Annotated in this window: 57 protein-coding genes (1 of these 57 only partly in view); 38 read left to right on the top strand and 19 right to left on the bottom strand. The window is 60.8% G+C overall.

Annotation, left to right across the window (positions count from 1 at the left end; translation table 11 throughout):
- On the top strand, positions 1-333 hold the 3' portion of the coding sequence (locus BM403_RS03225; protein WP_012724924.1) for a Yip1 family protein. 270 nt of this gene lie to the left of the window's left edge; only the last 333 of its 603 coding nucleotides appear in the window; its start codon lies off the left edge, out of view; it ends in the stop codon at positions 331-333.
- Between the two features lie 128 nt (positions 334-461).
- Complete coding sequence (locus BM403_RS03220) at positions 462-956, top strand: SprT family zinc-dependent metalloprotease (protein WP_010209629.1); 495 nt, start codon at positions 462-464, stop codon at positions 954-956.
- A 90-nt stretch (positions 957-1,046) separates the two neighbouring features.
- On the opposite strand, the gene BM403_RS03215 is transcribed toward BM403_RS03220, so the two are convergent.
- Positions 1,047-2,222 (bottom strand): CaiB/BaiF CoA transferase family protein, encoded by a 1,176-nt coding sequence (locus tag BM403_RS03215; protein ID WP_093541550.1) that lies wholly within the window; start codon positions 2,220-2,222, stop codon positions 1,047-1,049.
- Between the two features lie 158 nt (positions 2,223-2,380).
- Here BM403_RS03215 and tusD point away from each other — a divergent pair, with 158 nt between their 5' ends.
- From tusD to BM403_RS03185, 6 genes are all read left to right on the top strand, one after another.
- Positions 2,381-2,773 (top strand): sulfurtransferase complex subunit TusD, encoded by a 393-nt coding sequence (tusD, locus tag BM403_RS03210; protein ID WP_012724926.1) that lies wholly within the window; start codon positions 2,381-2,383, stop codon positions 2,771-2,773.
- Position 2,774: 1 nt separating this feature from the next.
- A complete protein-coding gene (tusC, locus tag BM403_RS03205; RefSeq protein ID WP_012724927.1) occupies positions 2,775-3,125 on the top strand; it encodes a sulfurtransferase complex subunit TusC in 351 nt (116 codons plus the stop codon).
- Positions 3,125-3,403 carry a sulfurtransferase complex subunit TusB gene (gene tusB, locus BM403_RS03200; RefSeq protein WP_046035519.1) on the top strand — a complete coding sequence of 93 codons (279 nt, stop codon included), beginning with the start codon at positions 3,125-3,127 and terminating at the stop codon, positions 3,401-3,403. Before tusC ends, tusB begins: the two co-directional genes overlap by 1 nt.
- Entirely contained in the window at positions 3,400-3,735 is a 336-nt protein-coding gene (locus tag BM403_RS03195; protein WP_012724929.1) for a TusE/DsrC/DsvC family sulfur relay protein, read from the top strand. Before tusB ends, BM403_RS03195 begins: the two co-directional genes overlap by 4 nt.
- Complete coding sequence (locus BM403_RS03190; protein ID WP_046035521.1) at positions 3,732-4,733, top strand: glycosyl transferase family protein; 1,002 nt, start codon at positions 3,732-3,734, stop codon at positions 4,731-4,733. Before BM403_RS03195 ends, BM403_RS03190 begins: the two co-directional genes overlap by 4 nt.
- 88 nt (positions 4,734-4,821) lie before the next feature.
- Positions 4,822-5,817: a glutathione S-transferase family protein gene (locus BM403_RS03185; protein WP_093541548.1), complete on the top strand. Its 996-nt coding sequence runs from the start codon at positions 4,822-4,824 to the stop codon at positions 5,815-5,817.
- Positions 5,818-5,986: 169 nt separating this feature from the next.
- Here the strand turns inward: BM403_RS03185 and cysG are convergent, their stop codons facing one another.
- The 6 genes from cysG to BM403_RS03155 are packed head-to-tail and all read right to left on the bottom strand — an operon-like array spanning position 5,987 to position 13,485.
- Positions 5,987-7,381 (bottom strand): siroheme synthase CysG, encoded by a 1,395-nt coding sequence (cysG, locus tag BM403_RS03180; RefSeq protein WP_012724932.1) that lies wholly within the window; start codon positions 7,379-7,381, stop codon positions 5,987-5,989.
- Positions 7,382-8,662, bottom strand: coding sequence for a serine--tRNA ligase (gene serS, locus BM403_RS03175; RefSeq protein WP_093541546.1), 1,281 nt, complete (start codon positions 8,660-8,662; stop codon positions 7,382-7,384).
- A gap of 16 nt (positions 8,663-8,678) precedes the next feature.
- On the bottom strand, positions 8,679-9,053 hold the full coding sequence (gene crcB, locus BM403_RS03170; RefSeq protein WP_012724934.1) for a fluoride efflux transporter CrcB: 375 nt from the start codon (positions 9,051-9,053) through the stop codon (positions 8,679-8,681).
- Positions 9,053-10,375, bottom strand: a complete 1,323-nt coding sequence (locus BM403_RS03165; RefSeq protein WP_049712683.1) for a replication-associated recombination protein A — start codon at positions 10,373-10,375, stop codon at positions 9,053-9,055. Before BM403_RS03165 ends, crcB begins: the two co-directional genes overlap by 1 nt.
- A gap of 23 nt (positions 10,376-10,398) precedes the next feature.
- Positions 10,399-11,022: an outer membrane lipoprotein periplasmic chaperone LolA gene (lolA, locus tag BM403_RS03160; RefSeq protein WP_064055398.1), complete on the bottom strand. Its 624-nt coding sequence runs from the start codon at positions 11,020-11,022 to the stop codon at positions 10,399-10,401.
- 54 nt (positions 11,023-11,076) lie between these two features.
- The gene (locus BM403_RS03155; RefSeq protein WP_012724937.1) at positions 11,077-13,485 is read right to left on the bottom strand and encodes a DNA translocase FtsK; all 2,409 of its coding nucleotides are present in this window, start codon (positions 13,483-13,485) and stop codon (positions 11,077-11,079) included.
- A gap of 496 nt (positions 13,486-13,981) precedes the next feature.
- On the opposite strand from BM403_RS03155, the gene aat reads away from it, so the two are divergent.
- From aat to infA, 3 genes are all read left to right on the top strand, one after another.
- Positions 13,982-14,662: a leucyl/phenylalanyl-tRNA--protein transferase gene (gene aat, locus BM403_RS03150; protein WP_012724938.1), complete on the top strand. Its 681-nt coding sequence runs from the start codon at positions 13,982-13,984 to the stop codon at positions 14,660-14,662.
- Between the two features lie 55 nt (positions 14,663-14,717).
- A complete protein-coding gene (locus BM403_RS03145; protein WP_012724939.1) occupies positions 14,718-15,425 on the top strand; it encodes an arginyltransferase in 708 nt (235 codons plus the stop codon).
- Positions 15,426-15,525: 100 nt separating this feature from the next.
- Positions 15,526-15,744 (top strand): translation initiation factor IF-1, encoded by a 219-nt coding sequence (infA, locus tag BM403_RS03140; RefSeq protein ID WP_002553999.1) that lies wholly within the window; start codon positions 15,526-15,528, stop codon positions 15,742-15,744.
- A 183-nt stretch (positions 15,745-15,927) separates the two neighbouring features.
- On the opposite strand, the gene clpA is transcribed toward infA, so the two are convergent.
- Both clpA and clpS read right to left on the bottom strand, forming a co-directional pair.
- Positions 15,928-18,198, bottom strand: coding sequence for an ATP-dependent Clp protease ATP-binding subunit ClpA (gene clpA / locus BM403_RS03135; RefSeq protein ID WP_012724940.1), 2,271 nt, complete (start codon positions 18,196-18,198; stop codon positions 15,928-15,930).
- Between the two features lie 29 nt (positions 18,199-18,227).
- Entirely contained in the window at positions 18,228-18,596 is a 369-nt protein-coding gene (clpS, locus tag BM403_RS03130; protein WP_010567912.1) for an ATP-dependent Clp protease adapter ClpS, read from the bottom strand.
- A 225-nt stretch (positions 18,597-18,821) separates the two neighbouring features.
- Here clpS and cspD point away from each other — a divergent pair, with 225 nt between their 5' ends.
- Positions 18,822-19,097 (top strand): cold shock domain-containing protein CspD, encoded by a 276-nt coding sequence (gene cspD / locus BM403_RS03125; protein WP_012724941.1) that lies wholly within the window; start codon positions 18,822-18,824, stop codon positions 19,095-19,097.
- A gap of 81 nt (positions 19,098-19,178) precedes the next feature.
- On the opposite strand, the gene icd is transcribed toward cspD, so the two are convergent.
- Positions 19,179-20,435 carry an NADP-dependent isocitrate dehydrogenase gene (icd, locus tag BM403_RS03120; protein ID WP_046035525.1) on the bottom strand — a complete coding sequence of 419 codons (1,257 nt, stop codon included), beginning with the start codon at positions 20,433-20,435 and terminating at the stop codon, positions 19,179-19,181.
- A 493-nt stretch (positions 20,436-20,928) separates the two neighbouring features.
- On the opposite strand from icd, the gene BM403_RS03115 reads away from it, so the two are divergent.
- From BM403_RS03115 to BM403_RS03000, 24 genes are all read left to right on the top strand, one after another.
- On the top strand, positions 20,929-23,154 hold the full coding sequence (locus BM403_RS03115) for an NADP-dependent isocitrate dehydrogenase (RefSeq protein WP_012724943.1): 2,226 nt from the start codon (positions 20,929-20,931) through the stop codon (positions 23,152-23,154).
- A gap of 224 nt (positions 23,155-23,378) precedes the next feature.
- On the top strand, positions 23,379-23,825 hold the full coding sequence (locus BM403_RS03110) for an NUDIX hydrolase (protein WP_093541544.1): 447 nt from the start codon (positions 23,379-23,381) through the stop codon (positions 23,823-23,825).
- A gap of 59 nt (positions 23,826-23,884) precedes the next feature.
- Complete coding sequence (mnmA, locus tag BM403_RS03105) at positions 23,885-25,009, top strand: tRNA 2-thiouridine(34) synthase MnmA (RefSeq protein WP_012724945.1); 1,125 nt, start codon at positions 23,885-23,887, stop codon at positions 25,007-25,009.
- Positions 25,006-25,629 (top strand): high frequency lysogenization protein HflD, encoded by a 624-nt coding sequence (gene hflD / locus BM403_RS03100; RefSeq protein ID WP_012724946.1) that lies wholly within the window; start codon positions 25,006-25,008, stop codon positions 25,627-25,629. The genes mnmA and hflD overlap by 4 nt, the downstream gene beginning before the upstream one ends.
- Positions 25,630-25,754: 125 nt before the next feature.
- Entirely contained in the window at positions 25,755-27,125 is a 1,371-nt protein-coding gene (purB, locus tag BM403_RS03095; protein ID WP_093541542.1) for an adenylosuccinate lyase, read from the top strand.
- Between the two features lie 84 nt (positions 27,126-27,209).
- On the top strand, positions 27,210-28,376 hold the full coding sequence (locus BM403_RS03090; RefSeq protein ID WP_012724948.1) for a ribosomal protein uL16 3-hydroxylase: 1,167 nt from the start codon (positions 27,210-27,212) through the stop codon (positions 28,374-28,376).
- The gene (locus BM403_RS03085) at positions 28,369-28,791 is read left to right on the top strand and encodes a GNAT family N-acetyltransferase (protein WP_064055391.1); all 423 of its coding nucleotides are present in this window, start codon (positions 28,369-28,371) and stop codon (positions 28,789-28,791) included. Before BM403_RS03090 ends, BM403_RS03085 begins: the two co-directional genes overlap by 8 nt.
- Before the next feature lie 231 nt (positions 28,792-29,022).
- Positions 29,023-29,760, top strand: a complete 738-nt coding sequence (locus BM403_RS03080) for a secretin N-terminal domain-containing protein (protein WP_093541540.1) — start codon at positions 29,023-29,025, stop codon at positions 29,758-29,760.
- A gap of 489 nt (positions 29,761-30,249) precedes the next feature.
- Entirely contained in the window at positions 30,250-31,575 is a 1,326-nt protein-coding gene (aceA, locus tag BM403_RS03075; protein ID WP_003219577.1) for an isocitrate lyase, read from the top strand.
- A gap of 569 nt (positions 31,576-32,144) precedes the next feature.
- A complete protein-coding gene (locus tag BM403_RS03070) occupies positions 32,145-32,558 on the top strand; it encodes an NADH-quinone oxidoreductase subunit A (RefSeq protein WP_003219575.1) in 414 nt (137 codons plus the stop codon).
- A 10-nt stretch (positions 32,559-32,568) separates the two neighbouring features.
- Complete coding sequence (locus BM403_RS03065) at positions 32,569-33,243, top strand: NuoB/complex I 20 kDa subunit family protein (RefSeq protein WP_012724951.1); 675 nt, start codon at positions 32,569-32,571, stop codon at positions 33,241-33,243.
- 72 nt (positions 33,244-33,315) lie between these two features.
- Positions 33,316-35,100 (top strand): NADH-quinone oxidoreductase subunit C/D, encoded by a 1,785-nt coding sequence (gene nuoC / locus BM403_RS03060; protein ID WP_012724952.1) that lies wholly within the window; start codon positions 33,316-33,318, stop codon positions 35,098-35,100.
- 2 nt (positions 35,101-35,102) lie between these two features.
- Positions 35,103-35,600: an NADH-quinone oxidoreductase subunit NuoE gene (gene nuoE / locus BM403_RS03055; RefSeq protein WP_003174721.1), complete on the top strand. Its 498-nt coding sequence runs from the start codon at positions 35,103-35,105 to the stop codon at positions 35,598-35,600.
- Entirely contained in the window at positions 35,597-36,952 is a 1,356-nt protein-coding gene (nuoF, locus tag BM403_RS03050; RefSeq protein ID WP_003174722.1) for an NADH-quinone oxidoreductase subunit NuoF, read from the top strand. The genes nuoE and nuoF overlap by 4 nt, the downstream gene beginning before the upstream one ends.
- A gap of 136 nt (positions 36,953-37,088) precedes the next feature.
- A complete protein-coding gene (gene nuoG, locus BM403_RS03045) occupies positions 37,089-39,803 on the top strand; it encodes an NADH-quinone oxidoreductase subunit NuoG (RefSeq protein ID WP_093541537.1) in 2,715 nt (904 codons plus the stop codon).
- A complete protein-coding gene (gene nuoH, locus BM403_RS03040; protein ID WP_012724954.1) occupies positions 39,800-40,807 on the top strand; it encodes an NADH-quinone oxidoreductase subunit NuoH in 1,008 nt (335 codons plus the stop codon). Before nuoG ends, nuoH begins: the two co-directional genes overlap by 4 nt.
- 11 nt (positions 40,808-40,818) lie before the next feature.
- Positions 40,819-41,367 carry an NADH-quinone oxidoreductase subunit NuoI gene (gene nuoI / locus BM403_RS03035; RefSeq protein ID WP_003174725.1) on the top strand — a complete coding sequence of 183 codons (549 nt, stop codon included), beginning with the start codon at positions 40,819-40,821 and terminating at the stop codon, positions 41,365-41,367.
- Positions 41,368-41,376: 9 nt separating this feature from the next.
- A complete protein-coding gene (gene nuoJ / locus BM403_RS03030) occupies positions 41,377-41,880 on the top strand; it encodes an NADH-quinone oxidoreductase subunit J (protein WP_003174726.1) in 504 nt (167 codons plus the stop codon).
- A 2-nt stretch (positions 41,881-41,882) separates the two neighbouring features.
- Complete coding sequence (nuoK, locus tag BM403_RS03025; protein ID WP_093541535.1) at positions 41,883-42,191, top strand: NADH-quinone oxidoreductase subunit NuoK; 309 nt, start codon at positions 41,883-41,885, stop codon at positions 42,189-42,191.
- A complete protein-coding gene (gene nuoL, locus BM403_RS03020) occupies positions 42,188-44,041 on the top strand; it encodes an NADH-quinone oxidoreductase subunit L (protein ID WP_012724955.1) in 1,854 nt (617 codons plus the stop codon). Before nuoK ends, nuoL begins: the two co-directional genes overlap by 4 nt.
- Positions 44,042-44,081: 40 nt before the next feature.
- Positions 44,082-45,614, top strand: coding sequence for an NADH-quinone oxidoreductase subunit M (gene nuoM, locus BM403_RS03015; protein ID WP_003232072.1), 1,533 nt, complete (start codon positions 44,082-44,084; stop codon positions 45,612-45,614).
- Positions 45,615-45,621: 7 nt separating this feature from the next.
- Complete coding sequence (nuoN, locus tag BM403_RS03010) at positions 45,622-47,085, top strand: NADH-quinone oxidoreductase subunit NuoN (RefSeq protein ID WP_093541533.1); 1,464 nt, start codon at positions 45,622-45,624, stop codon at positions 47,083-47,085.
- Between the two features lie 238 nt (positions 47,086-47,323).
- Positions 47,324-47,674, top strand: a complete 351-nt coding sequence (locus tag BM403_RS03005) for a type II toxin-antitoxin system RelE/ParE family toxin (RefSeq protein WP_065872221.1) — start codon at positions 47,324-47,326, stop codon at positions 47,672-47,674.
- Positions 47,664-47,978 carry a helix-turn-helix domain-containing protein gene (locus tag BM403_RS03000; protein WP_010209571.1) on the top strand — a complete coding sequence of 105 codons (315 nt, stop codon included), beginning with the start codon at positions 47,664-47,666 and terminating at the stop codon, positions 47,976-47,978. The genes BM403_RS03005 and BM403_RS03000 overlap by 11 nt, the downstream gene beginning before the upstream one ends.
- Positions 47,979-48,038: 60 nt before the next feature.
- Here the strand turns inward: BM403_RS03000 and BM403_RS02995 are convergent, their stop codons facing one another.
- Entirely contained in the window at positions 48,039-48,791 is a 753-nt protein-coding gene (locus BM403_RS02995) for an outer membrane beta-barrel protein (RefSeq protein WP_093541531.1), read from the bottom strand.
- Between the two features lie 133 nt (positions 48,792-48,924).
- Entirely contained in the window at positions 48,925-49,752 is an 828-nt protein-coding gene (locus tag BM403_RS02990) for an arylamine N-acetyltransferase family protein (RefSeq protein ID WP_093541529.1), read from the bottom strand.
- Between the two features lie 120 nt (positions 49,753-49,872).
- Here BM403_RS02990 and BM403_RS02985 point away from each other — a divergent pair, with 120 nt between their 5' ends.
- Entirely contained in the window at positions 49,873-50,109 is a 237-nt protein-coding gene (locus BM403_RS02985) for a DUF6555 family protein (protein ID WP_012724960.1), read from the top strand.
- Positions 50,110-50,190: 81 nt separating this feature from the next.
- On the opposite strand, the gene BM403_RS02980 is transcribed toward BM403_RS02985, so the two are convergent.
- Both BM403_RS02980 and BM403_RS31825 read right to left on the bottom strand, forming a co-directional pair.
- The gene (locus BM403_RS02980; protein WP_046035532.1) at positions 50,191-50,391 is read right to left on the bottom strand and encodes a DUF6021 family protein; all 201 of its coding nucleotides are present in this window, start codon (positions 50,389-50,391) and stop codon (positions 50,191-50,193) included.
- A gap of 34 nt (positions 50,392-50,425) precedes the next feature.
- A complete protein-coding gene (locus BM403_RS31825) occupies positions 50,426-50,602 on the bottom strand; it encodes a hypothetical protein (protein WP_163825853.1) in 177 nt (58 codons plus the stop codon).
- Positions 50,603-50,715: 113 nt separating this feature from the next.
- Between BM403_RS31825 and BM403_RS02975 the strand changes: the two genes are divergently transcribed.
- Complete coding sequence (locus BM403_RS02975; protein WP_093541527.1) at positions 50,716-51,237, top strand: DUF3087 family protein; 522 nt, start codon at positions 50,716-50,718, stop codon at positions 51,235-51,237.
- A 60-nt stretch (positions 51,238-51,297) separates the two neighbouring features.
- Here BM403_RS02975 and BM403_RS02970 read toward each other — a convergent pair whose 3' ends face one another.
- From BM403_RS02970 to BM403_RS02945, 5 genes are all read right to left on the bottom strand, one after another.
- Positions 51,298-52,428 carry an MFS transporter gene (locus BM403_RS02970; protein WP_093541525.1) on the bottom strand — a complete coding sequence of 377 codons (1,131 nt, stop codon included), beginning with the start codon at positions 52,426-52,428 and terminating at the stop codon, positions 51,298-51,300.
- A gap of 70 nt (positions 52,429-52,498) precedes the next feature.
- Positions 52,499-53,863 (bottom strand): MFS transporter, encoded by a 1,365-nt coding sequence (locus BM403_RS02965; protein WP_093541523.1) that lies wholly within the window; start codon positions 53,861-53,863, stop codon positions 52,499-52,501.
- Positions 53,864-53,949: 86 nt separating this feature from the next.
- Entirely contained in the window at positions 53,950-54,336 is a 387-nt protein-coding gene (locus BM403_RS32435; protein WP_371913989.1) for a BufA1 family periplasmic bufferin-type metallophore, read from the bottom strand.
- 233 nt (positions 54,337-54,569) lie between these two features.
- Positions 54,570-54,968: a hypothetical protein gene (locus BM403_RS02950; protein WP_043205546.1), complete on the bottom strand. Its 399-nt coding sequence runs from the start codon at positions 54,966-54,968 to the stop codon at positions 54,570-54,572.
- Between the two features lie 180 nt (positions 54,969-55,148).
- The gene (locus tag BM403_RS02945) at positions 55,149-56,024 is read right to left on the bottom strand and encodes a Dyp-type peroxidase (RefSeq protein WP_093541521.1); all 876 of its coding nucleotides are present in this window, start codon (positions 56,022-56,024) and stop codon (positions 55,149-55,151) included.
- Positions 56,025-56,063: the final 39 nt, after the last annotated feature.

Genomic DNA, 56,063 nt, shown 5'->3' with positions numbered 1-56,063 from the left:
TTCATTCACTGGATGGCACGTACCTACGATGCCAACCCCAGCATGGCGCGCTGCGTGGCGTTTGCCACCTACACCGCCACGCCGCTGTTCATCGGCGGGCTGGCCGCGCTCTATCCGCATATGTGGCTGGGCATGGTGGTGGGCACGGCGGCCATTTGTTACACGGTGTACCTGCTGTACGTGGGGCTGCCGACGTTCATGAGCATCGACCCGGACGAGGGTTTCCTGTTTTCCAGCTCGGTGCTGGCCGTGGGCCTGGTGGTACTGGTAGCGATCATGGCGTTTACCGTGATCGTCTGGGGCTTGGGCGTGGGTCCGATCTACACCAACTGAGCGGATAAATCCGTAGGCAAGGCCACCGAAAGGTGGCTTTGTGCGTTATGCATGACCATTCGGCGCCTGACAGATTCGGAAACACCCAGCTTTGCGGCATACTGGACGTCTCTGGAGATATGTACAGCATGCCCGAGCAACTCAATACCCGCGTCGAAGATTGTTTCCTGCAAGCCGAATCCTTTTTCAAACGAAGCTTCAAACGCCCCCAGGTCAGCCTCAAGCTGCGGGGCCAGAAGGCCGGTGTCGCGCATTTGCACGAGAACCTGCTGCGTTTCAACCCACAGTTGTACCGTGAAAACAGCCAACACTTCCTCAAACAGACCGTGGCCCATGAAGTGGCGCACCTGATTGCCCACCAATTGTTCGGCGAGCGCATACAGCCCCATGGCGAGGAATGGCAATTGATCATGCGCGGGGTCTATGAACTGCCGCCGGACCGTTGCCACACCTATGAAGTGAAGCGCCGCCAGGTGACTCGCTATATCTACCGATGCCCGTGTGCGGACAGTGACTTTCCGTTTTCGTCACAGCGCCATGGCATGGTGGCTCAGGGGCGGCGGTATTTGTGTCGGCGGTGTCGCCAGACCTTGGTGTTTACCGGGGAAACCCGCGTGGAGTAAGGGCCTCATCGGCGCAGGCCCCTCCCACATGCAAAGGATGAACAGGGTAAAAATGTGGGAGGGGGCTTGCTCCCGATGGGGTCGGTTCAGTCACCCTACAACCCTGGCCCGCCGCAAGTCCTCTATGCGCTGGGCACTGAACCCCAACTCCGCCAATACCTCATCACTTTGCGCCCCAACCGCAGTGCCTATATGCCTGGGCTCAGGCAACCCCTCGGAAAACTTCAGCGGGCAGGCCAGTTGCGCCTGGGTCGAGCCATCGCCCCGTGGCACCTGGCTCACCAACGCCCGCGCCTTCAACTGCGGATGCTCCACCGCCTCACGCAAGCTCAGCACCGGTTCCACACACGCATCCACCGCGGCGAACAACGCGCACAACTCATCAAAGCTGCGCTTCTCAAACTCGACCTGCAGCGCCTGCTTCAGCGCTGGCTGCTGCTCAGGCCTCAGGCCCATCGACACCAAATCCGGACGCCCCAACGCGTCACACAATGGCTGCATGAACGCGGGCTCGAGGCTGCCCACCGACATCCAGCGCCCATCCCGCGAGCGGTAATAGTCGTAGAAGCTGCCGCCATTGAGCACGTGGCCTTCCCGCTCCGGTTCCACCCCACACGCCAGGTAACCCGCGCCGGCCATGGCGTTCAGGCTGAACGAGCAGTCGGTCATGCTCACGTCCAAGTATTGGCCGACCCCGCTCTGCTGCCGGGCAATAACCGCCGCCAGCAGCCCCACCACCGCATGCAGCGAACCGCCGCCCACATCCGCCAACTGCACGCCCAGCGGCAACGGCCCGGTGTCCTGGCGTCCGGTGTAGCTGGCCACCCCGGCCAGCGCCAGGTAATTGATGTCGTGCCCGGCGCGGTCCTTGTAGGGCCCGGTCTGGCCGTACCCGGTGATCGACACATAGATCAACCGGGGGTTGATCGCCTTCAATGCCTCATATCCCAGCCCCAACCGCTCCATCACCCCTGGTCGGAACTGTTCGAGCACAATGTCGTACTCTTTCACCAGCGCCCGTACGATCTCCAGCGCCTCGGCCTGCTTGAGGTCCAGCGCCAGGCTACGCTTGTTGCGGTTGAGGTAGGCATGGCTGGCTGACGTGCCCTGGTCGTGAGGCGGCAGGACGCGCAACAGGTCCATGCGCGTGGGCGATTCGATGCGCAGCACCTCCGCGCCCATGTCCGCCAGCATCAACGAGGCGAATGGGCCAGGCAGCAAGGTGGAAAAATCCAACACTTTGAGTGACGCCAAGGGACCTGACATGGAAACTCCATTTCGGCATTTGAATGCCCACAGACTAGGCAGCCTTGCGCCTACCGGCAATCGCCTGAACAGTCATCGACAGTGACCGTTTTGATCACGGCGGGCTTTTTCAAGGCGACGGCTTTATCATTGGCCGACGTTTGCTTGCAGAGTGTTCCATGAAGTTTGCGATTGCACTGTTTTCCGCCGCCCACGCGCCCTCCTCGCGCCGCGCCCTGCTGTTCGCCCAGGCGGCGCTTGCCGGCGGGCATGAGATTGTGCGGCTGTTTTTCTATCAGGACGGCGTCTACAGCGCGTCCAATAACCTCGTTGTGCCCCAGGACGAACAAGACATTGCGCACCAATGGCGCGAGTTTGTCAGCGCGCACCAGCTTGATAGCGTGGTGTGCATCGCCGCCGCCTTGCGCCGTGGCGTGCTCAACCAGGAGGAGGCCACGCGCTATCAACGCAGCGCGGTCAACCTCGAGGCGCCTTGGGAGCTGTCGGGTTTGGGGCAATTGCACGACGCCACCCAGGCCGCCGACCGCCTGATCTGTTTTGGAGGGCCGTGACATGTCCAAATCCCTATTGGTGATCAGCCGCCAGGCGCCGTGGTCCGGGCCAAGCGCCCGCGAAGCGCTGGACATCGTTTTGGCCGGTGGCGCCTTCGATCTGCCGATTGGCCTGCTGTTCCTCGATGACGGTGTGTTCCAACTGGCGCCGCACCAGGACGCCAAGGCCGTGCAGCAAAAAGACCTCAGCGCCAACCTCCAGGCGCTGGGCCTGTTCGGCATCGATGAGGTGTTCGCCTGCCGCCACAGCTTGGCCGCGCGCGGCCTCACGATGCCCGTCAGCGCCGAGCCGCTGGACAGTGCCGCGATCGCCGCGCTGATTGACCGTTACGACCAAGTGATTACCCTCTGATGTCGACTCTCCATGTGGTTTCCCACTCCCCGTTTACCGATAGCCGCCTCGACAGCTGCCTGCGTATCTGCGGCGCCGAAGACGCCATCCTGCTCTGCGGCGATGGCGCCTACGGGCTCCACAGCCCCGCCCTGCACACCAAAGGCGTGAAAGTCTTTGTGCTGGCCGAGGACATGCAGGCACGCAACCTGCCGCTCCCGGATTGGGCCGATAGCGTGGATTACCCAGGCTTCGTGCAGTTGTCGCTCGACTACGACAAGGTCAACAGCTGGCTATGAACACCCTGACCGTTGGCGCACGCACCCTGGAACTGGATAAGGACGGCTACCTCGTTGACCTCAACGCATGGTCCGATGAGGTGGCCAACGCCCTGGCCGCCGCCGAAACCCTGGAATTGACCGCGGACCATTGGGAAATCCTCACGCTGCTGCGTCAGTTCTATGCCGAATTCCAGCTGTCCCCGGCCACGCGCCCGTTGATCAAGTACACCGCCTTGAAACTGGGCCCGGAAAAGGGCAACAGCCTGCACCTCAACAAACTGTTCAACGGCACTCCCGCCAAACTCGCCGCCAAGCTGGCGGGCCTGCCCAGGCCGACGAATTGCTTATGACCGACTTTGCCCCACTGACCCTTGAAACGCCTGCCGAGCACCCGTTTGCGCCATTCGTGCGCATCCTCGGCAAAGGCAAGCGCGGTGCGCGCAACCTCACCCGCGAAGAGGCCCGCGAGGCCATGGGCATGCTGCTCGACGAAAAAGTCGAGGACACCCAGCTCGGCGCCTTCCTGATGCTGTTGCGCCACAAGGAAGAAAGCCCAGAGGAACTTGCAGGCTTCACCGAAGCCGTGCGCGAGCGTCTGCACGCCCCGGCACTGAACGTGGATGTCGACTGGCCCACCTACGCCGGCAAGAAACGCCATTTGCCGTGGTACCTGCTGGCGGCCAAGTGCCTGGCGCAGAACGGCGTGCGCATCCTCATGCACGGGGGTGGCGCACACACGGCGGGCCGGCTGTACACCGAGCAATTGCTCGAAGGTTTGCAGATCCCGCTGTGCCGTAACTGGCAGCAGGTCGAGGCCGCCTATGCGCAAGGCAACCTGGCGTTTATTCCACTGGGTGATTGGGCGCCGCAATTGCAGCGCATGATCGACCTGCGCAACACCCTGGGCCTGCGCTCGCCAATCCACTCATTGGCGCGCCTGCTCAACCCGCTGCAGGCACGCCTGGGGCTGCAAAGCATTTTCCATCCGGGTTATCAGGGCGTGCACCGCGATGCCAGCGGCTTGCTGGGTGACAATGTGATTGTGGTGAAAGGGGATGGCGGCGAGGTCGAGATCAACCCTGACACCCTCAGCCATCTGTACGGCACCACCGCTGGCGAAAGCTGGGACGAAGAATGGCCCGCCCTCTCCGCCCAGCGCCACGTCAAGCCGGCCACGCTCGAACCCGAACACCTGAAGGCCGTGTGGCGCGGTGACGTTGAGGACAGCTACCCGCAATTGGCGCTGATCGCCACCATGGCCCTGGCCTTGCGCGGCCTGGGCCACCCAAGGGAGCAAGCCTTTGAATTGGCCCAGCAGTATTGGGCCGCACGGGACAAATCGATTTAATCGATTATTCACGCCCGGTATTTGCGCTTTTAGTTCGAACTCATCCCTTTAGACTGGGCTCCAATGCTTATTAGCCAAGGAGCCAGTCATGGGTTTGCTGATCGAAGGACACTGGAAAGACCAGTGGTACGAAAGTAGCGCAGATGGCGCTTTCCAACGCGAACAAGCGCAACGCCGCCACTGGGTGACCGCCGATGGCGCGCCCGGTCCGAGCGGCGAAGGCGGCTTCAAGGCCGAGGCCGGTCGCTACCACCTTTACGTGTCCCTGGCCTGCCCGTGGGCGCATCGCACCCTGATCCTGCGCAAGCTCAAGGGCCTGGAAAGCCTGATCGATGTGTCCGTGGTCAGTTGGTTGATGCTCGAAAACGGCTGGACCTTCGACAAGGCCCATGGCTCGACCGGCGACAAACTCGACGACTTTGCGTTTATGCACCAGCGCTACACCGCCGACACTGCGGACTACACCGGACGCGTCACCGTGCCGGTGCTGTGGGACAAAAAGCTGCAGCGCATCGTCAGCAATGAATCGGCGGAGATCATCCGCATGTTCAACAGTGCCTTTAATGAATTGACCGGCAACACTCTGGATTTCTACCCCGAGCCGCTGCGCACGACCATCGACACGTTGAACGAACGTATTTACCCAGCGGTGAACAACGGCGTGTATCGCGCAGGCTTTGCCACCTCACAGCAGGCGTATGAACGTGCGTTTGATGATGTGTTTGCGGAGCTGGATCACTTGGAACAGCACTTAGGCGACCAGCGTTACCTGGCAGGCGAATACCTGACTGAAGCGGATGTGCGGCTGTTCACCACGCTGATTCGCTTTGATGCGGTGTATTACAGCCACTTCAAATGCAACCTGCGCAGGATTGCGGATTATCCGAACCTGTCGAATTGGCTGAGGGAGATGTATCAGTGGCCGGGGGTGGCCGAGACGGTGGATTTCGAGCATATCAAAGGGCATTACTATGCCAGTCACCGCACGATCAACCCGACGGGAATTGTGCCGAAGGGGCCGTTGCAAGCGTTTGATACTGCGCATGATCGGTCACAACTGAACGGCAAAGGCATCTGCAGCTGATAAGTTACTGTGGTGAGCGGGCTTGCCCCGCGCTGGGCTGCGGAGCAGCCCCAGTAAAAACGCCGAGTTTTTTCAGAAAGAACTCGGCGTCTGGTTTTGGGGCCGCTCCGCAGCCCAGCGCGGGGCAAGCCCGCTCACCACAGAAAGCCTGCCAGCTACAATAGCGCTGTCAGACCTGGGATTGTGCGCCTTCGAACCACTTCAGCTTCTCGCGCAACACCACCACTTCACCGACGATCACCAGCGTCGGTGCATGCACTTCATGCTCCGCCACCATGCGCGGCAAATCCGCCAGGGTGCCGGTGAACACGCGCTGGTTGGACGTGGTGCCCTGCTGGATCAACGCCGCCGGTGTATCCGCCGCACGCCCGTGCTTGATCAACTGTTCGCAGATGATCGGCAAGCCGATCAAACCCATATAGAACACCAGGGTCTGCGAGGGTCCCACCAGGTCCTGCCAAGGCAGGTCCGACGTCCCATTCTTCAAATGCCCGGTGATAAAGCGTACGGACTGCGCATAATCACGATGGGTCAGCGGAATCCCGGCATATGCCGCGCAACCGCTGGCCGCCGTGATCCCCGGCACCACCTGGAACGGGATGCCATGGGCCGCCAGTTCTTCGATCTCTTCGCCACCACGACCAAAGATGAACGGATCGCCACCCTTGAGGCGCAGCACGCGCTTGCCTTGCTTGGCCAGGTCCACCAGTTGCTGGTTGATCTGGTCTTGCGGCACCGCGTGGTCGGCGCGACGCTTGCCGACATAGATGCGCTCGGCATCACGGCGACACAGTTCGAGGATCGCCGGCGCGACCAGGCGGTCATACAGCACCACGTCAGCTTGCTGCATCAGACGCAGGGCGCGGAAGGTCAGCAGGTCGGGATCACCCGGGCCGGCACCGACCAGATAGACCTCGCCCGGCGCATAAGGTGGCGCGCCATTGACCTTTTCGATCAGCAGGCGCTCAGCTTCATCGCCCTGCCCGGCCAACTGGCGGTCGGCAATCGGGCCTTGGAACACCTCTTCCCAGAACGCACGACGCTGCTGCACATCCGGGTACAACCCTTTGACTTGGGCACGAAAACGCGCCGCCAACCCGGCCAATTGGCCGTAAGTGGACGGAATCCAGGTTTCCAGCTTGGCGCGGATCAAGCGCGCCAGCACCGGCGCATCGCCGCCGCTGGACACGGCAATCACCAACGGTGAGCGGTCGACGATCGCCGGGAAGATCACACTGCACAAGGCTGGCGCATCCACCACATTGACCGGCACGCAACGACGCTTGGCATCGCTGGACACTTGCGCGTTCAGCGGCTCGTCGTCCGTTGCCGCGATGATCAGGGTGCAACCGTCGAGGTCGGCCTCCTGATAACCGCGCAACATCAGTTCCCCGCCACTGCCCTGCACCAGCTCACGCAACTGGTCTTCGATCTGGGGAGCAACCACTCGCAGCACCGCACCGGCATCCGCCAGCAGCCGGGATTTGCGCAAGGCAATCTCCCCGCCACCGACGACCAACACGCGACTGCCGCGAAGGTTATGAAACAGCGGCAGAAATTCCATTTAGCGGATGACCTCAACGCCCGCCATGTACGGCTTAAGCACTTCAGGTACGCGGATAGAACCGTCAGCCTGCTGGTAGTTTTCCAGCACGGCCACCAGGGTGCGGCCTACGGCCAGGCCCGAACCGTTGAGGGTGTGGACCAGCTCCGGCTTGCCGGTTTCCGGGTTGCGGAAACGCGCCTGCATACGACGGGCCTGGAAATCACCGCAGTTGGAGCACGACGAAATCTCGCGGTATTTGTCCTGGCTCGGCACCCACACTTCCAAGTCGTAGGTCTTCACGGCGCTGAAACCCATGTCGCCCGTGCACAGCGCCAGCACGCGGTACGGCAGCTCCAGCAGTTGCAGGACGCGTTCGGCGTTGGCGGTCAGGCCTTCGAGAGCCTCCATGGAGGTCGACGGCTCGACCACCTGCACCATCTCGACCTTGTCGAACTGGTGCTGGCGGATCATGCCGCGGGTGTCACGGCCCGACGCACCGGCTTCGCTGCGGAAGCACGGGCTGTGGGCCACGAACTTCAGCGGCAGTTGCTTGGCGTCGAGGATCTCGCCGGAGACGATATTGGTCAGCGACACTTCGGCGGTAGGGATCAGGTACAGGTCGGCTTCGCCGTCGCGGCTGATCTTGAACAGGTCTTCTTCGAATTTCGGCAGCTGGCTGGTGCCCATCAGCGCCGGTGCCTGCACCAGGTACGGGGTGTAGGCCTCTTCGTAACCGTGTTCGGCGGTGTGCAGGTTGATCATGAACTGCGCCAGGGCGCGGTGCATGCGCGCGATCGGGCCGCGCAGCAAGGCAAAGCGTGCGCCGGACATCTTGGCGGCGGTTTCGAAATTCAGGCCACCGGTCAGTTCGCCCAGGGCAACGTGGTCCTTGATCTCGAAATCAAAGGCTGTTGGCGTGCCCCAACGGCGCACTTCGACGTTGCCGTCTTCGTCTTCGCCAATCGGCACGGATTCGTGCGGGAGGTTAGGGATGCCGAGCAGGATCGAATCCAGCTCGGACTGAATTTTTTCCAGCTCGACCTTGCCGTCGGACAGCTCGGTGCCCATGCGCTCGACATCCGCCATCAACGGCGCAATGTCTTCGCCGCGCTGCTTGGCCTGACCGATGGACTTGGAACGCGCATTCCGCTCAGCCTGCAGTGCTTCGGTGCGGGTCTGGACGGTCTTGCGCTGTTCTTCCAGCGCTTCGATGCGCGCAACATCCAAGGCAAAGCCACGGGATGCCAGGCGGTCCGCTACGTCCTGAAGGTTGCTACGTAACAGTTTGGAATCGAGCATGTCGGTCTCTCGTTTATCAAAGTTTGGTCAAGGACAGGCCGGCCCAGGTGGCGAGCAGCCCGCCGAACACGCTGATGCCCAGGTACCCGAAGGCTATCAGGGCCTGCCCGCTTTCCAGCAGGCGCAGCGTATCCAGTGAAAAGGATGAAAAGGTCGTCAGACCGCCTACAAAGCCGACAATCAAGCCGGCACGAATTTCAATCGGCACTTCCGGGCGCAACAGGAACCAGCCGTACAAGAGCCCGATGATCAGGCAGCCCACCAGGTTGACCGCCAGGGTCGCCGCATAAAAATGCTTCGGCCAGTTGGCGCTGACCCAGGTGCCAGCGGCGAAACGCAATAATGTACCAGCGATGCCGGCTGCGGACACGGCAAGAATCGTCTTAAACACTACTTTCTCCGTTGTTTGGGGCTGAGCCGGTCGAGTTGCGCGAGGTGATTGAGCTTTTCACCGATTTTCAGCTCCAGGCCACGGGGCACCGGCTGGTAGAACGGCTGTGGCTCAAGGTCGTCGGGGAAGTAATCTTCACCGGCAGCATAGGCGTCCGGTTCATCATGGGCATAACGGTATTCATCACCGTAGCCCAGTTGTTTCATCAGCTTGGTTGGCGCGTTGCGCAGGTGCAGCGGCACTTCCAGGGAGCCGTGTTCGGCCGCGGCGCGCAGCGCGGACTTGAAGCCCATGTACACCGCGTTGCTTTTAGGTGCGCAGGCCAAATAGGTAATGGCCTGGGCCACTGCCAATTCGCCTTCCGGGCTGCCCAGGCGCTCCTGAACTTCCCACGCCGCCAGGCACAGGCTCAGCGCACGAGGGTCGGCGTTGCCGATGTCTTCGCTGGCCATGCGCACTACGCGGCGGGCAAGGTACAGCGGGTCGCAGCCACCGTCGATCATGCGCGCGAACCAGTACAGCGCGCCGTCCGGGTTGGAACCGCGTACGGATTTGTGCAGCGCCGATATCTGGTCGTAGAAGGCTTCGCCGCCCTTGTCGAAGCGCCGACGCGTATCGCCGAGCAGGCTTTGCAGGAGGTCGACGCCAATTTCATTGCCGTCTTCGGCGAGGTCCGAGGCGTTTTCCAGCAGGTTGAGAAAGCGGCGTCCGTCACCGTCTGCGGCGCTCATCAGAATCTTGAAGCCTTCATCGCTGAGACTCAGCTGGCGCTTGCCCAGCCCCTTGTCTTCGCTTAAGGCACGCTGCAACAGCTTTCGCATCGCCGCTTCGTCCAGGCTTTTCAGCACATAGACCCGCGCCCGCGAGAGCAAGGCGTTGTTCAACTCAAACGAAGGGTTTTCGGTGGTGGCGCCGATAAAAATCAGCGTGCCGTCTTCCACATAGGGCAGGAACGCATCCTGCTGCGACTTGTTGAAGCGATGCACTTCATCGACAAACAGGATGGTGCGCTTACCGTACTGGCCAGCCTGTTGCTTGGCCACTTCCACTGCCTGGCGGATCTCCTTGACCCCGGCGAGCACCGCCGAGACTGTTTCGAAGTGTGCATCCGAGACCTTCGCCAGCAGCCGTGCCAGGGTGGTCTTACCCACTCCCGGCGGCCCCCAGAAAATCATCGAATGCAGCGCGCCCTGCTCCAGGGCTTCGCGCAAAGGCTTGCCGCGAGCGAGCAGGTGTTCCTGACCGACGTACTCATCCAGGTTGGTCGAACGCAAGCGCGCCGCCAAAGGCTGGGCAATCGGGTCACTTCGAAACAGATCCATGGGCAGCGTTTGAAACCTCTAGATTATTCCTGGATCACGTCGGCACCCTTGGGGATGTCGAACTTGAACTTGGACGCGGGCACCGGCTGGTTGGCCTTGACCCCGGAGAACAGGATATCGGTGCGCTGGCCGACGCTGTCGACCAGGCGCATGTTATTGATCACGCCGTTGCCGAACGACAGGGACAGTGTGTCAAACAGCGTGTCCTTGGATTTCGGCTTGAGGGTGAACTCGATCACGTTGCTGGTTTGCTTGGAGGTGATGTCGAAACTGTCGTTGATCTTCGACACATCACCCGACAGCAACAGCGCCGGGGTCTGGTTCAAGCGCGGGTCGAGCTTCTTGATGGTCGCTTGCTCCAGGTCCGGGTCCCACAGGGTGACCTTCTGGCCGTCGGAAACGATGGTTTGCTCGGCCTTGCCTTCGGTGTGCCAGTAGAACAGGCCAGGGCGCTGCACGGCCATTTCGCCGGCAGTTTCCTGCAACTGGGTGCCACCGGCATCCAGGGTCATCTGGGAGAAGCGCGCGGTCAGGGTCTGGGATTTGTCCAGCAGGTTCTTCAGGCTGGCGACGGAGGCCGGGTCGGCGTGCGCCGAAACAGCAGTCAGGGCCAGTGCCGGCAACAACAGCATGCGGATAAGACGCATGGGAGTCCTCATTGAGTAGTCAGGGCGCGCCGCGTGTTGCCACGCGGCACGGGATCAGTCGCGCATCTGCCCGGGGGCAATGACTTCGCGCGAACCGTTGGTGTTCATTGCGGTGACGACGCCGGCGTTTTCCATGGCTTCGATCATGCGGGCGGCGCGGTTGTAGCCGATTTTCAGCTTGCGCTGTACCGCCGAGATCGAGGCGCGACGGCTTTCCAGCACAAAGGCCACGGCTTCGTCGTACAACGCGTCGGTCTCGGCATCATCGTCGCCACCACTGCTGCCGCCGTCGAAACCACTGCCGGCCTCTTCAACGCCCGCGAGGATGTCGTCGTTGTACTCCGGCGCACCGCGCAGTTTCCAGGCTTCCACCACACGGTGGACCTCATCGTCAGAAACGAAGGCGCCGTGAACCCGGATCGGCAGGCTGGTGCCCGGTGGCATGTAGAGCATGTCACCGTGGCCGAGCAGTTGTTCGGCGCCGCCCTGGTCGATGATGGTCCGTGAGTCGATCTTGCTCGACACCTGGAACGCCATGCGCGTCGGAATGTTGGCCTTGATCAGGCCGGTGATCACGTCCACCGACGGACGCTGGGTCGCAAGAATCAAGTGAATACCGGCGGCACGGGCCTTCTGGGCAATACGCGCGATCAGTTCCTCAACCTTCTTGCCGACGATCATCATCATGTCGGCGAATTCGTCGACCACCACCACGATGGTCGGCAGCTTGGTCAACAACGGCGCTTCGTCGTGAATGCTTTCGCGCTTGTACAGCGGATCGGTCAGCGGTGTGCCGGCATCCTGGGCTTCCTTGACCTTGGCGTTGAAGCCCGACAGGTTCCGTACGCCCATCTTCGCCATCAGCTTGTAGCGACGCTCCATCTCGGCCACGCTCCAGCGCAGGGCGTTGGCGGCGTCCTTCATGTCGGTCACCACCGGGCACAGCAGGTGCGGGATGCCTTCGTAGATCGACAATTCCAACATCTTCGGGTCGATCATGATCAGCTTGGCGTCGTCCGGGCCGGACTTGAACAGGATCGACAGGATCATCGCGTTCACACCCACCGACTTACCCGAGCCGGTGGTACCGGCCACCAGCAGGTGGGGCATTTTCGCCAGGTCGGTGATCACCGGCTTGCCGCCGATGTCGTGACCCAGGGCCAGGGTGACCGGCGATTTGAAGTTGTCGTACTCCGGCGTCGACAGCACCTCGGAGAAGCGCACGATCTGGCGGTCTTCGTTGGGAATCTCGATACCCACGGTGGTCTTGCCGGGGATGACTTCCACCACGCGCACGCTGGTCACGGCCAGGGAACGGGCCAAATCCTTCGCCAGGTTGGAGATACGGCTGACCTTCACCCCCGCGGCCGGCTGGATTTCATACCGGGTAATCACCGGGCCTGGGTGGATGGAGTCCACCGACACTTCAACGCCGAATTCCTTGAGCTTGATTTCCAGCAGATGGCCGACGGCCGCCAGGGATTCCGGCGAATAGTTGAGTTGTTTCTTTTCGGCCGGGTCAAGGATCGAGATCGGCGGCAAGGTGCCTTCGACGGCGCTGTCGACGAACAGCGGCGCCTGCTTCTCTTTCTGCACGCGGTGGCTCGGCTCGGCCGGTTTAGGCGGCGCGGGAGCGATCACCGGCGGCACCTGCTTCTCGCGGTCCGACATGTGCTTGCTCAGGGCCTGCTCGCGTTCGATCAGGCGTTCCTTGACCTTGGCCTGCTCACGCCGGTCCGGTGTGCTCGGGGCCACGACTTCGTTGACGCGGGTGTCCACTTCACGCAGCTGCGCCACCATGCGCTTGCGCTCGACGCGGGCCGCCCACCAGCGGTTGGCGGCGCCCTGGAACAGCTCCAGCAGGTCGAGGGTGATCTTGCCGGTCACGTCCATCACCTTGAACCACGACAGGTCGGTGAACACGGTGAGGCCGAACAGGAACAGCGCGATGAACATCAGGGTGCTGCCCTGGATATTCAGGGTCTTGCGCGCCAGGTCGCCGAGGCTTTCGCCCAGCGCCCCGCCCGCGCCCGCCGGCAGGCCGGTGGGTGCATGGAAATGAATGTGCGCCAATGCCGCCCCGGACAACACTAGGAACACCAGGCCGATCAGCCGCCAGGAGAACAGCCAGCCGCTCCACTGCCACGGTTCGTGACGCTGGCGGAAGATCTGCCAGGTCTTGATCGCCAGCAGCAATGGGAAGATATAGGCGAAGTAACCCAGCACCATGAACAGGATATCGGCGCTGTAGGAGCCGGCAGGCCCACCGAAGTTCTGCACGTCTTCGATCTTGCTGTTATGGCTCCAGCCCGGATCGTCCTTGCCGTACGTCAGCAAGGCCATCATCAGGAACAGGCACAGCGCGCCGATGGCGATCAACGCACCTTCCTTGAGGCGATAATGCAGGTGCTGGCGCCAAGCGGGCACGACTGCTGCTTTAGGTGTTGCGGCGGATTTCTTCAAAACGGGTCTTTTCCTGCGCCTTTAGCGCGTCCATCTGTTGAATGACTGCAAATACTGCCCAATCCGAGCAGCTGAAAAATGAACGAGCGTAGTTGAATCTACTTTTAACACCGGGCGATTGCTGGATGAAATGGCAGCAGCGCCACAATGGCCGCATTGTACGGGTTTGTGTGCCTGATGCCACGCCGCTTGGCGTTCTTCAAACAGCCTGGCCAATGACATCTCACAAGAGGCCCAATTTGAGCATGCATTGTCTTTGCTGACAAAGGCTTATGAGCTGTTTTTACTAATCCAGGCAAGCTTGGCAAAATGCCTGCATGGGCCAGACCCGATTACGACCACGCCTTATGCAGAGAGTTGCAGAAACACCCGCTCACGCTAATGCGCGTCAATGGCCGATTCGGACTGGCCCCAGAGCGCTGTGTCGACAATAATCAACCCTTGGGGCAGACACCATCGCTGCCCACTCCCCTCCCCTTCCGTAAGCCTGGATGCCATGCTGACCTGGTTACAACGCGACTCACTGACTTTCCCCCCGCTGGCCAAAGCCATGCGCGAACCCAATGGCCTGCTCGCGGCCGGTGGCGATTTATCGGCCGAGCGATTGATCCAAGCCTACCGCCACGGTTGTTTCCCGTGGTTTTCGCAGGGCCAGCCGATCCTCTGGTGGTCGCCCGATCCCCGCACGGTGATATTCCCCGACGAGCTGCATATATCGCGCAGCCTGGGCAAATTGTTGCGCCAGCAGCGCTACACCGTGACCTTCGACCAAGACTTCGCTGCCGTCATTCAAGCGTGCGCAGCACCGCGCGCCTATGCCGACGGCACCTGGATCACCCAGAGCATCCAGAACGCCTACTTGGCACTGCACCAGCGCGGCTATGCGCATTCGGTGGAGGTTTGGGACAACGGTGAACTGGTGGGCGGCCTGTATGGCCTGGCGATGGGCCAGCTGTTTTTCGGCGAATCCATGTTCAGCCGCGCCGACAACGCCTCAAAATTCGGCTTCGCCACCCTGACCCGCCAATTGCAGGCCTGGGGTTTTGTACTGATCGACTGCCAGATGCCCAATGACCACCTGCACAGCCTGGGTGCCCGCGCCATCTCCCGCAGCGACTTCGCAGGTTTCCTGCGCGACCATCTGGACCAACCCAACACTGGACCGTGGGTTTCTTAGGCGACTTGCGCGCTCCTGGCTTACACTTATTTGAAAGCTTATCCGAGGGTTGATCATGACCGAGTTGGCGCGTTTGAAGTTTTATGCCACTCAACCCCACTCTTGCAGCTATCTGCCCGACGAGCAGGCCACCACGCTGTTCCTCGACCCCAGCCAGCCTATGGACGTGCATGTGTATGCCGACCTGTCGGAGATGGGTTTTCGGCGCAGCGGCGATCATCTGTACCGGCCTCACTGCCAGAACTGCAATGCCTGTGTACCGGCACGCATCCCCGTGGCGCAGTTTCTGCCGGACCGCAACCAGAAACGCATCCTCAAGCGCAACGCCGACCTCACAGTGATGCCGGCCAAGCCTCGGTTTACCGAAGAATACTTCGACCTTTACCAGCGCTATATCGAGGAGCGACACGCCGATGGCGATATGTTCCCACCCAGCCGCGACCAGTTCTCTACCTTCCTGGTGCGCGACCTGCCCTTCTCGCGCTTCTACGAGTTTCGCGCAGACGGCCGACTCGTGGCCGTTGCCGTGACCGATTTGCTGCCTAACGGCCTGTCAGCGGTCTACACCTTCTACGAGCCGGCCGAAGAACGCCGCAGCCTGGGACGCTTTGCGATCCTCTGGCAAATCGGTGAGGCACTGCGCCAGGAACTGGAGGCGGTGTACCTCGGATACTGGATCAAGAACTGCAAAAAGATGAATTACAAGACCCAATATCGGCCTATTGAACTGCTGATTAATCAAAGATGGGTAACACTTAACTAGAACCCCTTGGCTTAAACACCCTTTTTCGGGCACAATGCACGCCGCTTTTGCCTGGCGCAGTTGCACCGGGCCATTCACTGGATACCGAGGGCTTTACTGCATGTCGAAAGAAGACAGCTTCGAAATGGAAGGCACTGTCGTCGACACCCTGCCCAACACCATGTTTCGTGTGGAGTTGGAAAATGGGCACGTCGTAACCGCGCATATCTCCGGCAAGATGCGCAAGAACTACATTCGTATTCTTACCGGTGACAAAGTGCGCGTCGAGCTGACGCCCTATGACTTGAGCAAAGGGCGCATCACTTACCGCGCTCGCTAAGCAAGTCAATACAAGACGCCCGGTTATGCCGGGCGTTTTTGTGTGCGTGCTATTTACCAAGCGCCAAAACCAAATGTGGGAGAGGGCTTGCTCCCGATAGCAGTGTTTCAGTCGCTACATGAGTGACTGATCTACCGCTATCGGGAGCAAGCCCCCTCCCACATTGGCGCCCGCAGCTATCGATCAGGCCATTTCAGCCGTGGTTTCGAACTCGAAGGTCAGCTCGCCATCCTTGAGGTCGATGTGCACCACGCCACCATGGTCGGAGAGCTCGCCGAACAGGATCTCTTCGGCCAATGGCCGCTTGATCTTGTCCTGGATCAGACGTGCCATTGGACGTGCGCCCATTGCCGCGTCGTAGCCACCCTCGGCGATCCAACTGCGCGCCGCCTCGGAGACTTCCAGTTGCACGCGCTTGTCTTCCAACTGCGCCTGAAGCTCGGTGAGGAACTTGTCCACCACGCTTTTGATGACCTCATGGCTGAGGCGACCAAACTGGATAATGGTATCCAGACGGTTGCGGAACTCCGGCGTGAAGCTCTTCTTGATCACTTCCATTGCATCGGAAGAGTGATCTTGATGACTGAAGCCGATCGAAGCCCGCGCAGCCGTTTCGGCACCGGCGTTGGTGGTCATGATCACGATCACATTGCGGAAGTCCGCCTTGCGCCCGTTGTTGTCGGTCAGGGTGCCGTGGTCCATCACCTGCAGCAGCAGGTTGAAGACTTCGGGGTGAGCCTTCTCGATTTCATCGAGCAGCAATACGCAGTGCGGCTGCTTGGTGATCGCTTCGGTCAACAGGCCGCCTTGGTCGAAACCGACATAACCCGGAGGCGCACCGATCAGGCGCGATACCGTGTGGCGCTCCATGTACTCGGACATGTCGAACCGCACCAACTCAATACCCATGGCCTTGGCCAACTGCCGTGCCGCTTCGGTCTTGCCGACGCCGGTCGGGCCTGCGAACAGGAACGAACCGACAGGCTTGTCCGGCGACTTGAGGCCCGCACGCGACAGCTTGATCGCGGTGGACAGCGCGTCGATGGCTGCATCCTGGCCGAATACGGTGAGTTTCAGGTCGCGCTCCAAGTTACGCAGCAATTCCTTATCGGAACTGTTGACGTGCTTAGGCGGAATCCGCGCGATCTTGGCCACGATGTCCTCAACCTGAGCAACGTCGATGCGCTTCACACGCTTCTCGACCGGCTGCAGGCGCTGGTAAGCGCCCGCCTCGTCGATCACATCGATGGCTTTGTCCGGCATGTGCCGGTCATTGATGTAGCGCGATGCGAGCTCAGCAGCCGCACGCAGAGCCTCATCGGTGTACTCGATGCCATGGTGCGCTTCGAAACGCCCCTTGAGCCCGCGCAGGATACCGATGGTGTCTTCGACTGAAGGCTCGGACACATCGACCTTCTGGAAGCGACGCGCCAAGGCACGGTCTTTCTCAAAGATGCCACGGAATTCCTGGAACGTGGTCGAACCGATGCAGCGGATATCACCCGACGAGAGCAGCGGTTTGAGCAGGTTGGAGGCATCCATTACCCCGCCGGACGCCGCACCGGCACCGATGATGGTGTGGATCTCGTCGATGAACAAAATCGCCTGAGGGCGTTTTTTCAGTTCACCCAGCAACGCCTTGAAGCGTTTCTCGAAATCGCCACGGTATTTGGTCCCGGCGAGCAAGGCGCCCAGGTCCAGGGAGTAGACGACGCTGTTTGCCAGCAGGTCCGGCACCTGGTTATCGACGATGCGCTTGGCCAGGCCTTCGGCAATCGCGGTTTTACCCACGCCCGCCTCACCCACCAGCAACGGGTTGTTCTTGCGACGACGCGCGAGGATCTGCGCTACACGCTCAACCTCAAGCTCGCGCCCCACCAGCGGATCGATCCGCCCCTGGCGCGCCAGTTCGTTGAGGTTGCTGGCATAGGCATCCAGTGGATTGCCCGAAGAAGAAGACTCACCGCCCTCGTCGTCCTGCATTTCCTGCTCACCCTCGGAATGATCGCCGTGCCCAGGCACTTTGGAGATACCGTGGGCGATGTAATTGACGACATCAATACGGGCAACGCTCTGCTGTTTGAGCAGGAACACTGCCTGGCTTTCCTGTTCGCTGAAAATGGCCACAAGCACATTGGCGCCCGTGACTTCACGCTTACCGGAGCTCTGAACGTGGAAAACAGCGCGCTGCAATACCCGCTGAAAGCCCAGGGTTGGCTGGGTTTCACGGTCCTCGTCGTGCACGGGGATCAGTGGCGTGGTGGAGTCGATAAACTCCTGCAGGTCGTGCTTGAGTTTGTCGAGGTTGGCGCCGCACGCACGTAGAACGGTGGCGGCAGCTTCGTTATCCAAAAGTGCCAGCAGCAGGTGTTCGACGGTCATGAATTCATGACGCTTCGAACGGGCCTCCTTGAAGGCAAGATTGAGGGTGACTTCGAGCTCGCGGTTTAACATAGCTTCACCTCATACCCAAGTGGTCGGCGTTAACCGTCCTTCTCGATTTCACAGAGTAGCGGATGCTGGCTTTCCCTGGCGTACTGGTTGACCTGCATGGCCTTTGTCTCGGCGATGTCGCGGGTAAACACTCCACATACTGCCCGTCCTTCTGTGTGAACGGCCAGCATTACCTTGGTCGCCAACTCGCGGTTCAGGTTAAAAAACACCTCGAGCACTTCGACCACGAAATCCATCGGTGTGTAGTCATCATTGAACAAAACCACCTTGTACATCGGCGGCGCCTGTAAAGCAGGCTTGGCCTCCTGAACAGCAATGCCTGCAGAACCGTCGTCATCGTGTTCGTGATCCGGTCGATCCTGATTGAATGTTAGTCGAATCTGGCTGATTGCATGCATGGAAAGAAAGGTTCGTCAGTGGTTCAAATACAGTGGTGGGGGCGACCTGTCAGAATTTCAACTGCTGACCGATCGGTCGCCTTGACTATCGGCGAAACGGTGTTACAACCAATAGAACCCACAGTGGGTAAAAAAGGTCCGCGCAGTCAACCTTATTTATTCGGGTTAGGACGGATAAACTGGATGATACTCCAGTGATGGAGTCTGGTGCAGAGGGATATGGGTATGTCTGGCGTCAAGATCAGTGGCAAGGTCAAATGGTTTAACAATGCCAAGGGGTACGGTTTTATCATTGAAGACGGTAAATCCGAGGACCTGTTTGCGCACTTTTCAGCGATCATCATGGACGGATACAAAACGCTGAAAGCGGGACAAGCAGTCAGCTTTGAGATCATTCAAGGCCCTAAAGGACTGCACGCCGTGAATATCGACACAGTGAAAGAAGTCATTGCGAGCCCAGCAGCACGTGCGAGCGAAGCAGAAAAGAAACAAACGGCCTGACTCGCCGCCGAGCGTGTAGCTTGCGATAAAAAAACGGCCACCCCAATCAACTCGGGATGGCCGTTTTTTATGCCCGCGCGATTACATATGCGAAATCAACGCATCACCAAAGCCCGACGACGACACCAGTTTCGCGCCCTCCATCAGGCGTTCGAAGTCGTAGGTCACGGTCTTGGCCGAAATCGCACCGTTGGTGCCCTTGATAATCAAGTCAGCCGCCTCGGTCCAGCCCATATGGCGCAACATCATCTCTGCCGACAGAATCAACGAACCTGGGTTGACCTGGTCCTTGCCTGCATATTTAGGCGCAGTACCATGGGTTGCCTCGAACATCGCCACGGTGTCGGACAAGTTAGCCCCCGGCGCGATACCGATACCGCCCACTTCCGCCGCCAGGGCATCAGACAGGTAGTCACCGTTCAGGTTGAGGGTGGCGATCACGTCATACTCAGCCGGACGCAGCAGGATTTGCTGGAGCATCGCGTCGGCAATCGCATCCTTGACCACTACATTCTTGCCGGTCTTCGGGTTCTTGAACTGCATCCACGGCCCACCATCGAGCAGCGTCGCACCGAACTCTTCCGCCGCCACTTCGTAGGCCCACTCCTTGAAGGCCCCTTCGGTGAACTTCATGATGTTGCCTTTGTGCACGATAGTCAGCGAATCGCGGTCATTATCCACCACATATTGCAGGGCCTTGCGCGCCAGACGCTTGGTGCCCTCCAGCGATACCGGCTTGATGCCGATCCCGCAATCCTGGTCGAAACGGATCTTGGTGACGCCCATTTCTTCCTTGAGGAACTTGATGACCTTGGTGGCCTCCGGCGAACCGGCCTTCCATTCGATCCCGGCGTAAATGTCTTCGGAGTTCTCGCGGAAGATGGTCATGTCCACATCGCCTGGCTTCTTGACCGGGCTGGGCACGCCTTCGAACCAGCGCACCGGCCGCAGGCACACGTACAGGTCGAGTTGCTGACGCAGGGCCACGTTCAGCGAACGGATGCCGCCACCGACCGGCGTGGTCAGAGGCCCCTTGATGGACACCACGTAATCCTTGACCGCATCCAGGGTTTCCTGAGGCAGCCAGGTGTCCTGGTCGTAGACTTGGGTCGCCTTCTCACCGGCGTAAACCTCCATCCACGAGATTTTGCGCTTGCCGCCGTAGGCCTTTTCAACAGCTGCGTCGACCACCTTGATCATCACCGGGCTGATGTCGACGCCAATACCGTCACCTTCGATGTAAGGGATGATCGGTTGGTCAGGAACATTGAGAGAATGGTCTGCATTGACGGTGATTTTGTCGCCGACTGCCGGAACCTGAATCTTCTTGTATCCCATGCTGAACTCCATCTATGGATTGAACATCTGGCTGCGTTCGAGCCTACTCCAGATAAATGGCGACTGAAACCTCGCGCCATGCTCATTTGCATCGAAAACAGCATAAATTGTCGCCTACAAGCCTGAAAGCAAAGGGAAAAGCGCCAATCTTGAGCACATCGTGCGACTTTAGGCGTAACCCGGCACCTGCGACCTTTAGACCAATGGACGACACACCTTTTGTATGAAGGCTCGGCGTAAGCATAGCGACCTATGTATAATGCCGCCGCTGACCAAAGAGTCACGACGGCGGACCGCTCTAGAACAGTGCCTTCCGCTACAAAGCAGGGCTAATACAATAGTCCACCCGCTTGACGCTCGACTGATGCAACCCAACATCACCGCGAAGAAACCTCGACATTTCGCTCATGGATGACTTTGAACGAACGCGCTCCACCCGGCGCATCTCGAGTTTCTGCGCACGCTTTCAGCAAAGAAGAGAGTTAATCCGAATATGCCCACCCGCTCGAAGATCATCTATACCTTCACCGACGAAGCCCCAGCCCTCGCCACCTATTCACTGCTGCCTATCGTAGAGGCCTTCACCGCTTCCGCTGATATTGCCGTGGAAACCCGCGACATCTCCCTCGCAGGGCGCATCCTCGCAAGCTTCCCCGAGCAACTGGGCACCAAGGCTATCCCGGACCACCTCGCCGAACTGGGCGACCTGGCCGTTACACCTGAAGCCAACATCATCAAGCTGCCTAACATCAGCGCCTCGACCCCGCAGCTGCAAGCCGCGATCAAGGAATTGCAGGCCCAGGGCTACGCCCTGCCGGACTACCCGGAAACCGTAACCACCGACGCGGAAAAAGAAACCCGTGCACGTTACGACAAGGTCAAGGGCAGCGCCGTGAACCCGGTACTGCGCGAAGGCAACTCCGACCGTCGCGCACCGCTGTCGGTCAAGAACTATGCACGCAAGCACCCGCACAAAATGGGCGCCTGGGCTGCCGACTCCAAGTCCCACGTTGCCCACATGAGCAGCGGCGACTTCTACGGCAGCGAAAAATCCGTACAGATCGAAGCCGCTGACGCTGTCAAAATCGAGCTGGTCGCTCAAGACGGCACTACCACCGTCCTGAAAGAAAAGACCACCGTCAAGGCCGGCGAAATCATCGACAGCGCCGTGCTGAGCAAAAAAGCCCTGCGCAGCTTCATCGCCGCTGAAATCGAAGACGCCAAGAAGCAAGGCGTACTGCTGTCGGTTCACCTGAAAGCCACCATGATGAAGGTCTCCGACCCGATCATGTTCGGCCAGATCGTTGCCGAGTTCTATAAAGACGCCCTGGCCAAGCACGCCGACGTGCTGGCACAGATCGGCTTTAACCTGAACAACGGCATCGGCGACCTGTACGCGCGCATCAAGGCCTTGCCTAGTGATCAGCAAGCGCAGATCGAAGCTGACATTCAAGCGGTCTACGCTGCTCGCCCTTCCCTGGCGATGGTCAACTCCGACAAAGGCATCACCAACCTGCACGTACCGAGCGACGTCATCGTCGACGCGTCGATGCCGGCCATGATCCGTGACTCCGGCAAAATGTGGGGCACCGACGGCCAACTGCACGACACCAAGGCCGTGATCCCGGATCGCTGCTACGCCACCATCTACCAGGCGGTGATCGAGGAGTGCAAAGCCAACGGCGCTTTCGACCCTACCACCATGGGCAGCGTGCCAAACGTTGGTCTGATGGCGAAAAAAGCTGAAGAGTACGGCTCCCACGACAAGACCTTCCAGGTCAAGGCTGACGGCGTCGTCCGCGTGACCGACAGCAAGGGCAACCTGCTGATGGAACAGAAAGTCGAGGCTGGCGACATCTTCCGCATGTGCCAGACCCAAGACGCGCCGATCCAGGACTGGGTCAAACTCGCCGTCAACCGTGCCCGCGCCAGCAACACCCCGGCCATTTTCTGGCTGGACCCTAAGCGTGCACACGATGGCGTCGTGGTCGAGAAAGTTCAGGCCTACCTGAAAGACCACAACACCGAAGGCCTGGACATCCGCATCATGTCGCCGGTCGACGCGATGAAGTTCACCCTGGAGCGTACCCGCAAGGGCCTGGACACCATCTCGGTGACCGGTAACGTACTGCGCGACTACCTGACCGACCTGTTCCCGATCATGGAACTGGGCACCAGCGCCAAGATGCTGTCGATCGTGCCGCTGATGAACGGCGGTGGCCTGTTTGAAACCGGCGCCGGCGGTTCGGCTCCGAAGCACGTGCAGCAGCTGCTGGAAGAAAACTTCCTGCGCTGGGACTCCCTGGGTGAGTTCCTGGCCCTGGCCGCCTCCCTTGAGCATTTGGGTGTGACGTACAACAACCCGAAAGCCCTGGTACTGTCCAAGACCCTGGACCAGGCCACTGGCCAGTTCCTTGACAACAACAAGTCGCCATCGCGCAAAGTCGGCAACATCGACAACCGCGGCAGCCACTTCTACCTGGCGCTGTACTGGGCTCAAGCCCTGGCCGCCCAGACCGAAGACACTGCCCTGCAAGCGCAGTTCGGCGAACTGGCCAAGACCCTGGCCGCGAACGAAGCCACCATCGTGGCCGAGCTCAACGCCGTACAGGGCAAGCCAGTGGACATCGGCGGCTACTACGCGCCGAACCCTGAGCTGACCAGCAAGGCCATGCGCCCAAGCAACACCCTCAACGCGGCGATTGCCAAGTTGAAGTAAGGTTGTAAGGATGCAAAGAAGCCCCGGCCCTGTGCCGGGGTTTCTGTTTATGTGCTTTCTTGCTGAAAAAACCCAATCAAAATGTGGGAGGGGGCTTGCCCCAGATGGCGGTGGGTCAGGCACAGATAGATCAACTGACACTCCCTCATCGGGAGCAAGCCCCCTCCCACACTGACGGTTATCCTGTTCCAGGACAGCACCGCATCTTAAATCCAGAGGCAACCATGACCTGGCAACCCCACATCACTGTCGCCACCCTCGTCGAAGACAACGGCCGCTTCCTGATGGTCGAAGAGCTCAAGGGCGGTCGCGCCGTGCTCAACCAGCCTGCCGGCCACCTCGACCCGCATGAAACCCTGACCGAAGCCGCCGTGCGCGAAACTCTTGAGGAGACCGGCTGGGAGGTCGAAGCCACCGGTATCGTCGGCATCTACCTCTACACCGCCCCCAGCAATGGCGTGACCTACCAGCGGGTCTGCTTCACCGCCAAAGCCCTGAAACACCACCCGGACTATCAACTCGACGAAGGCATCCTGCGCGCCCGCTGGCTGACCCGTGACGAGCTGATGGCGCTGCGCGACGACTGGCGCAGCGAGCTGATCATCCGCTGTATCGATGATTATCTGGCCGGCCAGCGCCACAGCCTGGAATTGATCCGCCCTTCTCTTTAGCCTTGCGGGCCCAGGCCTGCTAGAATCGCGTCCTTTTTCAAGACACCCGTTGAAACCCTATGCGTGATCCAGCCCCTTCTGACACACAAAAGAAGCGCGTCATCGTCGGCATGTCCGGCGGCGTGGATTCTTCCGTTTCCGCCGTTCTGCTCATGGAGCAGGGTTATGAGGTGGAAGGCCTGTTCATGAAGAACTGGGAAGAAGACGATGGAACGGAATACTGCACCGCCATGGACGACCTGGCGGACGCCCAGGCCGTGTGCGACAAGATTGGCATCAAACTGCACACCGCCAACTTCGCCGCCGAGTACTGGGACAATGTGTTCGAGCACTTCCTGGCCGAATACAAGGCCGGCCGCACGCCGAACCCGGACATCCTGTGCAACCGTGAAATCAAGTTCAAGGCGTTCCTCGACTACGCCATGATGCTCGGCGCCGACCTGATTGCCACTGGCCACTACGTGCGCCGCCGCGATATCGATGGCCGCACCGAACTGCTCAAGGGCCTGGACCCGAACAAGGACCAGAGCTACTTCCTGCACGCCGTCGGCGGTGAACAGATCGCCAAGACCCTGTTCCCGGTGGGCGAACTGGAAAAACCCGAAGTGCGCAAGATTGCCGAGAAACATGGCCTGGCCACCGCCAAGAAGAAGGATTCCACCGGGATCTGCTTTATCGGCGAACGCCGCTTCAGCGACTTCCTCAAGCAGTACCTGCCGGCGCAGCCGGGTGAAATCAAGACCACCGACGGTGAAGTGATCGGCCGCCACCACGGCCTGATGTACCACACCATCGGCCAGCGCCAGGGCCTGGGCATCGGCGGCTTGAAAGACGCCGGTGAAGAGCCGTGGTACGTGCTGGTCAAGGACCTGGATAATAACGTGTTGATCGTCGGCCAGGGCAACGAACACCCGCTGCTGTTCTCCGGCGCGCTGCTGGCTTCCGAGATCTATTGGGTCAACCCTATCGACCTGAGCACGCCACGCCGCCTGACCGCCAAAGTGCGCTATCGCCAGGGCGACCAGCCTTGCACCCTGGAAAAAACCGCCACCGGCTACCGTGCCACCTTCGATGACCCGCAACGCGCGGTCACACCGGGCCAGTCCGTGGTGTTCTATGACGGCGAAATCTGCCTGGGCGGCGGCGTGATTGAAGTCGCCGAAGCCTGGAGCAACCCGGCATGAGCCCGACCCAGGAGCAATTGACGGCACTCGGCGGGGTTTTCCTTGCCGCCGTGCTGGTGGACAAGATCGCCAAGACCGGACAGGTCACCGAGGCAGGCCTGACCTGCATGCTCGGCAGCCTGTTGATCCGCGACCCCAAGGACACCCTGGAAGTCTACGGGGGCGACGACCTGGCGCTGCGTGAAGGCTACCGCGCACTGATCGGCGCCCTGGAGCGCGACCCCAGCACCCTGCAGCGCGAGCCGTTGCGCTATGCCCTGTCGATGCTCGGCCTGGAGCGTCAACTGGCCAAGCGCGAGGACATGCTGGAGGTCATCGGCAAGCGCCTGCCGCAAATCCAATCCCAAGTGGAACACTTCGGCCCGGCCCACGAAAACGTGGTTGCCGCCTGCGGTGCGCTGTACCAGGACACCTTGAGCACCTTGCGCCAGCGGATCCAGGTCCACGGCGACATGCGCAACTTGCAGCAACCGAACAACGCCTCGAAAATCCGCGCCCTGCTCCTGGCCGGTATTCGCTCGGCACGGTTGTGGCGCCAGTTGGGCGGACATCGTTGGCAACTGGTGATCAGCCGACGCAAATTACTCAAAGAGCTTTACCCGTTGATGCGCAACGAATAAGTCGCACCAGCAGGCCTTTTTCAAGCCGTTACGCGTAATACGCCGGTCAGTTGGCAACGGACCGGCGGATTTTTTCATGTATGATACGCGCCCCATTTCGTTGCCCGACTGTCCGAGAACACCCCATGCAGCTCTCTTCGCTCACTGCGGTTTCCCCTGTTGACGGCCGCTACGCCGGCAAAACCCAGGCCCTGCGCCCTATTTTCAGCGAATACGGCCTGATCCGTGCTCGCGTGCTGGTTGAAGTGCGCTGGCTCCAGCGCCTGGCCGCTCACCCCGCCATCAGCGAAGTGCCGGCGTTTTCCGCGCAAGCCAACGCTGTGCTCAACACCCTGGCGGAAAACTTCTCCCTGGAGCACGCCGAGCGTGTGAAAGAGATCGAGCGCACCACCAACCACGACGTCAAAGCCATCGAGTACCTGCTCAAAGAGCAAGCGGCCAAGCTGCCGGAACTGGCCCAGGTCAGCGAGTTCATCCACTTTGCCTGCACCAGTGAGGACATCAACAACCTGTCCCACGCCCTGATGCTGCGTGAAGGCCGTGATGACGTCATGCTGCCACTGATGCGCCAGACCGCCGAAGCCATCCGCGAACTGGCGATTCGCTTCGCTGCGGTGCCGATGCTGTCGCGCACCCACGGCCAGCCGGCCTCGCCGACCACCTTGGGCAAAGAACTGGCCAACGTGGTGTACCGCCTGGAACGCCAGATCGCTCAAGTCGCCGCCGTACCGCTGCTGGGCAAGATCAACGGCGCCGTAGGCAACTACAACGCCCACCTGTCGGCCTACCCGGAGATCGACTGGGAAGCCAACGCCCGCGCCTTCATCGAAGACGAGCTGGGCCTGGGCTTCAACCCGTACACCACGCAGATCGAACCGCACGACTACATCGCCGAGCTGTTCGACGCCATTTCGCGCTTCAACACCATCCTGATCGACTTCGATCGCGATATCTGGGGCTACATCTCCCTGGGCTACTTCAAGCAGCGCACCATTGCCGGTGAAATCGGCTCGTCGACCATGCCGCACAAGGTCAACCCGATCGACTTCGAAAACTCCGAAGGCAACCTCGGCATCGCCAACGCCCTCTTCCAGCACCTGGCCAGCAAGTTGCCGATCTCCCGCTGGCAGCGCGACCTGACCGACTCCACCGTACTGCGCAACCTCGGCGTGGGCTTTGCCCATAGCGTGATCGCGTACGAAGCCAGCCTCAAAGGCATCAGCAAGCTTGAGCTCAATGAGCAGAAGATCGCCGCTGACCTGGACGCGTGCTGGGAAGTATTGGCCGAGCCGATCCAGACCGTGATGCGCCGCTACAACATCGAAAACCCGTACGAGAAGCTGAAAGAGTTGACCCGTGGCAAGGGCATCAGCCCTGAAGCACTGCAAACTTTCATCGACGGCCTGGACATGCCAGCCGCGGCCAAGGCCGAGCTGAAACTGCTCACCCCGGCCAACTACATCGGCAATGCTGTAGAGCAAGCCAAGCGCATCTGATCCACGCAAGCCCCTTTGAGACGCCCGGCCGCGCCGGGCGTTTTTATTCCAGTCTGAAAAGTGCTTTTTTTCAATAGGTTACACATGAATCCTGATATCCCTCTTCAACTTCTGGGCGGCATCACGGCACGGGAATTCCTGCGCGACTACTGGCAGAAAAAGCCGCTGCTGATCCGTCAGGCCATCCCTGATTTCGAAAGCCCGATCGACGCCGACGAACTCGCCGGCCTGGCGCTGGAAGAAGAAGTCGAGTCGCGCCTGGTAATTGAACACGGCGAGCGTCCGTGGGAATTGCGTCGCGGCCCGTTCGCCGAAGATGCCTTCAGCACCCTGCCTGAGCGCGAGTGGACGCTGCTGGTGCAGGCGGTCGACCAGTTCGTGCCGGAAGTGGCCGAGCTGCTGGAGCAGTTCCGCTTCCTGCCCAGCTGGCGCATTGACGACGTGATGATCAGCTTCGCCGCACCCGGCGGCAGCGTCGGCCCGCACTTCGACAACTACGACGTGTTCCTGCTGCAAGCCCAGGGCAAGCGCAACTGGAAGATCGGCCAAATGTGCAGCTCCGAGAGCCCGCTGCTGCAGCACGCCGACTTGCGCATCCTCGCCGAATTCGAAGAAAGCGCCGAATGGGTGCTGGAACCGGGCGACATGCTCTACCTGCCACCGCGCCTGGCGCACTTCGGCATTGCCGAAGACGACTGCATGACCTACTCCGTGGGTTTCCGCGCACCGAGCGCCGCCGAAGTGCTGACCCACTTCACCGACTTCCTCAGCCAGTACCTGACTGACGAAGAGCGCTACACCGACGCCGACGCCCAGCCGGTCAGCGACCCCCACCAGATCCAGAGCGACGCGCTGGACCGCCTCAAGAGCCTGCTGGCCGAGCACATGAGCGACGAGCGCATGCTGCTGACCTGGTTCGGCCAGTTCATGACCGAACCGCGCTACCCGGAACTGGTGGCCGGTGAAGAACTGGGTGAAGAAGACTTCATCAGCAGCCTGCAAGATGGCGCGATCCTGGTGCGCAACCCAAGCGCGCGCCTGGCCTGGTCCGAAGTCGACGACGACGTGCTGCTGTTCGCCAGCGGCCAGAGCCGTTACCTGCCCGGCAAGCTGCGTGAGCTGCTGAAGCTGGTGTGCTCGGCCGATGCACTGCACAGCGAGAACCTTGGGGAATGGCTGGCGGATGAAGACGGCCGCGATCTGCTGTGCGAACTGGTCAAGCAAGGAAGCCTGGGATTTGCCGATGAATAAGATTCACGTCAGTGTCGCGGATTGGCAAAAGGATATCGCCGAGATTCGGCGCATTCGTGAAGCGGTCTTTATCGCTGAACAATCGGTCCCACCGGAGCTGGAGTGGGATGCGGACGACGCCGGCGCGGTGCATTTCCTCGCATTTGAAGGCGATTTTCCGATTGGCACCGCGCGCCTGTTGCCCAGCGGCGAGATCGGCCGCGTGTCGGTACTCAAGGACTGGCGCGGGCTGAAGGTCGGCGACAAGCTGATGGCTGCGGTGATTGGTGTAGCCGAGCAGCGCGGCCAGGCCAAGCAGTTCCTGAGTGCGCAGGTGTATGCGGCGCCGTTTTATGAGCGGCTGGGCTTCAAGATCGTCAGCGAGGAATTCCTGGAAGTCGGGATTCCGCATGTCGATATGGTGCGCGGGGCCTGATCCGAGACCGCGTCGCTGCCATCGGGGGCAAGCCCCCTCCCACACTTGGCCCGCATTCCAAAGGACTTACTCGGTCAAAAAGTGGGAGGGGGCTTGCTCCCGATAGCCATATCAGCAACACCTCAAAATGCCCTGCCCTGCCAGGGCATTTTGCCGTCTACGATTCAATTTGCGACCTGCCAGGCCGACAAACTGGCACTATCCAGCCTTTGACTCGCAGAGATAACGGACATGTCCCTACGCACCCTGCTCACCGCCCTCCTCCTGACCGCCAGCGTCTCGGCCGTGGCCGACACCGAAGTCGTCAACCTGAGCAACCGCACCAGCGCCGATCTGCTCCCCGTGGCACAGAACTTCATCGGCAAGGACGGCACCGTCAGCGCTTACGGCAACCAGTTGATCGTGAATGCCGCCCCCGCCAAGATCCAGGACCTGCGTGCCCTGCTTTCTCAACTCGACACACCCGCCAAACGCCTGCTGATCACCGTCGACACCAACGAAAACAACCAGCAGAACAGCGGCGATAGCCAAACCCGCATCATCAGCTACGGCACCACCAGCCGCGATGGCGGCATCCAGCAGATCCAGGCCAGCGAAGGCGTCCCCGCACTGATCCAGGTCGGCCAGAGCGTGCCGCTGACCACCACCCAGCAGGACAGCTACGGCCGACTGCAAAACCAGACTCAGTATCGCAACGTGACCCAGGGCTTCTACGTGACCGCCAGCGTCACCGGCGAGACCGTTCATCTGGCGATCAGCACCAACCGTGACCGCATGAGCCAGGAACGTCCCGATGTAGTGAACGTGCAAAGCACCGACACAACCGTCAGTGGGCGGCTGGGCGAGTGGATCTCCCTGGCTGGCATCAATCGCGAGACCCAGGCCGACAAATCCTCTACAACCCGCAGCTACTCTACTCAGGGTCGCGATGACCTGACGGTACGGGTTAAAATCGACACCTTGAACTGAAGCACCAAAAACTGACTGACGAGTCGTCTTAGACTAAAGATGTAGTGCTTGAAAAAAAGCACTACAAAACATTTGACGATCCAAAAAAGCATGGGCATGATGGCCTCGCTCCCGCTAATCAGGGGCCCTGGCAAGGGCCTTCGGATCGTCGCTCCAAGTTACCCACCTGAGCCGATTCGTGTCTGTACCGCCCACAAGGTGTGTTTGACGAGGTTGCGACTGGAACGAAGTTGTCCCGAGGGACGGAAGCTAACCAGGTAACCCGGCTACACACTGATGGATCGTACAAAGGCCCACGACGCCCGAAGACCGTTCGCAGTTCGCCCTTACCTGCTCAACTCTCCCTTGAGCCATCGTTCATCCCGTCGCATTCCCCGCCAAACCTGACTTGACCACCTAAGCTTCTGGTCAGCGAGCAGCCCTGCCCACGCAATGAATGCGTGGCTGGCAAACGGATACTTCAAACAAGACGCGACGAGGTTTTTTCCCATGGCACTGACACGCGAACAGCAAATTGCAGCCCTCGAGAAAGACTGGGCTGAAAACCCACGCTGGAAAGGCGTGACCCGCGCTTATTCCGCTGCTGACGTCGTCCGCCTGCGTGGCTCGGTTCAACCTGAGCACACCTTTGCAAAACTCGGCGCCGAAAAACTGTGGAAGCTGGTCACCCAGGGTGCCAAGCCGTCCTTCCGCCCCGAGAAAGATTTCGTCAACTGCATGGGCGCCCTCACTGGCGGCCAGGCAGTCCAACAGGTAAAAGCCGGTATCCAGGCGATCTACCTGTCCGGCTGGCAAGTGGCAGCGGACAACAACTCCGCTGAATCCATGTACCCCGACCAATCGCTGTACCCGGTGGACTCAGTACCGACCGTGGTCAAGCGCATCAACAACTCGTTCCGCCGCGCCGACCAGATCCAGTGGAAAGCCGGTAAAGGCCCGGGCGATGAAGGCTACATCGACTACTTCGCGCCGATCGTGGCGGACGCTGAAGCCGGTTTCGGCGGCGTACTGAACGCCTACGAACTGATGAAGAGCATGATCGAGGCCGGCGCTGCCGGCGTGCACTTCGAAGACCAACTGGCGTCGGTGAAGAAATGCGGCCACATGGGCGGCAAGGTATTGGTTCCGACCCAGGAAGCCGTACAGAAGCTGACCGCTGCCCGCCTGGCCGCTGACGTTGCCGGCACACCGACCATCATCCTGGCCCGTACCGATGCTAACGCCGCTGACCTGCTGACCTCGGACTGCGACCCCTACGACCAGCCGTTCGTAACGGGCGAACGCACCCAGGAAGGCTTCTATAAAGTGCGCGCCGGTCTCGACCAGGCCATCGCCCGCGGCCTGGCCTATGCGCCGTACGCCGACCTGATCTGGTGCGAAACCGCCAAACCGGACCTGGACGAAGCCCGTCGCTTCGCCGAAGCGATCAAAAAGGAATACCCGGACCAACTGCTGTCCTACAACTGCTCGCCTTCCTTCAACTGGAAGAAGAACCTGGACGACGCAACCATCGCCAAGTTCCAGCGCGAACTGTCAGCCATGGGCTACAAGCACCAGTTCATCACCCTGGCCGGCATTCACAACATGTGGCACAGCATGTTCAACCTGGCGCACGACTACGCCCGCAACGACATGACCGCCTACGTGAAGCTGCAGGAGCAAGAGTTCGCTGACGCCGCCAAGGGTTACACCTTCGTGGCGCACCAGCAGGAAGTGGGCACCGGCTACTTCGACGACATGACCACCGTGATCCAGGGCGGCACCTCGTCCGTGACCGCGCTGACCGGCTCGACCGAAGAAGAGCAGTTCCACTAAGCACCGCGTACACGGCCACTGCGGCCGCAAGGAAGACCTAACCGCAGTGCCGCACAACAATCACGCCCCGACTGGTTCGGGGCGTTTTTTTTGCCTGAGCGATCCGCCCCGGGCCAATGAGCATCCAACTGTGGGAACGCATGCGGCCTGAAGATTTTGGGCAAAATATTGATCCAGAGCGGTATTTGCGTCGGATAAATCGGTTAAAAGATCCGCGTCAGCAACTAAGCGGTAATCAAGCAAGTAACGGCAACTTCCCTCGCTGCATGAGAAACAATCGCTTAAACCCCACGCAAACAATATTCATTATCATTTGGAGCATGAAAACTTCGTTACCGGTTAAACAAAACACATTTGATTAAATGCCCGCTAATGCCCGCCCCATAAGGGCTACAGCCCCAAGAAGGTGCACTATGTGCTTATTCCATCGAATAATTTCGCTATAGGAATTTTACTTGCCCGGTGTTTAGCCATAAAATCACCGCGATTGATTGCAGTGCGACATATCGTCACTGCATCGTTACTTTTTCGAGCTCAGAGACCTTTGCTCTCTGTTAAGGATTTCCAGCATGACCGAAGCGACAGGACTCATGGCCCACAACTGGGGCTTTGCCATTTTCCTTCTCGGTGTTGTCGGCCTTTGCGCCTTCATGCTTGGTGTCTCCAGCCTCCTCGGGTCAAAAGCCTGGGGCCGCAGCAAAAATGAACCGTTCGAGTCCGGCATGCTGCCTACAGGTGGCGCCCGCTTGCGGCTCTCAGCCAAATTCTATCTGGTCGCGATGCTCTTCGTGATCTTCGATATCGAAGCCCTTTTTCTCTTTGCCTGGTCTGTGTCCGTCCGCGAAAGCGGCTGGACCGGATTCGTCGAAGCTCTCGTTTTCATAGCAATTCTGTTGGCAGGCCTTGTCTACCTATTCCGAGTGGGCGCCCTTGATTGGGCTCCGGAAGCTCGTCGTAAGCGGCAAGCGAAGCTGAAACAATGAGGCTTTGGCGATGCAATACAATCTCACCAGGATCGACCCGGATGCTCCTAACGATCAGTACCCTATCGGCGAACGGGAAACCGTCTCCGATCCGTTAGAAGACCAAGTCCACAAAAACATCTACATGGGCAAGCTGGAAGACGTGCTGAGTGGCGCGGTCAACTGGGGGCGTAAAAACTCCCTGTGGCCGTACAACTTCGGTCTGTCCTGCTGCTACGTGGAAATGACCACCGCCTTCACGGCGCCCCACGACATCGCGCGCTTTGGCGCCGAAGTTATCCGGGCATCGCCGCGCCAGGCGGATTTCATGGTTATCGCCGGTACCTGCTTTATCAAGATGGCGCCGATCATTCAGCGTCTCTACGAGCAAATGCTCGAGCCAAAGTGGGTTATCTCCATGGGTTCGTGCGCCAACTCCGGTGGCATGTACGACATCTACTCCGTCGTTCAAGGGGTGGACAAGTTCCTGCCCGTGGACGTCTACGTGCCTGGCTGCCCGCCCCGCCCTGAAGCTTTCCTGCAAGGCTTGATGCTATTGCAGGAATCGATTGGCAAGGAGCGTCGCCCGCTTTCCTGGGTCGTCGGCGATCAAGGCGTGTACCGCGCCGAGATGCCTTCGCAAAAGGAACAACGCCGCGAACAGCGAATCGCAGTCACCAACCTGCGCAGCCCCGACGAAGTCTGATCCAGCACCGCTTCTTTTATAGAACGAAAACCTGGCTTCATTCTTTACGTTGACCGAAAGCGATAAAAAACCATGACTACAGGCAGTGCTCTGTACATCCCGCCTTATAAGGCAGACGACCAGGATGTGGTCGTCGAACTCAATAACCGTTTTGGCCCTGACGCCTTCACCGCCCAGGCCACACGCACCGGTATGCCGGTGCTGTGGGTGGCGCGTGCCAAGCTTGTCGAAGTCCTGACCTTCCTGCGCAACCTGCCCAAGCCGTACGTCATGCTCTATGACCTGCATGGCGTGGACGAGCGTCTGCGCACCAAGCGCCAGGGGCTGCCGAGCGGCGCCGATTTCACCGTGTTCTACCACCTGCTGTCGATCGAGCGTAACAGCGACGTGATGATCAAGGTCGCCCTGTCCGAGAGCGATCTGAGCGTGCCGACCGTCACCGGTATCTGGCCGAACGCCAGCTGGTATGAACGCGAAGTCTGGGACATGTTCGGGATCGACTTCCCGGGCCACCCGCACCTGACGCGCATCATGATGCCGCCGACCTGGGAAGGTCACCCGCTGCGCAAGGACTTCCCTGCGCGCGCCACCGAATTCGACCCCTTCAGCCTCAACCTCGCCAAGCAGCAGCTTGAAGAAGAAGCTGCGCGCTTCCGTCCGGAAGACTGGGGCATGAAGCGCTCCGGCACCAACGAGGACTACATGTTCCTCAACCTGGGCCCGAACCACCCTTCGGCTCACGGTGCCTTCCGTATCATCCTGCAACTGGACGGCGAAGAAATCGTCGACTGCGTACCGGACATCGGCTACCACCACCGTGGTGCCGAGAAGATGGCGGAACGTCAGTCGTGGCACAGCTTCATCCCGTACACCGACCGTATCGACTACCTCGGCGGCGTGATGAACAACCTGCCGTACGTGCTCTCGGTCGAGAAGCTGGCTGGCATCAAGGTACCGGACCGCGTCGACACCATCCGCATCATGATGGCCGAGTTCTTCCGGATCACCAGCCACCTGCTGTTCCTGGGTACCTATATCCAGGACGTCGGCGCCATGACCCCGGTGTTCTTCACCTTCACCGACCGTCAGCGCGCCTACAAGGTCATCGAAGCCATCACCGGTTTCCGCCTGCACCCGGCCTGGTACCGCATTGGCGGCGTGGCCCACGACCTGCCGAATGGCTGGGAGCGCCTGGTCAAGGAATTCATCGACTGGATGCCCAAGCGTCTGGACGAGTACCAAAAGGCTGCGTTGGACAACAGCATCCTCAAGGGCCGCACCATCGGCGTCGCCGCCTACAACACCAAAGAGGCCCTGGAATGGGGCGTCACCGGTGCCGGCCTGCGCTCGACTGGCTGCGATTTCGACCTGCGTAAGGCGCGCCCGTACTCGGGCTACGAGAACTTCGAGTTCGAAGTGCCGCTGGCGGCCAATGGCGATGCCTACGACCGTTGCATCGTGCGCGTCGAAGAAATGCGCCAGAGCCTGAAGATCATCGAGCAGTGCATGCGCAACATGCCGGCCGGCCCGTACAAGGCGGATCACCCGCTGACCACGCCGCCGCCGAAAGAGCGCACGCTGCAGCACATCGAAACCCTGATCACGCACTTCCTGCAGGTTTCGTGGGGCCCGGTGATGCCGGCCAACGAGTCCTTCCAGATGATCGAAGCGACCAAGGGTATCAACAGTTATTACCTGACGAGCGATGGCGGCACCATGAGCTACCGCACCCGGATTCGTACGCCAAGCTTCCCGCACTTGCAGCAGATCCCTTCGGTGATCAAAGGCGAGATGGTCGCGGACTTGATTGCGTACCTGGGTAGTATCGATTTCGTTATGGCCGACGTGGACCGCTAAGCATGAACAGCACGCTTATCCAGACAGACCGTTTCACCCTGAGTGAAACCGAGCGCTCGGCCATCGAGCACGAGCTGCATCACTACGAAGACCCGCGCGCGGCGTCGATCGAGGCGCTGAAGATCGTCCAGAAGGAACGTGGCTGGGTGCCCGACGGCGCCCTCTACGCCATCGGCGAGATCCTCGGCATCCCCGCGAGCGACGTTGAAGGCGTGGCCACGTTCTACAGCCAGATCTTCCGCCAGCCGGTGGGTCGCCACATCATTCGCGTGTGCGACAGCATGGTCTGCTACATCGGTGGCCACGAGTCCGTGGTCAGCGAGATCCAGAACAAGCTGGGCATCGGCCTCGGCCAGACCACTCCGGACGGCCGCTTCACGCTGCTGCCGGTGTGCTGCCTGGGCAACTGCGACAAGGCGCCGGCGTTGATGATCGACGACGACACATTCGGTGACGTGCAGCCCGCTGGCGTGACCCAATTGCTCGAGGGCTACCCATGACCCTGACTTCTTTCGGCCCGGCCAACCTGATCAAGCGTTCGCCTGAGACCCACCCGCTGACCTGGCGCCTGCGTGACGATGCCGAGCCCGTGTGGCTCGACGAGTACCAGGCCAAGAACGGCTACGCCGCTGCGCGCAAAGCCTTCGCCGACATGGCCCAGGACGACATCGTCCAGACCGTGAAAGACGCCGGCCTCAAAGGCCGCGGCGGTGCAGGCTTCCCCACGGGCGTGAAGTGGGGCCTGATGCCCAAGGACGAATCCATCAACATCCGCTACCTGCTGTGCAACGCGGATGAAATGGAGCCCAATACCTGGAAAGACCGCATGCTGATGGAGCAACTGCCCCATCTGCTGATCGAAGGCATGCTGATCAGCGCCCGCGCGCTGAAAACCTACCGGGGCTACATCTTCCTGCGTGGCGAATACACCACCGCCGCCAAGCACCTCAACCGTGCCGTGGAAGAAGCCAAGGCCGCCGGCCTCTTGGGCAAGAACATCCTCGGTTCGGGCTTTGACTTCGAACTGTTCGTGCACACCGGCGCCGGGCGTTATATCTGCGGTGAAGAAACCGCACTGATCAACTCCCTCGAAGGCCGCCGCGCCAACCCGCGCTCCAAGCCGCCCTTCCCCGCCGCCGTGGGCGTGTGGGGCAAGCCGACCTGCGTGAACAACGTTGAAACCTTGTGCAACGTGCCGGCGATCATCGCCGACGGCGTGGACTGGTACAAATCGTTGGCCCGCGAAGGCAGCGAAGACATGGGCACCAAGCTCATGGGCTTCTCCGGCAAGGTCAAGAACCCTGGCCTGTGGGAGCTGCCTTTCGGCGTGACCGCCCGCGAGCTGTTCGAGGACTACGCCGGCGGCATGCGCGACGGCTACACCTTGAAGGCCTGGCAACCAGGCGGCGCCGGTACCGGTTTCCTGCTGCCCGAGCACCTCGACGCACAAATGTATGCCGGCGGCATCGGCAAGGTGGGCACACGGATGGGTACCGGCCTGGCGATGGCGGTCGACAACACCGTGAACATGGTCTCGTTGCTGCGCAACATGGAGCAGTTCTTCGCCCGCGAATCCTGCGGCTTCTGCACCCCCTGCCGCGACGGTCTGCCATGGAGCGTCAAGCTGCTGATGGCCCTGGAAAACGGCGAAGGCCGCGAGGGTGACATCGAGACCCTGCTGGGCCTGGTCGGTTTCCTCGGCCCAGGCAAGACCTTCTGTGCTCACGCACCGGGCGCCGTGGAGCCATTGGGCAGCGCAATCAAATACTTCCGCTCGGAGTTCGAAGCCGGCATCGCGCCTACCAGCGCCGCCGTCCCGCCTCTGGCGAGGCCGATCGTAGTCGGCGCGTAACGCTTAAAACAGGCGAAGGGTCCGTGCCCTTCACCTGCTCATGGGCTGACGCCGTAAAGGCTGTGTTGATGCCCATGAATAACAAGATTCCATTAGCCACGCCCGCTGACAACGGGCCAACGAAGAACTTTGAACCATGGCCACTATCCACGTAGACGGCAAAGCGCTCGAAGTCGATGGGGCGGACAACCTGTTACAGGCATGTCTCTCACTCGGCCTCGACATCCCGTATTTCTGCTGGCACCCCGCGCTTGGTAGCGTCGGTGCCTGTCGCCAGTGCGCGGTCAAGCAGTACACCGACGAGAACGACACGCGTGGTCGTATCGTCATGTCCTGCATGACCCCAGCCACCGACAACACCTGGATCTCCATCGACGATGAAGAATCCAAGGCGTTCCGCGCCAGTGTCGTCGAATGGCTGATGACCAACCACCCCCACGACTGCCCGGTCTGTGAGGAAGGCGGTCACTGCCACCTGCAAGACATGACGGTGATGACCGGCCACAACGAGCGCCGCTATCGCTTCACCAAGCGTACCCACCAGAACCAGCAACTGGGCCCGTTCATTTCCCACGAAATGAACCGCTGCATCGCCTGCTATCGCTGCGTGCGCTTCTATAAGGACTACGCCGGCGGCACCGACCTCGGCGTATTCGGCGCCCACGACAACGTGTACTTCGGTCGCGTTGAAGACGGCGTACTTGAAAGCGAGTTCTCCGGCAACCTCACCGAGGTCTGCCCGACCGGTGTGTTCACCGACAAGACTCACTCCGAGCGCTACAACCGTAAGTGGGACATGCAATTCTCGCCGAGCATCTGCCATGGCTGCTCCAGCGGTTGCAACATCTCCCCAGGCGAGCGCTACGGCGAACTGCGTCGCATCGAAAACCGCTTCAACGGCTCGGTCAACCAGTACTTCCTGTGCGACCGGGGCCGTTTCGGCTATGGCTACGTCAACCGCGAAGACCGCCCACGCCAGCCGCTGGTGGCCGATGGCGCCAAGCTGAGCCTCGACGCGGCGCTGGATAAAGCCGCCGACCTCCTGCGCGGCCGTAACATTGTCGGTATCGGTTCGCCGCGTGCCAGCCTCGAAAGCAACTACGCGTTGCGTGAGCTGGTGGGCGCCGAGCACTTCTACTCCGGTATCGAAGCCGGTGAGCTGGAGCGCATCCGCCTGGTCCTGCAAGTGCTGAACGACAGCCCGCTGCCCGTTCCGAACATGCGCGACATCGAAGATCACGATGCGATCTTCGTGCTCGGTGAAGACCTGACCCAGACCGCCGCGCGTATCGCGCTGTCGCTGCGCCAGTCGGTGAAAGGCAAGGCCGAAGACATGGCCGACGCCATGCGCGTCCAGCCTTGGCTCGATGCCGCCGTGAAAAACATCGGCCAGCACGCGCTGAACCCGCTGTTTATCGCAAGCCTCGCTGAAACCAAGCTCGACGATATCGCTGAAGAATGCGTCCATGCGGCTCCAGATGACCTGGCGCGCATCGGTTTTGCCGTGGCCCACGCCCTGGACGCCAGCGCACCGGCCGTCGAAGGCCTGGACGCTGAAGCCGGTGAACTGGCCCAGCGCATCGCCGACGCCCTGTTGGCCGCCAAGCGCCCATTGATCATTGCCGGCACCTCCTTGGGTTCCAAGGCACTGATCGAAGCCGCCGCCAACATCGCCAAGGCCTTGAAGCTGCGCGACAAGAACGGTTCCATCAGCCTGGTCGTGCCGGAAGCCAACAGCCTCGGCCTGGCCATGCTCGGTGGCGAGTCGCTGGACGCCGCGCTGCAAGCGGTGACCGACGGCAACGCCGACGCCATCGTGGTGCTGGAAAACGACCTGTACACCCGCACCGATGCCGCCAAGGTTGACGCTGCGCTGAACGCCGCCAAAGTCCTGATCGTCGCCGACCACCAGAAAACCGCCACCAGCGAGCGCGCCGACCTGGTGCTGCCGGCCGCCACCTTCGCCGAAGGCGACGGTACCCTGGTCAGCCAGGAAGGCCGCGCCCAGCGCTTCTTCCAGGTGTTCGATCCGAAGTACATGGACGCCAGCATCCTGGTCCATGAAGGCTGGCGCTGGCTGCATGCCCTGCGCGCCACCTTGCTGAACCAGCCAATCGACTGGACTCAGCTCGACCACGTCACCGCCGCCGCCGCCGCAAGCGCGCCGCAGCTGGCGCGGATCGTCGACGCAGCACCGTCCGCCGCGTTCCGCATCAAGGGCATGAAACTCGCCCGTGAGCCGCTGCGTTACTCCGGTCGTACCGCCATGCGCGCCGACATCAGCGTGCATGAACCGCGTACCCCGCAAGACAACGACACCGCGTTCGCCTTCTCCATGGAAGGTTACTCGGGTTCGGTCGAGCCCCGTCAACAGGTGCCGTTTGCCTGGTCGCCGGGCTGGAACTCGCCACAGGCCTGGAACAAGTTCCAGGACGAAGTCGGGGGTCATATCCGCGCTGGCGACCCAGGCACCCGCCTGATCGAGACCCAGGGCGACTCGCTGAACTGGTTCGCTGCCGTACCGCGTCCGTTCAACCCGGCCCAGGGTACCTGGCAGGTTGTGCCGTTCTTCCACCTGTTCGGCAGCGAAGAGAACTCTTCGAAAGCCGCGCCGGTACAAGAGCGCATTCCAGAAGCCTACGTATCCCTGGCCAAGTCCGAAGCCGACCGCCTGGGCGTCAACGACGGTGCCCTGCTCAGCCTGAACGTGGCCGGCCAGACCTTGCGTCTGCCGCTGCGCATCAACGAAGCATTGGGTGCCGGCCTGGTTGCACTGCCTAAAGGCCTCGCCGGCATTCCACCGGCGATCTTTGGCAAAACCGTTGACGGTCTGCAGGAGGCAGCGCAATGACCTGGTTCACCCCTGAAGTGATCGACGTGATCATCTCGGTCGTCAAGGCCATCGTGATCCTGTTGGCCGTGGTCGTCGCGGGCGCCCTGCTCAGCTTCGTCGAACGTCGCCTGCTGGGCTGGTGGCAGGACCGTTACGGTCCGAACCGCGTTGGCCCATTCGGCATGTTCCAGATCGCTGCCGACATGCTGAAAATGTTCTTCAAGGAAGACTGGACCCCACCGTTTGCCGACAAGGTGATCTTCACCCTGGCACCGGTCGTGGCCATGAGCGCCTTGCTGATCGCCTTCGCCGTTATCCCGATCACCCCGACCTGGGGCGTGGCGGACCTGAACATCGGCTTGCTGTTCTTCTTCGCCATGGCCGGTCTGTCGGTCTACGCGGTGCTGTTCGCCGGTTGGTCGAGTAACAACAAGTTCGCGCTGCTGGGCAGCTTGCGGGCCTCGGCCCAGACCGTGTCCTACGAAGTGTTCATGGGCCTCGCGCTGATGGGCATCGTGGTGCAGGTCGGCTCGTTCAACATGCGCGACATCGTTGAGTACCAAGCGCAGAACCTGTGGTTCATCATTCCGCAGTTCTTCGGCTTCTGTACCTTCTTCATCGCTGGCGTCGCCGTGACTCACCGTCACCCGTTCGACCAGCCGGAAGCGGAACAGGAACTGGCCGACGGTTACCACATTGAATATGCCGGTATGAAATGGGGCATGTTCTTCGTCGGTGAATACATCGGCATCATCTTGATCTCGGCCCTGCTGGTCACACTGTTCTTCGGCGGCTGGCACGGTCCATTCGGCATCCTGCCGCAGTTGGCGTTCTTCTGGTTCTTCCTGAAGACCGCGTTCTTCATCATGTTGTTTATCCTGCTGCGCGCTTCCATTCCGCGTCCACGGTACGACCAGGTGATGGATTTCAGCTGGCGCTTCTGCCTGCCACTGACCCTGATCAATTTGCTGGTGACTGCTGCCGTTGTGTTGTTGAACACGCCAGCGGCCGCGGTTCAGTGAGGATTTGACCCATGTTCAAATATATTGGCGACATCGTTAAGGGTACCGGTACCCAGTTGCGAAGCCTGGTGATGGTGTTCGGTCACGGCTTCCGCAAACGCGACACCCTGCAATACCCGGAAGAAGCGGTGTACCTGCCGCCGCGCTATCGCGGCCGCATCGTGCTGACCCGCGACCCCGATGGCGAAGAGCGTTGCGTAGCCTGCAACCTGTGCGCCGTGGCGTGCCCGGTGGGTTGCATCTCCCTGCAGAAAGCTGAAACCGAAGACGGTCGCTGGTACCCGGACTTCTTCCGCATCAACTTCTCGCGCTGCATTTTCTGCGGCCTCTGCGAGGAAGCTTGCCCGACCACCGCGATCCAGCTCACACCGGATTTCGAGATGGCCGAGTTCAAACGTCAGGACCTGGTGTACGAGAAAGAAGATCTGCTGATCTCTGGTCCCGGTAAAAACCCTGATTATAACTTCTATCGTGTTGCAGGTATGGCCGTTGCCGGTAAGCCGAAAGGCGCCGCACAAAACGAAGCCGAGCCGATCAACGTGAAGAGCTTGCTGCCTTAAGGAAGAAAGATGGAATTCGCTTTCTATTTCGCATCGGGTATCGCGGTTGTGTCCACGCTTCGCGTGATCACCAACACCAACCCTGTGCACGCCCTGCTCTACCTGATCATTTCACTGATCGCCGTGGCCATGACCTTCTTCAGCCTCGGCGCACCGTTCGCCGGTGTGCTGGAAGTGATCGCCTACGCCGGCGCCATCATGGTGCTGTTCGTGTTTGTGGTGATGATGCTCAACCTGGGGCCGGCTTCGGTCGCCCAGGAGCGCGTCTGGCTCAAGCCCGGCATCTGGCTCGGCCCGGTTGTCCTCGCAGCCCTGCTGCTGGGTGAACTGCTGTATGTGCTGTTCGCTCACCAGAGCGGCCAGGCCATCGGCCACACCACCGTAGACGCGAAAGCCGTGGGCATCAGCCTGTTCGGCCCGTACCTGCTGGTGGTCGAACTGGCGTCGATGCTGCTGCTCGCCGCAGCCATCACTGCCTTCCACTTGGGCCGCAACGAAGCCAAGGAGCAATGACGATGCCTGCTATCCCTTTGGAGCATGGTCTGGCGGTCGCCGGCATCCTGTTCTGCCTTGGCCTGCTCGGCCTGATGGTCCGCCGTAACATTCTGTTCGTGTTGATGAGCCTGGAAATCATGATGAACGCCGCCGCACTGGCGTTCATCGTTGCGGGTGCACGTTGGGGCCAGCCGGATGGACAAGTCATGTTCATCCTGGTGATCAGCCTGGCAGCCGCCGAGGCCAGTATTGGCCTGGCGATCCTGCTGCAACTGTATCGTCGCTTCCACACGCTTGATATCGACGCTGCCAGTGAGATGCGCGGATGAACATGATCTTTCTGACTTTCGTATTCCCCCTGATCGGTTTCCTGCTGCTGTCGTTCTCCCGTGGACGCTGGTCGGAAAACCTCTCGGCCCTGGTGGGCGTGGGTTCCATTGGCTTGTCGGCCATCGTTGCCGCCTATGTCATCTGGCAATTCAACGTGGCGCCGCCGGAAGGCGGTCACTACACCCTGGTACTGTGGCAGTGGATGTCGGTGGAAGGCTTCAAGCCTAACTTCGCCCTCTACGTCGACGGCCTGTCGATCACCATGCTCGGCGTGGTTGTCGGCGTGGGCTTCCTGATCCACCTGTTCGCGTCCTGGTACATGCGCGGTGAAGCGGGTTACTCGCGCTTCTTCTCGTACACCAACCTGTTTATCGCCAGCATGCTGTTCCTGGTGCTCGGCGATAACCTGTTGTTCCTGTACTTCGGTTGGGAAGGCGTGGGCCTGTGCTCGTACCTGTTGATCGGTTTCTACTACAGCAACCGCAACAACGGTAACGCGGCACTTAAAGCCTTTATCGTCACCCGGATCGGCGACGTGTTCATGGCCATCGGTCTGTTCATCCTGTTCCAACAGGTGGGCACGCTGAACATCCAGGAACTGCTGGTGCTGGCACCGCAGAAATTCCAGGTCGGCGACTTCTGGATCACCCTAGCCACCCTGATGCTGCTGGGCGGCGCCGTGGGTAAATCCGCGCAACTGCCCCTGCAAACCTGGCTGGCGGACGCGATGGCGGGCCCTACCCCGGTTTCCGCACTGATCCACGCGGCAACCATGGTCACCGCCGGTGTCTACCTGATCGCCCGTACTCATGGCCTGTTCACCCTGGCACCGGATATCCTGCATCTTGTAGGCATCGTCGGTGGCGTGACCCTGGTACTCGCCGGTTTCGCCGCGCTGGTGCAGACCGATATCAAGCGGATCCTCGCCTACTCGACCATGAGCCAGATCGGCTACATGTTCCTGGCCCTGGGCGTTGGCGCCTGGGACGCGGCGATCTTCCACCTGATGACCCACGCCTTCTTCAAGGCCTTGCTGTTCCTGGCCTCCGGTGCGGTGATCGTTGCCTGCCACCACGAGCAGAACATCTTCAAGATGGGCGGCCTGTGGAAGAAGCTGCCACTGGCCTACGCCAGCTTCATCGTCGGTGGCGCCGCACTCGCAGCCCTGCCGCTGGTGACCGCCGGTTTCTACTCCAAGGACGAAATCCTCTGGGAAGCCTTTGCCAGCGGTAACCAGAACCTGCTGTACGCAGGCCTGGTGGGTGCATTCATGACCTCGCTGTACACCTTCCGCCTGATCTTCATCACCTTCCACGGTGAAGCCAAGACCGAAGCACACGCAGGCCACGGCATCTCGCATTGGCTGCCATTGTCGGTGCTGATCATCCTGTCGACCTTCATCGGCGCGCTGATCACCCCGCCCTTGGCCGGTGTACTGCCGGAAAGCGCCGGCCATGCCGGTGGCGCCGCCAAGCACAGCCTGGAAATCGCCTCGGGCGCCATCGCCATCGCCGGTATCCTGCTCGCGGCCCTGCTGTTCCTCGGCAAGCGTCGCTTCGTGACAGCCGTTGCCAACAGTGGCATTGGCCGCTTCCTGTCAGCCTGGTGGTTCGCCGCCTGGGGCTTCGATTGGATCTACGACAAACTGTTCGTCAAGCCCTACCTCGCCATCAGCCACATGCTGCGTAAAGACCCGCTCGACCAGACCATCGGTTTGATCCCGCGTGCCGCCAAGGCCGGTCACACCGCCCTGAGCCGCAGCGAAACCGGCCAATTGCGTTGGTATGCAGCTTCCATGGCGGCCGGTGCCGTGCTGGTGATCGGCGCCATCGTGGTGGTGGCGGTATGACTATGAACTTTGCGAACTTGCGAAAGGAAACGAGCCCGTCATGATTCTGCCCTGGCTAATCCTGATCCCCTTTATCGGCGGCCTGCTCTGCTGGATGGGTGAACGCTTCGGCGCCACCCTCCCCCGCTGGATTGCGTTGCTGACCATGTCCCTGGAACTCGCACTCGGCCTCTGGCTGTGGGCCCATGGCGACTATTCATTTGCTCCGGCACCGGGTGTCGATCCGACCTTCGCGCTTGAATTCAAGCACGTGTGGATCCAGCGCTTCGGCATCAATGTGCACCTGGCCCTCGATGGCCTGTCGCTGTTGATGATCCTGCTGACTGGCCTGCTGGGTATCCTCTCGGTACTCTGCTCCTGGAAAGAGATCCAGCGTCACGTGGGCTTCTTCCACCTGAACCTGATGTGGATCCTGGGCGGCGTGGTCGGCGTGTTCCTCGCCCTCGACCTGTTCATGTTCTTCTTCTTCTGGGAAATGATGCTGGTGCCGATGTACTTCCTCATCGCGCTCTGGGGTCACAGTTCTTCGGACGGCAAGAAAACCCGGATCTACGCGGCGACCAAGTTCTTCATCTTCACCCAGGCTTCCGGCCTGATCATGTTGGTGGCGATCCTGGGCCTGGTACTGGTCAACTTCAACAGCACGGGCGTGATTACCTTCAACTACGCCGACCTGTTGAAGACCAAGATGTCCCTGACCACCGAGTACATCCTGATGCTGGGCTTCTTCATCGCCTTCGCGGTGAAGCTGCCGGTGGTGCCGTTCCACTCCTGGTTGCCTGACGCTCACGCCCAGGCGCCGACCGCCGGTTCCGTGGACCTGGCCGGTATCCTGCTGAAAACCGCTGCCTACGGCCTGCTGCGTTTCGCCTTGCCGCTGTTCCCGAATGCTTCGGCCGAGTTCGCGCCGATCGCCATGACCCTGGGTCTGATCGGGATTTTCTACGGCGCGTTCCTGGCCTTCGCACAAACCGACATCAAGCGTCTGATCGCCTTCTCGTCCGTTTCCCACATGGGTTTCGTACTGATCGGCATCTACTCCGGCAGCCAACTGGCGCTGCAAGGCGCGGTGATCCAGATGTTGGCCCACGGTGTTTCGGCCGCTGCACTGTTTATCCTGAGCGGTCAGCTGTACGAGCGCCTGCATACTCGTGACATGCGTGAAATGGGTGGCGTGTGGTCGCGCATCGCGTACCTGCCGGCGATCAGCCTGTTCTTCGCTGCTGCATCCCTGGGCTTGCCGGGTACCGGTAACTTCATCGGCGAGTTCCTGATCCTGATGGGTGCCTTCGTGCAGACGCCGTGGATCAGTGCGATTGCTACCTCCGGCCTGGTGTTTGGTTCGGTCTACTCGCTGATCATGATCCACCGCGCCTACTTCGGCCCGGCCAAGTCCGACACCGTCCTGCAAGGGATGGATGCGCGCGAACTGATCATGGTGCTCGGCCTGGCGGTACTGCTGATCTACATCGGCGTGTACCCGCAACCGTTCCTGGACACTTCTGCCGCAACGATGCATGGCGTGCAGCAGTGGTTCGGCACCGCCTTCTCTCAACTCGCTTCGGCCCGGTAAGAGCGCTATGGAATTCACGATCCAACACTTTATCGCGCTTGCGCCGCTGCTGATCAACAGCCTCACCATCGTGGTGGTGATGCTGGCGATCGCCTGGCGCCGCAATCACTCGCAAACGTTCCTGCTGTCCTGTGCCGGTTTGAACCTGGCCCTGCTCTCGATCATCCCGGCCCTCAAGGTCGCACCACTGGCGGTCACGCCATTGATGATGGTCGATGACTTCGCGTTGCTGTACATCGCGCTGATCCTGGTCGCGACCCTGGCTTGCGTCACCCTCGCCCACGCCTACCTCGGCGAAGGCGGCACTGGCTACCCAGGCAACCGCGAAGAGCTGTACCTACTGATCCTGCTGGCTGCGGCCGGTGGCATCGTGCTGGTCAGCGCGCAGCACCTGGCGGGCTTGTTCATCGGCCTGGAACTGCTGTCGATCCCAACCTACGGCCTGGTGGCCTATGCCTTCTTCAACAAGCGCTCCCTGGAAGCCGGCATCAAGTACATGGTGCTGTCGGCGGCCGGTTCCGCGTTCCTGTTGTTCGGTATGGCCCTGCTCTACGCCGAAGCCGGCAACCTGAGCTTCACCGGTATCGGTCACGCCCTGGCGGCCACCAGCATGCCTGCGCCGATTGCCCAGTTGGGCCTGGCCATGATGCTGATCGGCCTGGCGTTCAAGCTGTCGCTGGTGCCCTTCCACTTGTGGACCCCGGACGTGTACGAAGGCGCCCCGGCGCCGGTGGCTGCGTTCCTGGCCACCGCATCGAAAGTGGCTGTGTTTGCGGTGATGGTGCGTCTGTTCCAGATCTCCCCTGCCGCCAACACCGGTGTGCTGAGCACCGTACTGACCGTGATCGCCATCGCGTCGATCCTGTTCGGCAACCTGCTGGCCCTGACGCAGAACAATCTGAAGCGTCTGCTGGGTTACTCGTCCATCGCTCACTTCGGCTACCTGCTGATCGCCCTGGTGGCGAGCAAAGGCCTGGCCGTGGAAGCCATGGGTGTGTACTTGGTCACCTACGTGATCACCAGCCTCGGCGCGTTCGGCGTGATCACGCTGATGTCCTCGCCGTTCAAAGGCCGCGACGCCGACGCCCTGTACGAATACCGCGGCCTGTTCTGGCGCCGTCCGTACCTGACCGCCGTACTGACTGTGATGATGCTGTCCCTGGCCGGTATCCCGCTGACTGCTGGCTTTATCGGCAAGTTCTACATCGTCGCCACCGGCGTTGAAGCGCACGAGTGGTGGCTGGTTGCCTCGCTGGTCCTGGGCAGCGCCATCGGCGTGTTCTACTACCTGCGCGTGATGGTCACCCTGTACCTGATCGAGCCAAACCTGCGTCGTGTGGATGCCGAGCTGCATTGGGAACAGAAGGCAGGCGGCGTGATGCTGCTGGCCATCGCCCTGCTCGCGTTCTTCCTGGGTGTTTACCCACAACCGTTGCTCACCCTGGTGCAGCACGCGGTGCTGGGCGTTTGATCGCTTAGCGGGATGCAGCAAACAAAACGGCGCCTTCGGGCGCCGTTTTGCGTTTCTGGGGCCGGTGCTTTTACCCTCCTCTACTCAGGGAAATTTCCTCCTCCACCTGCCTCCTTATCTGGCATCTACCCGATGAGGGCCGCCGTATGGTGTTTGCGTTTTAGGAAAGTTCCCACAGCAGGGTCACTTGACCCAAGGCGGGTGGGCCACCAAACTATACGCAGACTACGTACAGAACATGGATGCTCTATTTATCGAACTGCCGGCCTTCGAGCGGCATCGCAAGGACTATCTGAGTGACGAGCTTTTCCACGGTTTCCAACAGGCGTTGATGAAGAACCCGGAAGCGGGAGACGTGATCGAGGGAACAGGCGGTTTACGCAAGGTTCGCTTTGTCGACGAACGACGCAACAAAGGCAAGCGCGGTGGCCTGCGGGTCATTTACTACTGGTGGTCGGGCGGCACGCAATTCTGGTTATTCACCCTGTACGGCAAACATGAACAGGACGACCTGACGCCACAGCACAAAAAAGCCCTAAAACACATGCTGGACAGGGAAATCAAAGCGAGAACACATCATGAAACGTGAAATCTTTTCCGAACTGGTCGAAGGCTTCGACGCCCTGGCAAACGAACGCCAAGGCAAAGTCACCCTGCGGACCCACAAGGTTCATCTCAACAACCTGGAGCCGCTCACCGCAGAGGAAGTGGTCGCCGTGCGTCAACAGCTCAACCTCTCCCGTGCCGTCTTCGCCATGTACCTGCGCACCAACACGCGTACGCTGGAAAACTGGGAGCAAGGCCGGGCCAAACCTAATGCCCAGGCCGCCACCCTGATTCGCCTGGTGGCGCGTTTTCCCGAGACTGTGGCACAACTTGCGGCGTTGGGTTGACCTGCAATGACCCCAATAAAAACGCCCCGAACATTCGGGGCGTTTTCCATTACAACGGCGTCAGAATGCGATACCGACCTTGAACCCGTACTCATCACGCTTGAGCTTGGTGTTGTCGGCCACGTCGGAATCACCGTCGAGCTTGTATTCGGTGCGGGTGTAGTACAGGCCTGCCATCACCGGCAAGTCGCCTTTCTGATTCATCAGCAGGCTGACTTCGGCGTATGGGTTGGTGCGGTCCTTGAGGTCCACGGTGTCGCTGCCAACGTCATCCACCTTGAGCCTGGTGCGGCCATCGATAGTGCGACGGGCGCCGGCTTCGACGCGCAGGGTCATGTCATCGAACTGGTGGTTGTAGCCCAGGGCCGCCTTGGCGAACGGCGATTTATTGGTGAGCTTCACATCAAGGTTGTTGATTTCCGGCTCGTAGCGGGTCCAGCTGTAGCCCCCGCCCACGATCACGTCGACAAAGTTGCGCGCATCCAGCGCGGCGCGCCAGCCGAGATCCAGGTCGGCCTGGCCTTCCTTGAGTTTGTTGTCGCTCTTTTCGCCGTACTTGGCTTCGATACCGGCTTGGTAGATGAAACCGGATTCGGCGGTGAGCTTGTTGCCAAAGTTGTAGAACAGGCCCGCTTCCGGCATGTGGCTCTTGTCGCTTTGGCTGCCGCCTTCGAATTTGAAGTCGTTGTAGCTGCCCAGGATCCCGAAAATGGAAATCGGGTCGGTGGACGGTGCGGCGAACACCGCGGCAGGCGCAGCGACCAGCGCCAGCAGCGAGGAACCCTTGAGGAATTTTCCGAATAGCTTGGACATCGTTTTACATCTCCTTGTCTGGTGAGCAAATTATTCAGGAACCGCTTCGAACCCTTGCTGGCGCGAAAGGTTCGAATTAATTTGCACCGATTTGAAGGTAAAACGGTTCAGCGAAGGCTCTGGATCAATACTCTCAAGAAACAGCCACTACGAGGCTATCAAGGATCTGGCGAAGCGACGCCGAGACCGGCACTTGAATGTCAAAGGTCCTGCCCAGCACATCCAGCAGCTCATCGGCACTGCCGAGCGTGCGCTTTTCGCTCGGCCGATCCAGGTAATGAACCGCGTAGCTGGCGTTGTTCAAGGTATAGCGTTTACCCGGCGCCAAGCGTGCGACTTTCAGCTGGCCCACAAAGGGCGAGCCCGGGTGCGTGGAGACGTACCAGTTGCCGATTTCATAGTCGATGCCCGTCTGTACTTGCAGATCGAACACATACAAGCCGCGCCACTCCCCGGCCACTTGCGCCCACAGCGTGTAACTGCCCTGCCCGTCGAAGGTCAGGCGATAAGGTTCATGCGCCGTGACCTGCAGCGCTTCAGTGTCCAACTGCAACGGGCTGCTGGGCACCATGCCGCCAAAGCCGACATCGCTGATATAACGCACGCCGTCCAGGGTCACCAGGCTCAAGCGATGGGTGCGCGCCGTGTGCGCATCCGGCGGCCCTCCCATCACCACCCGGCCGGTAATGCCGCGTGCATCAAAGCCGAGTTCCTGCAACAGCGCCAGGAACATCTGGTTCAGCTCATAGCAATAACCACCCCGTCCCTCCAGCAGCACTTTTTGCTCGACACTGGGCAGGTCGATCGGCACCGGCAGGCGCATCAACGTCGACAGGCTTTCGAAAGCAAAGGTGCACACATGGCGCAGTTGCAGAGTCTGCAACGTCTGCAAGGTCGGCGCTGGCGGCGCGTCATAGCCCAGGCGTTGCAGATAGAGGCGGCTATGGGTCAGCAGAGGCATGGCGCAATCCTTGGGCGCGAGATGAAGACGTCACTATGCCGCGCCAGCATGCAGATTGTCATTTTGAATGAACCTTTTTGAACGCTCCCGTATCCATCTATAACAACACAGGGAGGCAACATGAGTACCGCAAAAATCTACACCATCCACTACCAACTGCATGGCAAACCGAAGTCCTTTGTGGTGCGTGCCGAAGTGATGAACAACGCCGAGGCCTGGCACTGGGCGGCGGTCGATGCCGATATTGCGCACGTGAGTCGCGTGGGCCGCGTGGGGCACGAGCAGGTGAAGAAAACGACTCGGCCGTGGGCTGAAAAGTTTGGGATTACTGAAGTGACGTGGGTTGCGCCGAAGTAATCAGATGTCGCTAGACGAAGAAGGAAAGAATGCAACACCACCTGTGGTGAGGGAGCAAGCTCCCTCATCACAACGCTGGTTTTATGGCTTCAAGTCGCCCAACGGATCATAGGCCGGCTTCTTTTCATCCTTGTCTTTCTTGTCCTTATCCAACGGTGCAATAGCCGGGCCGATCGGATCAACCTGCGGATCCGCCACGTCCGGCGAATCCGGGTCAAAACCCAGCTCATCCTTACCGCTGGAATGCTCGTCTGAAGACGGGCCTTTCGGAGTATCAATCACGGTGCTCTCCTTATAAAAAACGGACGGGCCTTGTTTAAAGCGGGCGGGCCTTGTCGTGGAGGTTTTCCAGGTCTTCCTCTACGCGTTCTACGTCGTCGTCCTGACGCTCCGCCGGGTCGTTGGGACGCAACGCATCGTTGTCGCGCTCCTCCTCACCGGGTGTGCGGTCAGGGTTCGGCGTGCCGGGCGGTGGCTGGTTGTATTCAGACATGATGGTTCACCTCAAAGGGTCTACACAGGTTTAGAGAAACCGCCCTGCGCCATCGTTCAACTTGTTTGCCCAAGCGTGAGATGATGCTGGCCCCTTCTGGAGATACGACCCGGATGTTCGAGCTCAAACCCTGCGACCCTGTCACCTTCCGCCAGCAGACCCGGCGCAGCACGCTGATTGTCGCGGTGCTGTTCCTGGCCCTGGCCATGTTGCTGTCGAGCCTGGCGGTGATGCTGTTCGGCGAGCCCGGCGGTGACAATTTACGTTTCAATGTCGGCGGCGTTTTCGCCGGGGTGCTGATCACCGTGGCGCTGGTGCGTGGCCCCTTCTGGACTCAGCCGTGGCTGGCGCCGGCGGTGTATGGCTGGCAACTCAAGCGCTGCCTGATGAGCGTGACCAATGTGATGCACAAGGTCACCGAGCAGGTCCAGGCCAGTGACCCGACGGCGATCAAAGTGCTGCGTTTCTATCACCTGGGCCTCACGCAGATGCATGAACTGGATGCCAACTCCAGCGCCCAGGTGCAGTTGGTCGCCGAGGTCGAGGCACATAAAGCCAAGATGCAGGCGCTGGGGATCGATATCGAGCAAACCCGTTTCGACCCCGCCTGGCTGCAAGTGCTTAAAAGCGCTTAAACCTGAGGGACTCGCACGCTTACGAAATGCTCTTGAACGGACACACACCACCTCACGGCGTCATTTGGAAAGCTTTGCCCGCCAGCAGAACACCGCGCTCACCGCAATCGCCAAGCCCGCCAGACCGAACACCCACGGCGCCGAGGCAATCGGCAGCAGCAGGCCGGCGAGCAAGGGCCCGAGGCCGGCGCCGATATCCCGCCACACGGCATTCGAGGCCAGGGCCGACACGCGCATCGAACCGGGGTTGCGCTCGGCCACCAAGGTGGTCACCAGCGGCAGTTGCAGCGCGCGCAGCACCAGCACCGCCGCCGCACCGACGATCACCCAGTAACTGCCGAATGCGGTCAGGGCCAGCGCACTCAGGAACGAAAACAGCAGCAGCATCGAGGTGGCGCCAAAGCGCTGGGCCGCACGGCCGCCCAGCGGGCTCAGGAGCATTTCCGAGACATAGCGCAGCGCCATCAGGCCACCGGCGATCAATACCGCATCACCGCCCAGCAGCTTCTGCGCCTGGATCGACAGGCCGAAGATAAACAGGCCATCCAACGCCACCCCTTCGATAAACGACCACACCGCCACGCTGTCCGGCCACTTGAAGCGCCGCCCCGGCGTGCTGTGCAAATCATGCCCCACCGTCGGCAAGCCGCGCGCCATCCACACGCCCACCAGGCAGCACCCGGCCAGAATCAGAAAGATCGGACGCGGCCCGGCCCACAGCGTCAACCAGCCGCCCAACGGCAGCGCCAGCATCGGCCCGAGGGCGATCAGCGCACGGGAACGCCCGGCCCGGCGTGCGGCGCCGGCCGGTTCCGAGGTGGCCAATACTTGGGTGGACAGGTTCAACGCGGCAAAACACAGGCCCCACACCAGCCGCAGCCCCAACAACGCAGCGAAACCCGACAACAGCGAGTTGCCCACGGCGCACAGGGTCGCCGCACCGGCGGCAATCATGCAGGTCAGGCGGTCGCCGTTGCGCGCGTAGAAATTGAGCACATGCCGGTAGCCGAAAATCCGCACCAGGCGGTTAGCCGCCAGCAGCACCCCGGCCTGGGCCAGGGTGATGCCGAACGCCTGGGATTCCATCGGCAGCAGCAGGTACAGCAGCACATCACTGGGCAAGCATAAAGCCAGGGTCAGCGCAGCGCGGCGGGAGTTCGTATCAGCGGTACGGAGGGCCAGGCTGGACATAAATCTGAAACATCCCGAAATATTCAGGTCGCCACGGTAGCCTTCCACACCGGTGTTTTACAACGCCCAATCATGGCTTTTTCCCATAGGGCAACAGACGCAAGCCACTCGCCACGGCCCCCACCGCTGCAAACCCGCAGCCCAGCCACAGCGCAGAGTGCGGGCCGCTGGCCAGGGACAGGTGGAAACACAAGGCCACCAGCGACGCCCCCAGCGTTTGCCCCAGTAAGCGCGAAATCGCCACGATGCCGCTCGCCCCACCGCTGCGGGCCAACGGCGCACTGGTCATCAACGCCTTGAGGTTGGGTGACTGGAAGAATCCAAACCCGGCGCCGCACAGCGCCATGCGCCAGCCGATATCAAACGCCGAGGCGCCGCTGTCCAGGCTGGCCAATGCGGCCATCCCCACGCTGAGCATCAACAGGCCGATGCCGCACAGCAAACCCAGGGACACCCGGTCGGCGAGGCGCCCCGCCACCAGCGCCATCACCGCGACCACCGCCGGCCAGGGCGTCATCAGGAAACCGGTTTCCACCTGGCTATGGCCCAGCACCGCCTGCAACAAGAAGGGCAGCGACACAAAGGCCAGGCCCTGGGCGCTGAAGGCACAAATAGCGGTCAGGGAAGACAAGGCAAACACCGGGCGCTTGAACAGGTCCAGTGCCAGCATCGGCGCCGGGTGCCCGGCCTGGCGCCGCAGCAGCAAGGCGCCGCACACCAGCGCCACGGCGATCAGGCCCAACGTCAGCGCGCCCTGAGCACCGTGCACGGCCGTGCCGAGCCCCAGCACCAGCAGGGCAAACAGCCCGGCACATAACAACGCCGCGAGTCGGTCAAAGGCATGCCCGGTCATCGGCAACGTGGGTAATGAACGCAGGCCCAGTGCCAAGGCAAGCAAGCCCAGCGGCACGTTGATCAGGTACAGCCAGTGCCAGGTCGCCACCGACAGGATCGCCGACGCAGCAGTCGGCCCTAACGTAAATGCCAGCCCCACCACCAACGAGTTATAGCCCAGGCCGCGCCCGAGCATTTTTGACGGGTAGATATGCCGCAGCAGCGCCGTGTTGACACTCATGATCGCCGCCGCCCCCAGACCTTGCGCCACCCGCGCGGCAGTCAACGTCAGCAGCGACCCGGCCAGGCCGCAAAACAACGACGACACGATAAACAGCAGCAGCCCGCCGAGATACACCCGGCGGTGCCCCAGCACATCACTGAGCGACGCAAACGGCAGCACCGTGGCAATGATCGCCAACTGGTAGGCGTTGACCACCCAGATCACCGACGCGGAATCAGTGCCGATGCCCTCAGCCAGGGTCGGCAACGCCGTGTTGACGATGGCCGTGTCCAGGGTCGCCATGCCGATCCCCAGGGAGATCGCGATCACGGCAGGCAGGCGTTTATTGAGGGGCAACCCATCGGCAACAGAAGACATGAACAATCCGCGCAGGTGACAAAGGCCTTTAGATTAAGGGCTGCGGCGATTTTTTTCAGTGCTGGATTGGGTGGCTGTCAGTATTTTCATGTTCGCCAGTGCCCGGTCCTCGCCATCACGCCCACGGCTTCGGCAAAACCGGCTTGGGGCGCCGTATTCAGCGTGACAAGCCCCACACAACGGCTCGGCCTCAACACCGCTGCACGCGTGGCCACCCGCCCGCCCACTTCCACGCCTGCCAACACCGCCTCGGGGATATGCAGGGCATTCATCAGTTCCAGCACATCCTGGCCGAGCACGGCGTCATCCTGCTCACGCCAGGTGCCTTTGCCTGCGGCGCAATCGTTGGCACCGGCGAGGGATACGCCGAAGCATTTTTCCTGGGGCTTGGGCTCATCGGCATGGGCCACGGTGGCGAAAGCGCTGAGGGACAGGGCGAGGGTTGCCGCGAGGGCTGCGTAAGGACGCTTCATGGGGTGAGTCTCCTGGCTTGACTGAGTATGGCCAGGGCGCCTTGGGGGTCGATGACCGCCTGCGCCAACTGGTGAACAGAGTTAACGCCAGGCGTGTATCCGGTCTGTGTCGCGAACGCGATAGAACGTCATGCGGGTGTATCAGGAGGGTGCGGGGATACAGTTCGATACACAGTCACTGACACAGTGCTGAAAACCGACCCTCGCCCCAGGAGGTGGAAAACAGGTCACGATCAATAGGTAATCTGCAGGGTGGGCCCTTGCACCGTCATGCAGCGATTGCAGGCCAACTGGTCAGCCGCCATCTGGGGGTTCCACGGCCCGATGACACCGTCGCGCTTGCCCTTGTCATCCACTGAGTCCAGTGCGGCCATCACGTTGTCGCGATTGGGCTTGAGCAGTTCCCGGGCCAGTTGCGTTTCTTTATCTTTTTGCGCGTCGCCCGTCAGCGAACGACCGGCCACTTCGCGGATTTTATCCGTCGTTGCATTCGGCGTCGTGGGGTGTTTGAACGCTTGGAAATTGTCACCAAAGGCTTTGGCCAGGTCCGAATCCGACATCTTCGAAAAGGGCGTGGACGCCGGACTTGGCGGCGGTGAGGCGTGCGATATGGAAATACGTGAAATCAGCATGTGTGAGCGCTCCTGGACGGTTCGACGATTGCGCCTTGCATCCCGTATGACAGACACCCGGCAAGTAGCGAGTGTGTGGCGGCGTGTGCTGAGACGGTTCCAGCGTGCCTGCGAGGCAGGCACCTGCGCGAATCAGGCGGATCGTGCTGAAACTATCCCACGCAAGCCAGCGCTCACCGTCTAGAGGTTTGCTGCCGGGAGGATCGCACTCAGGTCCAAATGGCCATCCTTCAACGGCGGGCACCAGTAGTAACCGCCGGTCAACGGCGTGCTGATGCGGTACAGGCCATCGACAATCCCGTCTTCCAGGCCGCTCATGCGGCGCAGTTGCGCCTCGAACGCATCGAAGGAGTGGCCGAACGCGAGGAACATCAACCCGGCCTGGCCGTTCTCGGCCCATGGCATCGAGCGGCGTACCACGAAGGCTTCCGGGGTGAAGCTTTCCTGGGCGGTGCGCTTGGTGTGGGCGGATTCGGGGGCGTCTTCGAGTTCTTCGTTGTCACCATGGCGGCGGCCGATGATGTGATCGCGCTCTTGTGCAGGCAAGGCGGCGAAGCCGTCGAGGTCGTGCTGCCATTGCTGGAGGGCGGCGAAGCTGGCGCCGCTGTCGGTCAGGGCGGCTTCAACCGCCGCGTCGTCGTGGGGGTTTTCGGTGCCGTCTTCGTAGTCGGTGAGGTCGAAGCCCGTCTTGTAGCGGAAGCCTTCGATCATCTGCACCTGCCGAAACGCCGGGGCCAGGGCCTTTTCAACAGCGCGGCTGCGCAACAGCAGCTCACCGCGATCCACTCCATGCAGCCACACCCACAACGCCTGTTGGGTGGACGGGTTGTGCGCGCCCGGCCCGCTGACCATCGGGAAGGCGCGTAGGCCTTCAATCCGGGCGCCGAGTGCGGTGACCAGCGGCTCACCCACCCCGATCACTGCCGCCGAATCGGCCCACTGCACCAGTGCGTCCAGCGCAGCGGGCACGGCGGCCAGGGAGTCCACGGCAAAAAACAGATGACGTGCCTGCAACGGCACCGGTGCGGCAAGAATGCCCGGCTGGTACTGACTCATGTGAACTCCTTCAAGAAAGCCGCGCAGTTTACCCGGCGA

It is taken from the genome of Pseudomonas sp. OV546 (assembly GCF_900116845.1).
Taxonomy (GTDB): Bacteria; Pseudomonadota; Gammaproteobacteria; order Pseudomonadales; family Pseudomonadaceae; genus Aquipseudomonas; species Aquipseudomonas petroselini.
Note: the sequence above shows the minus strand (reverse complement) of the source record. Positions and strands in the feature narration are given on the sequence as shown.

What these genes read in the sequence shown, in the direction of transcription:
- nuoC (WP_012724952.1), top strand. Translation starts at nt 33,316, where the DNA reads ATGACTACAGGCAGTGCTCTGTACATCCCGCCTTATAAGGCAGACGAC.
- infA (WP_002553999.1), top strand. Translation starts at nt 15,526, where the DNA reads ATGTCGAAAGAAGACAGCTTCGAAATGGAAGGCACTGTCGTCGACACC.
- nuoL (WP_012724955.1), top strand. Translation starts at nt 42,188, where the DNA reads ATGAACATGATCTTTCTGACTTTCGTATTCCCCCTGATCGGTTTCCTG.
- BM403_RS32435 (WP_371913989.1), bottom strand. Translation starts at nt 54,336, where the DNA reads ATGAAGCGTCCTTACGCAGCCCTCGCGGCAACCCTCGCCCTGTCCCTC.
- BM403_RS03195 (WP_012724929.1), top strand. Translation starts at nt 3,400, where the DNA reads ATGAACACCCTGACCGTTGGCGCACGCACCCTGGAACTGGATAAGGAC.
- BM403_RS03190 (WP_046035521.1), top strand. Translation starts at nt 3,732, where the DNA reads ATGACCGACTTTGCCCCACTGACCCTTGAAACGCCTGCCGAGCACCCG.
- BM403_RS03000 (WP_010209571.1), top strand. Translation starts at nt 47,664, where the DNA reads ATGAAACGTGAAATCTTTTCCGAACTGGTCGAAGGCTTCGACGCCCTG.
- BM403_RS03090 (WP_012724948.1), top strand. Translation starts at nt 27,210, where the DNA reads ATGAATCCTGATATCCCTCTTCAACTTCTGGGCGGCATCACGGCACGG.
- BM403_RS03165 (WP_049712683.1), bottom strand. Translation starts at nt 10,375, where the DNA reads ATGGATCTGTTTCGAAGTGACCCGATTGCCCAGCCTTTGGCGGCGCGC.
- BM403_RS02990 (WP_093541529.1), bottom strand. Translation starts at nt 49,752, where the DNA reads ATGCCTCTGCTGACCCATAGCCGCCTCTATCTGCAACGCCTGGGCTAT.
- BM403_RS02975 (WP_093541527.1), top strand. Translation starts at nt 50,716, where the DNA reads ATGTTCGAGCTCAAACCCTGCGACCCTGTCACCTTCCGCCAGCAGACC.
- tusC (WP_012724927.1), top strand. Translation starts at nt 2,775, where the DNA reads ATGTCCAAATCCCTATTGGTGATCAGCCGCCAGGCGCCGTGGTCCGGG.
- BM403_RS02970 (WP_093541525.1), bottom strand. Translation starts at nt 52,428, where the DNA reads ATGTCCAGCCTGGCCCTCCGTACCGCTGATACGAACTCCCGCCGCGCT.
- nuoK (WP_093541535.1), top strand. Translation starts at nt 41,883, where the DNA reads ATGCCTGCTATCCCTTTGGAGCATGGTCTGGCGGTCGCCGGCATCCTG.
- tusD (WP_012724926.1), top strand. Translation starts at nt 2,381, where the DNA reads ATGAAGTTTGCGATTGCACTGTTTTCCGCCGCCCACGCGCCCTCCTCG.
- BM403_RS03185 (WP_093541548.1), top strand. Translation starts at nt 4,822, where the DNA reads ATGGGTTTGCTGATCGAAGGACACTGGAAAGACCAGTGGTACGAAAGT.
- nuoN (WP_093541533.1), top strand. Translation starts at nt 45,622, where the DNA reads ATGGAATTCACGATCCAACACTTTATCGCGCTTGCGCCGCTGCTGATC.
- BM403_RS03110 (WP_093541544.1), top strand. Translation starts at nt 23,379, where the DNA reads ATGACCTGGCAACCCCACATCACTGTCGCCACCCTCGTCGAAGACAAC.
- cspD (WP_012724941.1), top strand. Translation starts at nt 18,822, where the DNA reads ATGTCTGGCGTCAAGATCAGTGGCAAGGTCAAATGGTTTAACAATGCC.
- nuoJ (WP_003174726.1), top strand. Translation starts at nt 41,377, where the DNA reads ATGGAATTCGCTTTCTATTTCGCATCGGGTATCGCGGTTGTGTCCACG.
- BM403_RS03065 (WP_012724951.1), top strand. Translation starts at nt 32,569, where the DNA reads ATGCAATACAATCTCACCAGGATCGACCCGGATGCTCCTAACGATCAG.
- nuoE (WP_003174721.1), top strand. Translation starts at nt 35,103, where the DNA reads ATGAACAGCACGCTTATCCAGACAGACCGTTTCACCCTGAGTGAAACC.
- BM403_RS03005 (WP_065872221.1), top strand. Translation starts at nt 47,324, where the DNA reads ATGGATGCTCTATTTATCGAACTGCCGGCCTTCGAGCGGCATCGCAAG.
- clpA (WP_012724940.1), bottom strand. Translation starts at nt 18,198, where the DNA reads ATGTTAAACCGCGAGCTCGAAGTCACCCTCAATCTTGCCTTCAAGGAG.
- BM403_RS03085 (WP_064055391.1), top strand. Translation starts at nt 28,369, where the DNA reads ATGAATAAGATTCACGTCAGTGTCGCGGATTGGCAAAAGGATATCGCC.
- BM403_RS03080 (WP_093541540.1), top strand. Translation starts at nt 29,023, where the DNA reads ATGTCCCTACGCACCCTGCTCACCGCCCTCCTCCTGACCGCCAGCGTC.
- BM403_RS03145 (WP_012724939.1), top strand. Translation starts at nt 14,718, where the DNA reads ATGACCGAGTTGGCGCGTTTGAAGTTTTATGCCACTCAACCCCACTCT.
- purB (WP_093541542.1), top strand. Translation starts at nt 25,755, where the DNA reads ATGCAGCTCTCTTCGCTCACTGCGGTTTCCCCTGTTGACGGCCGCTAC.
- aceA (WP_003219577.1), top strand. Translation starts at nt 30,250, where the DNA reads ATGGCACTGACACGCGAACAGCAAATTGCAGCCCTCGAGAAAGACTGG.
- BM403_RS02945 (WP_093541521.1), bottom strand. Translation starts at nt 56,024, where the DNA reads ATGAGTCAGTACCAGCCGGGCATTCTTGCCGCACCGGTGCCGTTGCAG.
- tusB (WP_046035519.1), top strand. Translation starts at nt 3,125, where the DNA reads ATGTCGACTCTCCATGTGGTTTCCCACTCCCCGTTTACCGATAGCCGC.
- nuoG (WP_093541537.1), top strand. Translation starts at nt 37,089, where the DNA reads ATGGCCACTATCCACGTAGACGGCAAAGCGCTCGAAGTCGATGGGGCG.
- clpS (WP_010567912.1), bottom strand. Translation starts at nt 18,596, where the DNA reads ATGCATGCAATCAGCCAGATTCGACTAACATTCAATCAGGATCGACCG.
- lolA (WP_064055398.1), bottom strand. Translation starts at nt 11,022, where the DNA reads ATGCGTCTTATCCGCATGCTGTTGTTGCCGGCACTGGCCCTGACTGCT.
- BM403_RS03115 (WP_012724943.1), top strand. Translation starts at nt 20,929, where the DNA reads ATGCCCACCCGCTCGAAGATCATCTATACCTTCACCGACGAAGCCCCA.
- mnmA (WP_012724945.1), top strand. Translation starts at nt 23,885, where the DNA reads ATGCGTGATCCAGCCCCTTCTGACACACAAAAGAAGCGCGTCATCGTC.
- nuoF (WP_003174722.1), top strand. Translation starts at nt 35,597, where the DNA reads ATGACCCTGACTTCTTTCGGCCCGGCCAACCTGATCAAGCGTTCGCCT.
- nuoI (WP_003174725.1), top strand. Translation starts at nt 40,819, where the DNA reads ATGTTCAAATATATTGGCGACATCGTTAAGGGTACCGGTACCCAGTTG.
- BM403_RS31825 (WP_163825853.1), bottom strand. Translation starts at nt 50,602, where the DNA reads ATGTCTGAATACAACCAGCCACCGCCCGGCACGCCGAACCCTGACCGC.
- cysG (WP_012724932.1), bottom strand. Translation starts at nt 7,381, where the DNA reads ATGGAATTTCTGCCGCTGTTTCATAACCTTCGCGGCAGTCGCGTGTTG.
- aat (WP_012724938.1), top strand. Translation starts at nt 13,982, where the DNA reads ATGCTGACCTGGTTACAACGCGACTCACTGACTTTCCCCCCGCTGGCC.
- BM403_RS02965 (WP_093541523.1), bottom strand. Translation starts at nt 53,863, where the DNA reads ATGTCTTCTGTTGCCGATGGGTTGCCCCTCAATAAACGCCTGCCTGCC.
- nuoM (WP_003232072.1), top strand. Translation starts at nt 44,082, where the DNA reads ATGATTCTGCCCTGGCTAATCCTGATCCCCTTTATCGGCGGCCTGCTC.
- BM403_RS02995 (WP_093541531.1), bottom strand. Translation starts at nt 48,791, where the DNA reads ATGTCCAAGCTATTCGGAAAATTCCTCAAGGGTTCCTCGCTGCTGGCG.
- BM403_RS03215 (WP_093541550.1), bottom strand. Translation starts at nt 2,222, where the DNA reads ATGTCAGGTCCCTTGGCGTCACTCAAAGTGTTGGATTTTTCCACCTTG.
- nuoH (WP_012724954.1), top strand. Translation starts at nt 39,800, where the DNA reads ATGACCTGGTTCACCCCTGAAGTGATCGACGTGATCATCTCGGTCGTC.
- icd (WP_046035525.1), bottom strand. Translation starts at nt 20,435, where the DNA reads ATGGGATACAAGAAGATTCAGGTTCCGGCAGTCGGCGACAAAATCACC.
- hflD (WP_012724946.1), top strand. Translation starts at nt 25,006, where the DNA reads ATGAGCCCGACCCAGGAGCAATTGACGGCACTCGGCGGGGTTTTCCTT.
- BM403_RS03070 (WP_003219575.1), top strand. Translation starts at nt 32,145, where the DNA reads ATGACCGAAGCGACAGGACTCATGGCCCACAACTGGGGCTTTGCCATT.
- BM403_RS03220 (WP_010209629.1), top strand. Translation starts at nt 462, where the DNA reads ATGCCCGAGCAACTCAATACCCGCGTCGAAGATTGTTTCCTGCAAGCC.
- serS (WP_093541546.1), bottom strand. Translation starts at nt 8,662, where the DNA reads ATGCTCGATTCCAAACTGTTACGTAGCAACCTTCAGGACGTAGCGGAC.
- BM403_RS02950 (WP_043205546.1), bottom strand. Translation starts at nt 54,968, where the DNA reads ATGCTGATTTCACGTATTTCCATATCGCACGCCTCACCGCCGCCAAGT.
- BM403_RS02985 (WP_012724960.1), top strand. Translation starts at nt 49,873, where the DNA reads ATGAGTACCGCAAAAATCTACACCATCCACTACCAACTGCATGGCAAA.